The sequence below is a fragment of the Pseudomonas palleroniana genome (assembly GCF_022836895.1).
Lineage (GTDB): Bacteria > Pseudomonadota > Gammaproteobacteria > Pseudomonadales > Pseudomonadaceae > Aquipseudomonas > Aquipseudomonas palleroniana.
Genome location: NZ_CP092411.1, coordinates 5909329 through 5966286, shown reverse-complemented (window position 1 = coordinate 5966286; position 56958 = coordinate 5909329). Strand labels below are relative to the sequence as shown.

The following is a 56958-nucleotide window of genomic DNA, read 5'->3' as shown; positions in this document are numbered from 1 at the left end:
AGATCGCCAACCTGGCCGACTACCAGCATGGGTTCAAGGAAGCCATCCGTTACTACGGCGAGCTGCGCAACCTCGGCCTGCCGGTGGACCACATTGACGTCGGCGGCGGCCTGGGCGTGGACTACGACGGTACGCACTCGCGTAACGCCAGCTCGATCAACTACGACATGGACGATTACGCCGGCGTGGTAGTGGGGATGCTCAAGGAATTCTGCGATGCGCAGAGCCTGCCGCACCCGCACATCTTCTCCGAAAGCGGCCGCTCGCTGACCGCGCACCACGCCATGCTGGTGGTACAGGTCACCGACGTCGAGAAACACAACGACGACGTGCCGCAGATCGAGAACAAGGAAGCGCTGCCGGAGACCGTGCAGTGGCTGGTCGACCTGCTCGGCCCGACCGACATCGAAATGGTCACCGAAACCTACTGGCGCGCCACGCATTACATGAGCGACGTGGCCGCCCAGTACGCCGACGGCAAGCTGACCCTGGCCGAGAAAGCCCTGGCCGAACAATGCTACTTCGCCGTGTGCCGCCGCCTGCACAACTCGTTGAAGGCGCGTCAGCGCTCGCACCGCCAGGTGCTGGACGAACTCAACGACAAGCTGGCCGACAAGTACATCTGCAACTTCTCGGTGTTCCAGAGCCTGCCGGACACCTGGGCTATCGGCCAGGTGCTGCCGATCCTGCCGCTGCACCGCCTCGACGAAGAGCCGCTGCGCCGTGCGGTATTGCAGGACCTGACCTGCGACTCCGACGGCAAGATCAAGCAGTACGTCGATGAGCAGTCCATCGAGACCAGCCTGCCCGTGCACGCCCTGAATGAAGGTGAGGACTACCTGCTGGGTATCTTCCTGGTGGGCGCCTACCAGGAAATCCTGGGAGACATGCACAACCTGTTCGGCGATACCGATTCGGTGAACATCTACCAGCGCGAAGACGGTTCGGTGTACAGCGCCGGGATCGAGACCCATGACACCATCGAAGACATGCTGCGCTACGTGCACTTGTCGCCGGAGGAGTTGATGACGCACTACCGTGACAAGTGCGCCAGCGCGAAGATCAGTGCGAGTGAACGTACCCAGTTCCTGGATGCATTGCGTCTCGGGTTGACTCGCTCGTCTTACCTGTCGTCGTGAGTCGATAGCGGTTGAGCAAAAACCCACCTTCTCAGGTGGGTTTTTTATTTCATGACCCGACCAACCAGCGATTCTGCGTGTTCAGGCGCCAGCCGATGAATGCCAGGGTCAGGCTGCGCAGCGCCATGAAGAGCAGGAAGGTTATCCACAGGCCGTGGTTACCCATGCCCTGCAACGCCCAGGCGAATGGCAATGTCAGCAAGACCGTCAGCAGCATGCCATTGCGCATTTCCCGTGCCCGCGTTGCGCCGATGAACAGGCCGTCCAGCAGGTAACTCCAGACGGCGATCAACGGCAGCACGGCCAGGTAGGGCAGGTAGCGGTCGGCGGTTTCGCGCACACTGGTGATATCGGTTTGCATGGCGATAAACAGGTGGCCGCCGAAGGTGAACAGTACGGCGAATCCCGTACTGGCGATCAGTGACCAGCCGCCGGCTACCACCAGTGAGCGACGCAAGGCCTGGCGATCATGCGCACCAATGGCGTGACCGCACAGCGCTTCCACCGCGTGTGCCAGGCCGTCCAGCGCGTGAGCCGTCAGCAGCAGGCCGTTGAGCAGCAGTGCATTGGCCGCCACGGTGGCGTCACCCAGGCGCGCACCTTGCACCGTGATCATGAAAAACACCGATTGCAACGCGAGGCTGCGGATGAAAATGTCGCGGTTGACCGCCAGCAGCGGGCGCCAGCTTTTCCACCGCGTCAACGCCGCCCAGGCGATATGCCCGGGGTAGGCGCGCAGGGCTTTGTGCGTCATCGCCAGGCCGAGCAGGGCGCCGGCCCACTCGGCCACCACCGACGCTCGCGCCGAACCGACTACCCCCCAATCGAGGCCGAGTACGAACCACAGGTTCAAGGCGATGTTGACCAGGTTGGTGGTCAGCAGGATCGCCAGCGGTGCACGGGCGTTCTGGGTGCCGAGGAACCAGCCCACCAGCGCATAGCTGGCCAGTGCGGCGGGCAGGCCGAACAGGCGGGTGTGGAAGAATTCGCGGGTCAGCTCAGTCAGTTCGGGGGACGGTTGCATCCATTCCAGGGCCTGGTGGCTGAGAGGAATGCCGACTGTGCCCAGCACTATCGCCAGGCCCAGCGCGAGCGACAGACCTTGCAGCAGGATTTGCCGCAACGCCGCGCCATCGCCGCGCCCGGCGGCTTGCGCGGCAAACCCGGTGGAGCCCATGCGCAAGAACCCCATGGCCCAGGCGAGAAAGGTGTACAGGCTGGCACCCACGGCCACGGCGCCCAATTGATGGGCGTGGGGCAGGTGACCGATGACCATGCTGTCCACCAGGGCCACCAGCGGCACGGAGATATTGGACAGGATCATCGGTGCGGCCAGGGCCCAGACGCGACGATGGGTGGAGCGGTGGCGCCAGTCGGTGAGTAGGGTATTCAATTATTAATGCACGACCCAGCTGAGCAGCCAAAGGCCCAGCATCAGCCAGATGATCCCGACGATGATCGACGCCCGCATAAAGGCGCGCACCGCCGAGTACAACAGCATCAGGCCGATGATCAGGGTAATGATGCTGATGATCGAGGTGTCCATGCCCAAGGTGCGTGACAGTCCATCGACGAAGTTGCCACCGGCGTTGGTCAAGGCACCGAATAGCCCGCTGAGCCCGTCGACGATAAAGCGGATGATGGAACCGAGCGCCTGGCCCAACCATCCGAAAAAGCTTTCTACCTGCATGTGTGTGCCCTGATGAGAGAGTGGACGTTGCTGTGCCTTGGGTTGCGATTGCGCCCGGCGAGTTCCCTATAAGCATAGAGGTTTGCCGCGTGGTAATCATGGGCTGTGTTGGGCGTCGCTGGATTCACTTGCCTTGATGGCTTATCCGCCCGAAGCTATACGCCTTCAGGAGCCCGCGCATGAACCTCGAACACCTCACCGAACGCTTGCATCGCATCCGCGATACCAACGATTGGAAGCAATTTCACAGTCCGAAAAACCTGGCCATGGCCGCCAGTGTGGAAATGGCCGAGCTGGTGGAAATTTTCCAGTGGCTGACCGAAGACCAGTCGCGCCAGTTGCCCGCGGACAAACTCGCCCACGCCGGCCAGGAAGTCGGCGACATCGTACTGTACCTGTTGTTGCTGTGCAGTGAGTTGGGCCTGGACATGAACGAGGTGGTGCGCGCCAAGCTGGCCGATAGCGAACGGCGGTTTGCCCATGAGTGATCGTCATTTCGACCAACTGGCCACACGGTTCGCCGAGAAGATTTATGGCGGTGCCAAGGGCGCCATTCGCCTGGCTGTATTGCAGGCCGACCTTAGTGAAGCGCTGCCGGATCGCCCGTTGCGCGTATTGGACATCGGTGCGGGCCTGGGGCACATGTCGCTGTGGTTGGCCGAGCGCGGCCATGACGTGACGTTGGCCGAACCCGCCGAGCCGATGCTCGAGGGCGCCCGTCAACGTTTCGCCGAGGCCGGGCAGGCCGCGACTTTTATCCATGCGCCCTGGCAGGACTTGCTCGGGCAGCTCACCGAGCCCTATGACCTGGTGCTGTGCCACGCCGTGCTGGAGTGGCTGGCCGAACCCCACGCGATCCTGCCGGTGCTGCACCAACTCACCGTGCCTGGCGGCTGGCTGTCGCTGGCGTTCTACAACCGCGATGCGCTGATTTATCGCAACCTGCTCAAAGGCCACTTCCGCAAGATGCGCAAGAACGACATGGCCGGCGAAAAGCAGAGCCTCACCCCGCAACAGCCGCTTGATCCACGGGAGTTGGCGGCGCAACTTGAGGGGCTGTGGCAAGTCGAAAGTCAAAGTGGCGTGCGGGTGTTCCACGACTATATGCCCGTGGAGTTCCAGGCCCGTGCCGACCTGCAGGATTTGTTGGAGATGGAACTCGCTCATCGTCGTCACCCAAGCTTTGCCGGACTTGGGCGTTATTTACACTGGATCTGCCGTCCGGTTTGAGCGGCCCAGTTGCGGAGGTCGAAATGCGTCGTCTGTGTTTGATCCTGTTGTCTCTCGGTCTGGGCGCCTGTTCCAGCCCCAACCCCTATGTGGCGGCCTCGGCGCCGATGCCGCCGGCGCCGGCCCAGGCGGCCAATACCTTCGATGCCAGCGCCTACCCGGCGCCGGTGCGTGACTACGGTGCCTACCGCAGTTGGGCCTGGCTCAACGGCCAACTGCCGGCGGGCTCGGCCTGGGTCGACTCGGCGCAGATTGCCGAGGCGGTGAACGGTGCCCTCGACCAGCGCGGCCTGCGCCTGTTGCATGACAACCGTGCGCCAGACCTGCTGGTCAGTGCCGACGTGCGCCTGGAAAAGCGCCTGCGGCAGGTGCAGGACGATTATGGCTACGGCTATGGCGGCTATAACCGCTATGGCAATGGTTACGGCATGTACAACACGGTGCCGGTGGTGCGTACCTATGAAGTCACCGTCGCGGTGGCGCGGATCAGCCTGTTCGATGCGCGCACCCGCCAGCCGGTCTGGAGCACCAGCGCCGAAACCAGCAGCCAGGGCAGCCTGAGTGAGCGAGCTGATGCATTGCGCGAGGCGATGCAGAAGGCAATGTCCGCCTATCCGCCCAGTTAGCCGCTATTCTCATTTCAGGCTCGAACGTCTTTTGGAGAACCTCCATGTTTCGTCGCATTGCTGCACTTGCCGTTGTTGTATTGCTGGGCGGCTGCCAGACCAGTCAGGTCAACCATGACTTCGATGCCAGCCGCGACTTTGGCGCCTACCGCAGCTGGGCCTGGAAAGACCCGGCGCTGCAATACCGCCCGGATGATCCACGGATCAAGAGTGACCTTACCGAACAACGCATCCGCCAGGCCGTGGGCGAACAACTCGACCAACGCGGCTTGCGCCCTGCGGCGGCGGGTGGGCATGCCGACCTGAAGGTGCAGGCCTACCTGATCGTCGAGGACCGCCAGCAGCAAGTCACCACCAATTACGGCGGCGCCTGGGGCGGCCCATGGAATGGTTACTGGGGGGCGCCGATGTACAACGAAACGCGCAACATCACCTACAAAGTGGCGACTATCCAGATCGACCTGCTCGACGGCAAGGACGGCAAACTGGTATGGCGGGGCAGTGACGAACAGATCATGGCCAGCTCGCCGAACCCGCAGGACCGCAGTAATGCGATTCGCTCCACCGTGGGCAAGATCCTGTCCAACTACCCACCCCGATAAAGACAGCGCAAATCCCGTGGGAGGTGGGCTTGCCCTAATGCCTGTCAGTTAAGCGATAAAGCGGACGATGGATAAATTGTGGGAGGGGCGGTGCGACGATTCGACTTGCTCCCGATGGCCTGCGTAGCAGGCCCATTTTTGAGGCCGCTGCGCGGCCTATCGGGAGCAAGCCCCCCCACAAGACCTTCGGTACCCTGACGCCTGCGTTTGCATGAGCCCTCATCTACACTCCAGGAGAGTAAGCGCTCGGCGACTCGCCGGCACAGGAGTGCTCGATGTCTCCCCGATTTCATGACAAGCAGCGTGGCGCCGTGGGTCTGATGACGGTAGGTGTGTTGGCATTGGCGTTGATGTGCACATTACTGGTGATCGACAGCGGCCGTTTGTACTTGGCCAAGCGCCAGTTGCAAGGCGTGGCGGACACGGCCGCGCTGGAGGCCGTCAGCCGCGGGGGAACGTGCCAGGCCGGTTTGAGCGCTGCGGCTTTTGCTGCGCAGAGTGTGGCGCGCAATAATTTTGTACTGGGCAATGGCAATACCTTGGTGGCCCGCTGCGGTTCGGTGACCACCGGCGCTTCGGGCATGCGCACCTTCAGTGCCAACCCGGCGCTGTCGTCAGCGATTCAAGTGGTGGTCAGCAATACCGTGCCAACCAGCATCGCGGCAGGCGTCTGGGCACTGACCTCCGGCAATCCGCTCAGCCTCAGTACCGTCTTGACCGCCACGGCCGTGGCGGCGATACCCACGCCGGCATTGGCCCAGCTCACCATCAACAGCACGCTGGCCAGCGTCAATACGGCCAATGCCGGCCTGTTGAACCCGCTGTTTTCCGGGCTGCTCGGCGGCAACGTCAACCTGACGGTCGCCGGTTGGAATGGCCTGATCAATACCAATATCAACCTGCTCAGTTACCTCAACCAATTGGCGATCAACCTGAACCTGACCGCCGGCAATTACACGCAGTTGCTCAACACCAACGTCACCGCGACGCAGTTGATCCAGGCCGCGATCAATGTGCTGACCGCCAACGGCGCCTCGGTGGATGTGTTGACCGCCCTGGGCAACCTGCAATTGGCCGCAATCAACCAGGCACCGCTGACGCTTGGGCAGATCCTGCAGGTGCAGACCGGCACCACGGCGTCGGCGCTGAACGCCAACCTTCAAGTCTTCCAACTGGTCCAGGGCATTGTGCAACTGTCCAACAGCCAGAGCGCGGTGGCGGCGACCTTGCCGGTCAGCCTGCTGGGGCTGGCCAACATCACCACCCAGGTCAAAGTCACCCAGCCGCCGCAACTGTCGGCCGTCGGCAACCCGGCGCTGGCGGCGGCCAACCCACAGGGCCCGAATGCGATCTACGTGCGTACGGCCCAGGTACGCACCGAAGTGACGGTGAGTTTGCCGGTGTTGAACAGTTTGTCGGGGTTGACTACGGCGGTGGATAACTTGCTGGGGCCACTGACCCCCGTGGTCAATGGCCTGCTGAGCTTGAACCTGGTGACCTCGATCAATTCGGCCTTGTGCTTGCTGGGGGCTGGTTGCCAGCAATTGGATTTGCTGGTGATGCCGGGCAACCTGCCGCTCAATGTCGTGTTGGATGCCGGTGGCGCCAGCAGTTATGTCACCGCCTACAGTTGCCCAACGGGTGGCACGGGCACCAAGAGCCTGACGGCCAGCACCACTACCTCGCTGGCCTCGCTGAATATCGGCAGCATCACCAATGCTTTTTCGACCACCCAGCCGATGACGGTGGCGCCGCTGGCGCTGATCGATATCGGCACCAAGACCTGCCATATGATTGCCTTCATTGGCAGCTGTGACAGCCGTGTGCCGTTTGCCGGCGGTGGCATCGGGATCAAGGTGCAAAGCCCGATCGCCGGAAGCAACCAGACCCAGGTGTTCTCCAGTACCGCGCCATTTGCCACGCCGCCTAACGTCGGCCTTGCACCGACCTATCAAGCCGCCACGCCGGCCACCAATGTGGTCAGCAGCCTTTCCGCGACCCTCAGCGGCGTCGGTCTCACGGCCTACCAGCCGGTGGGCAGTAACCCGCTGGGCAGCCTGATCACCAATACCGTGTCGCTGCTCAGTGGCGTCAGCGCTATCGTCACACCGGCGGTGGATGGCCTGTTGGGCTCGCTGTTGAACCCGATCCTCAACAACCTGTTGAACAGCTTGGGGATCAGCCTGGCGAACGTGAATGTCGGCGCCAACCTGAGCTGTGGCCAGACCGGGGAAGCCTACCTGGTGATTTAAGCGTCGGTGGCCCTGGGCAGTTCCACGCAAAAGCGTGCGCCGTGCTCACCGTTGCTGACGCTCAGGCGCCCGCCCATGTTTTCCACAATGCCATAGCTCACCGACAAGCCCAGCCCGGTGCCTACGCCTATCGGCTTGGTGGTGAAAAAGGGTTCGAAGATGCGCTCCAGCAAGCGAGGGTCGATGCCACCCCCGTTGTCTTCGACCCAGAGGCGTACGTGCTGGCTGTCGTGCTCGGTGTGTAGGGCGATCCACGGGCGCAACTCGGGGTTTCTCTCGCGCTGGCCGAGCAGCGCATCGCGGGCGTTGACCATCAGGTTGATCAGCACCTGCTCAAGCTGATCGATGTGGCCTTTGACTTGCACCGGGATATCCGCCTGGCTCACGCGCACCTCGACGCCTTTGCCGCGCAGGCCTTCGCTGAGCAACGACAGGGTGCCTTCGACCGCCTGCGCCGGGTCGAACGGTTGCTGCTCGACTTCCGAGCGGCGGCCGAACACGCGCATATGGTCCACCACCCGTGCCGCGCGCTGCACCTGGGCGTCGATGCGCTGGAGTTTTTCAGTGAGGTAATCCACCTGTGCGTTGCCGGTGCTCAGGCGCTTGAGCACGTTGACGATCGCCATGCGCATCACGTTCAGCGGCTGGTTGATCTCATGGGCCAGGCCCGTGGCCATTTCGCCGAGGGTGGCCATTTTCGCGCTTTGGGTCAGTTGTTGCTGGGAGCGGCGGACTTCCGTGTTGTCGCGGCCCACGGCCTGCACTTCCAGCAACGCGCCCTGCTTATCAAACACCCCACGGTCCGACCATACCCACCAGGCATGCTCGCGCCCCGGCAGTTGCAGGCTGATTTCCGCGGTACTGACCGGAAATTCGGGGGTCAATTGGTGGATGCGTTGTAAAAACGCCTGGCGTTGTTCGTCCGACAACCAGCCGCCCAGGTTCAGGCCCGGCAGTTGGGCCGGCAGGCATTCCAGGTAGTTGGCCAATGGCGTGTTGCCGAAGGTCAGCGTCAGGTCCGGGCGGTAGCGGCAGATCATCGCCGGGGAGTCCTCCACCAGAATTCGGTAGCGCTCCTCGCTGTCCTTGACTTGCTGCGCGGTCAAGGTCGCCTCGGTGACGTCCAGCCACAGGCCGACCGCCTCCACCGGCAGGCCGAGGTCGTCGCGCAGCAGCTTGGCTTCATCGAGCAGCCAGTGGTAACCGCCCTGTTTGTCTTGTACCCGATAACGGCTGCGTACGCTGCCTTCGCGCAGCAACTGGCGGGTGCGTTGGAAGTACAGGTCACGATCATCCGGGTGCACCCATTGCACCAGGCTTTCGTGGTTGCATTCGGCCAGGGTACGGCCCAGCAGCGGCAGCAGGCTGTCGCTGAAAAAAACCGGTTGCAGCGCACCATCCACGTAGCGTTGCACGTAGATGATCGCGGGCGAGCTGGCGATCAGGTTTTCCAGGCGCGAATGGGCGACGTCGGCCTGCAACTGCTGGTTTTTGATGTCGCTGATGTCGAGCATGAAACCGATGCAACGGCGTTGCTCGCCGGTGCCCAGCACTTGGCCCTGGACGCGATACCAGGTGCTGTCGCTGCGGCTGAGGCGCACGCTGGCGAGCAGAGGTTTGCCAAGGTGATGCAGATCCCGCAGACGGCTCTGCAGTTCAAGACGGTCGGCGGGGTGGATCAGGTGCAGCCAGGTGTCCAGGGCTTGCCGGGTCGGTTCTTCTGCCTGGCCCAGGTTGCGCATCAATTGCGGGGCAAGTTGGATCTCGTCGCTGCTGGGCAACAGCTCCCACCAGCCGGTACCCAGCAAGCCTTGCAGGGCTTCCAGGCGCTCCAACTGCTGGTGGTGCTGCTGTTCGCGCACGCGGCTGAGCAACGGCGCGGCGAGGGCGGCGGCGAGGTTCAGCCAGTCGCGATCCGTGCAGTGGGGATGGCCGTTGTAGGGGCCGCACAGTAGCCACGCGGCGACGCCCTGGCCGTCGCGATAGGGCACCAGGAAGCCATCGGCGTTGCCGAACACACTGTGTAAACGCGGGTGCTCGCCACGCCCATAGGGGGCTTTGAGCGCCAGCGGGGTGGTGCCGTTGAGGTTGTCCAGGCAGGTGCCGAGGCGCTGCCCGGTGTGCCAGAGCTGCGGCGCATCATGGTTGGCGTACTGGCTATAGATCTGCCAGCCCTGGTCTTCCTGGTCTAGCAATGCGAGGGCCACACAGGGAATGCGCCAGCGCTGCGCCACACTGCACAGCTGTTCGTTGAACACCTCGGGCAAACGGCTGAGGCTGCACACCCGCAGTTGCGCGCTGACCAGGCTGGTGAGCTGGTGGTTCTGTTCGCGTTGCTCGGCCAATTGCCGGCCGCCGAGTAAATCGCCGATATCCACCGCATGCAGCAGCCAGCCGTTGGCGTGCGGCTCCAGCGTGCCGCGGGTGTGCAAGGGCTGCCCGGCGGCCCCCTGGAAATCCAGGTCGAGGCTGTGGCGTTGCCAGTCGGCGGGAACGCCTTCCACCGCCAGGGCGCTGTCGGCGCACAGCAAGTCTTGCAACGGTAACGCGACTGCGTGCGGCGCGAGGTATTGGCGCAAGGTGCCGCTGATATCGAGCACGCGCCCCTGGGCATCCAGGTGCAGGTGCAGCCCGGCGCAAGGTGGCGCCGGCGTGTCGAGGGCCAGCGCGCCGCTGCGGCCGAGCAGACGCCCGAAGAGTTTGTCCCCGGCGGTCAAAACTGCAGGCTCGACTGGGCCTGCAGCGTCGCCGGCAACTGCGGCACGCTGCCAATGCCGGGCAACACGATAAAGGGCATCACATTCTGCAGATTGGCCGTGGGGTAGTTGATTTTTACCGTTACCACGCCGCTGACCAAGGTGGTGTTGACCTGTGTCGCTGCGTTGAAATTGAAGGCTGCGGGAAGCCACCCCAGGCGTGTCGCAACGGTGGTATTGGCCATGTTGATCACCGCCGCGTCATAGCCTTGCATCGTGGGGTCCAGGCCCACGACCAGGCGCACGGCTTCAGCGGTCGCCTGGTTGAACGACTGTTTTAACAGCAGTGGCAGGCTATAGCTGACCATTGCGTAGAACACGCCGAAAAAAATCATGAACACGGCGACGAATTCGATCGCCGCCGTACCCTTTTGCTTTTTGGGGAGGCTTGTTCTCATCACCGCGTCTACCCTGACGGCTACTACTTGATATCAGCATAGAATCAATCAGCAAAAAGGGATGTTTTTTACGTGATCCAGGGTGCCGTGGTATTGGTGTGGTTGGGGCTGTGTGCGGCGCAGGACGCTCGGCAGCGGTTGCTGGCTAACCGCCTGACGTTGGGGGCGGCCCTGTTGGCATTGATCTACCTGCTGGGCACGGGCAGCACATGGCTGGGCGCGCCGGCCGGGCAGGGCGCGCTGGCGTTGGTGCTGGCGCTGCTGCTGACCCTGCCGGGTTACGCCCTGGGCCGCCTGGGCGCGGGCGATGTGAAGTTGCTCGCGGCGTTGGCGCTGGCCTCGAATGCGGAGTATCTGCTGGGGGCTTTTATCGGGGCGGCATTCGCCAGTGTGCTCTGGCTGATGCTTGCGCCAAAAGTGTGGGCGCTTCTGGGGCCGGTGTTTAAAGACCAAATGGCCGGTTTGGCGCCGCAATCGTCAAGAAAACTGCCGTTCGCGCCGTTTTTGCTGGTGGGATTCGTACTTACGTGGTTTTGGATCCATTAGTCGTCATGGGGGTATTAACGCTATGTACATAGTCGGAAAGTACGTCTACGTTTAAGTTGTGTAGGAATGTTGTTTAAGTTGTGTAGGGATATTCGTCGTAAAAGATGGGCCAATCTTTTGGCGTGCCTGGCATGGAGTAGCGTGTGAACAAGCTTACCTCTGCGGTTAAAGTGCTCGTGGTCGACGATCAGCCACTGATCGTGGAGGAGCTCTGTGAGTTTCTCGAAAGCAGCGGCTATCGTTGCGTCCCTTGTCAGTCCAGCCAGCAGGCCTTGACGTGTTTCAGCGAAGACGCCGAGATCGGCCTGGTGTTGTGCGACCTGCATATGCCGGACATGGACGGCATCGAATTGGTCCAGGCGTTGCAAAAGGTCGCCGGTAAGCAGCGGGCTTTCGAAGCCATCATGTTGACCGGGCGCGCCGACAAGCAGGATGTGATCAAGGCCCTGCGGGCCGGCTTCGCCGACTACTATCAGAAGCCGATCAACCTGGATGAATTGCTCGAAGGCTTGCAGCGCCAGGACGCCGCATTGCAAGAGCGCAGGAAGGATCTGCAACTGGGGCACTTGAATCAGAAGCTGCAATTTCTGTCCGAGTCCATCAACGAGCTGTATCAGGACATCGATAAAGTCCGCCGCAGCCCGCCAGGGGCGCAGGGCGAAGCGGTCCCGGCGGGGCCGTCGGAAATTCCGGCGATCTTCAAACCGCTGTCACCGCGCCAGTGGGATGTGGCGCGGCTGGTGGGCACAGGCCAGACCAACTATCAGATTGCCTGCGAATTGGGCATTACCGAAAACACCGTGAAGTTGTACGTCTCCCAGGTGTTGCGCCTGACCCACATGCATAACCGCACGCAACTGGCACTGGCGCTGTCGCCTGGCAAATTGGCGCCGCACCAGCAGGTGACGGCTCACTGATCACAACACCATCCCCCCTCCCACAAACTACTGATGATTGCCGCCGGTTTGCCCGCCGACTTTCTGTTCGAAAAACTCCGGGATCGGATGCTTGTAGCTGTCCAGCAACCGCTGGGCAGCCTGTTCGCGTTCGGCGGCGGTGGCTTTTTGCTGGGTGCTGGATGCGAGCTTGCCGCTGACCTGCAACGTCAGCCAATTTTCAGTGGCGGCCTGTTGCGGGGATGAGGGCCCGGGCTCTATGGCCAGCACACTCATGGGTAATGTCAGCACTGCCAGGCTGGTGAGATAGGGTCGTTTCATCATCAATTCCTCGAGTTGCCGTTGGTCTCACGGACCGTGGCGAGCTGATCGCTGGCCTTGGCGACGGGAGCGCCGGAGCCTTTGAGTTTCTCGGCCCTGGCCTGGGCCTCGGTGACTTGTTCCGGGCTCAGGCCCATCTGGCCGACCACTTGTGCGGCCTGCTTCCAGTTATCCTGATAGATCAGCAAGGTCACCAGGTTGATCGCCGCCAGCGGGTCGCTCTGCTTGAGTTCCATGGCGGTCATGAATTCGAAACGGGCGTCTTCCAGGCGCAGTTGGTTGAGGTACACCACGCCCAGGTCATTGCGGATTTTTTCGTCGGTGGGTGCCAAGCGTGCCGCACGTTGCAAGTGCGCCATGGCTTGCCCGTTGTCGCCCTTGGCCGAGGCCAGTTGGCCCAGGCCGTGCTCTCCTTCGGCGGCCATGCAGGTGCCGAGCAGGCTGCGGTACAACGGCTCGGCCTCGCCGCGGCCCAGCAAACGATAGGCCTTGGCCTGGCGCAGGCGCACCTGGGGCAAGTGCGAGGGCAGGTTCTGCAGGTTGGCCAGGCTGGCGTGCAGCTTGCCGTCGTTGGCCATTTCATCGGCCAGGTTCAATGCCAGCTCCTGGTCGGAAGCGGGCTTGGGGCAACTGCCGGTGGCCGTGAGTGCGCTCCACGGGGTTTGACCATTGGTGGCACAACCGCCGAGCAATAACAGGCTCAAACCGGCTATCAAGGCTTTCATCGGGCGCTCCTCATAGGTTACTCAAGGCTCGGGAGATGCCGATGAACGCAGGCCCTCCGAGCACGATCAGCAAGGCGGGAAACAGAAAAACCATCATCACCACCGACATCTTCGCCGACATCTTCGAAACGAATTCCTGGATGCGGGTCAGGCGGCGGTCGTCGAGCAATTGCTTGAGCGCCAGCAACGACTTCATCGCGCCGCCCCCTTGCTGGACCAGTTGCTGGAGGATGGTGCAGGTATCGGTGAACTCATCCACGGCCAGCAGCCGGGCGGTCTTACCCAGCTCCTCGCTGAGTTCCAGGCCGGAGTCGACCCGTGTCAGGATCAGGCGCAGCTCATGGGTCAAGGCCGGCAGCAGGCGCTGCGCTTCAAGGCTGAGCACGCGCAGTGTCTGTTCGACGGCCATGCCTGATTCGAACAGGATGCGCAGCAGCGGGATGAAGGTTGCCACCTCGCGGGCGATCTGCTGCTGCCGACTTTTGGCGAGGCTGGACAGCACGCGCTTGGGCAGCAGGTAGCCAATGCCCAAGGCGATCAGGGGCGCGAGCCAGGGCGAGTCGCTGTGGCCAAACAACACGCCCTGGGCCACCCCCACAAGGCCCATCAGCACCAGCGGCGTGCCGATCTGGAAGGCGGCGAACATCGAGCGCTGGCTGGCTTTACGCCAGCCGACCCGGTTGAGCAGGACCTGGGTTTCATGGTCCAGGCTGAGCGAACGTTGCGCCAGCGGGCTGCTGCCCAGTTGCTGCATCAGGCTGCCGAATTTATCTTTGCGGGCCAGCTGGCCCTGCAGGCGCTGGGCAACCAGGCGTTGGCCGCGTCGCTGCCTGACCAGGTTGGCGAGCACCAGCGCCAGGGCGGCAAGGAACAGGACGGCGCTGATCAGCAGGGCAATCGCCATGTCATACACTCCGCAACATACGCCATAAGGTGAAGCAACCCATGAGTTGCATGGCCAGGGCCACGAACAGCAGCAGGCGACCCGTGTCGTCGTTCCACATGGTCATCAGGTACGCGGGGTTCACTGCCAGGAAGTAGCCCACCATGGAAATGGGCAGGGCGGTGAGGACATAGGCGGTCACCCGGGTTTCGCCGGTCAGGGCGCGCAGCTGACGGGCGGCTTGCTCGCGTTCGCGGATCATCTTGATCAGGTTTTCCAACAGCTCGCTGGCGTTGCCGCCATAGCGGTGGTTGACCTTCAAGCCCAACGCGAACAGGCGAAATTCGTCGCGCTCGTAGAATTCGGCAAAGTCATGCGTCGACTCCGGCAGGCTGACGCCCAACTGCACGTTGCGCTGGATGCGGCCCATGGCTTTTTTCAGGGGGTCTTCGCTGACCTCGATGCCGCCCAGCACCGCGTCGGTCAAGGTGCGCCCGGCTTTGAGGCTGCGTACCGTGTGATCGAGCAACTGCGGCAGCTGTTCGATCATGCGCTTGATGAGCCGCTGATACCGCCAGGCGAGGTACAAACGCAGCAACAGCGGTGGCACCAGCAGCATCATCACCAGGCCAAACCAGCCGGCAACCATCAACCCCAACGCGATGCCCAGGGCCCACAACGCCAGCCACAGCCCCAGGCTGTCACTGGGTTTGCCCAAGCCTGCGCGCAGGAACATGCGCTCCAGGCCGTTCCAGTGGCTGGCTTCTTCGGCGAGCTTGGGCTGGCCTTCGGCAAGGCGGTCCAATACGCGTTCGGTCTGGGCGCGGCGCAGGCCATGGTAAAACGATCGAATCGACAGGCCGGTCAGGATCAGGCAAATCAGCAGCAGGATGGCCCCAGTCATGGTCGAATCCCTTTCACGGCAATGCCGGCTCGCGGCGCAGCTTTTCACCGGCCGGGTTGACCGCCTCGCGCAGGAAGCCGAAGCCGGTTCGCCGGTCATGGCGGAACAGCGTGTTGGTCACGTACACGTCTTCGCGAATGCCCACCACCTCGACCACTTCGCTCACACAGCGGCGGCCGTCGGGCAGGCGGGTCAGTTGAATCACCACATCCAGCGCCGCACAGATCATTTGGCGCAGGGTTTTTTCCGCCACCGTCCGGCCAGTCAGGCCCACCAGTGTTTCCAGGCGCAGCAGGGCATCGGCGGCGTTGTTGGCATGCACGGTACTCATGGAACCGTCGTGGCCGGTGTTCATGGCGGTGAGAACATCGAGCACTTCCACGCCACGGATCTCACCCAGGATGATGCGGTCGGGGCGCATCCGCAGGGCGTTGCGGATCAGGTCGCTGGCCTTGACCTCGCCATGCCCCTCGGCATTCGGCGGGCGGGTTTCCAGACGCACCACATGGGGGTGGCCCAGTTGCAGTTCGGCCACGTCTTCGATGGTCACCAGCCGTTCATGGGGGTTGATCAGTTGGCTGAGGATGTTCAGCAATGTGGTTTTGCCGGTGCCGGTGCCGCCGCTGATGAGGATGTTGCAGCGCTTGCCCACGGCCTCCTGGAAGAAGTCGAAGATGTTCTGGTCGATGGTCTGCATGGCCACCAGGTCGCTGCTCTTGAGCATGTCCTTGCGAAACTTGCGAATCGACAGGCATGGCCCGTCCAGGGCTATCGGCGGGATGATCGCGTTGACCCGGCTGCCATCGGGCAGGCGCGCATCGACCATGGGCGAGGACTCGTCCAGGCGTCGCCCGAGGGGCGCGAGGATGCGTTGCATCACGCGCTCCACATGGTGCGCGTCGATGAACCGCAGGTCGCTCTGGTGCAGCAGGCCGTCGCGTTCTATAAACACCCGGTGCGGGCCGTTGACCAGGATCTCGGTGACGGATGGGTCGCGCAGCAGCACTTCCAGCGGGCCGAAGCCGGTCAGCTCGTCGACGATTTCTTCGGCCAGGCGTTCCATCTCATAGCGGGAGATCGCCAAGTGCATGCGGTTGCTGTATTCGGCCACTTTGTCGATGACAAACTGCGCCAGCAACTGGCGAGAACCTTCCAGCAGGTTTTTCCCCGACTCCTCGATGGCATCGATGATGTAGCGATGGAACACCAGCTTGAGCCCGTCGTGCTCGGTGTTGCTACCGAAGCCTGCGGTAGGGGCACCGAAAAGTTTTTCACTGTTCATTTGCCGGCTCTCAGCAGACGATCAAGCCATTTGTTGGAGGGTTGTTCGTTGCCTGCCGAACGTTTTGCCAGGCGCTCCCCGAGGGTTTTCAGACCCTGGGTCAGGGGTTCGCGTGGCGCCAGGGCGAACAAGGTCTGGCCCTGGTTTTTTGCATTCAGGCGCACGTCCGGGCTCAGCGGCAGCACGGCAATCACCTCCAGGCCAAAGCTTTTGCCCAGGGTTTCGGCGTCCGGTGCACAGCTCTTGAGGTAGCTGTCGACCAACAGTTTGGCGTGCTCCAGCTTCATGCCCTTTTCGCGCCACAGGTTCAGCACCGCGAGGTTGCGTCGGCAGTCCAGCACGCTCTGGTCGGTGTACCACAACAGCTTGTCGCAATGGCTGACGAAGGTGCGCAGGGCTTCGCTGTCCGGTTGGCCAACCAGGTTCACCACAATGTGCTGGAAATGTTGGCGCAACGCGCTGAGCAGCATGTACAACTCGGCGGCGCTGGTGCGCTCCAGGGGCTCATCGTTGGGGGCGTAGGCCAGGATGCGCAGGCCGTCTTGCGCGCTGGTGAATGCGCTGTTGATCAGGGTCGTGTCCAACCGTCGCAGGTGGCGCAGGGCATCGCCGAAATGGAACGAGCTTTCCAGCCCCAGCAGCGCCAGGCTGTCACCTCGGGGCAGGCCCAGGTCCAGCAGCAAGGTGTGCTGACCACTCTTTTGTACGACCAGCGCCAGGTGGCTGGCCAACAGTGCGCCATCGGCATTGCCTTGGGTGCCATACAGCACGCTGAGGCCACCCAGCTGGGTGTTGGTGGTGACCGGCGGCAGGCGTTTGCTCAGGCGCCTTACCAGCCCGGCCACTTCGCTGGAGCGCGAGCCGTAGGCGACAAAATCCCGCGCGCCGGCGCGCATGGCATTGAGTACCAGCTGGTTGTCCATGCCGTCACCGAGGGCGACGATGGCGAGCATCGGTTTGGCTTCCAGGGCGCCTTCGATCAACGCGCTTTGGGCCACCACGTGTTCGCGGTCAAGGCCGATAAACACCAGGCCGGCGAAGGTCACATCGACCAAGGCAAGCAGTTCGTCCAGGGTGCCGCTGCCGGCGCTGACCACTTGGCCAAGTGGGGCCAGCGCGCCCTGCAGCCATTCCAGGTCGGTGGTGTTGCGCGTGATTGCCAGGAACGTCTGGCTCAGGCTATCGCTCATTGGGACAGTCCGTTGAGTCGGTCGAAGTTGCCGTTTTCCAGGAAGTACAGGCGATACCAGTTCGGGTCGTAGTTACGCAGTTTCTCGCCTGGCAAGGACGGCAACTGGGCATTGGCCGCCAACGGCTGCACCAGGTGCGGGGTGACGATCATCAGCAGTTCCTTGTCCTGGCGATTGATGTTGGAATCGCGAAAGAACGCGCCCAGGATCGGGATGTCACCCAGGCCGGGAAACTTGCTGATGCTGGTGGTGTTGCTGCTGCTGATCAGCCCGCTGATCACGAAGCTTTCGCCGTCTGCCAGGGACACGCTGGTGTCCGTGCGGCGAATGGTCAGGGCCGGAACCTTGATATTGTCGATGACCACCGCGTTGGTGTAGTCCAGCTCACTGACTTCCGGTGCGACTTTGAGGGAGATCCGGTTACGGTCGATCACGGTCGGGGTCAAGGTCAGGCGGATGCCGAACTCTTTGTATTCGATCGAGATATTGTTGCTGGCGCTGCTCGGCACCGGGATCGGCACCTCGCCGCCCGCCAGGAAGGTCGCACTCTGGCCGCTCATGGCCACCAGGCTTGGACGTGCCAGGGTATAGGCGAACCCGCTGCTTTCCAGGGCATTGATCATCGCGGATACGCGCCCCCCGCCAAACCCGATATTGAAGTTGTCGGGGCTCACCGGCAGTTTGAAGATCCCTTCGGAAGGCGATACCAGGCTAGGGCTGCCCAGGAAGAAGTTTTTACCATTGCCCAGAATCTTGGTGCTGGCCTCCTTGAGCTTGGTGCGGCTGACCTCGACAAAACGGATATCGGTCTGTACCTGGCTGGGCAGCAAGGGGTCTTCCGATGGCGACAACGACAGGCTGGTCAGCGCCGAGATGGCCTTGCCCTTGACGAACACCATGCTCTGGCGTGGCGTGTTCGAACAGGCGGTCCAGACCATCAGGCTGGTGGTGCCGGAGGCGACGCCGGTCAGCAGGAAACCCCGGTCGCCGTTGAGGTGGACGTCGGCAATTTTCGGGTCACCAATCGCCAGGCGGGTGATGGCTACCGGTGATTGCAGTTCCTGTTGCAAGCCTTCACCCACCGACAGGGCGGCGGGTAGTTGACCCAGGCTGGCGCAATTGCCAGGGGCAGCCACGGCCAGTTCCACGGACAGGTTCGACAGCAGCAGGGCACAGGCGATTTTCAGCGTGAACACGGGTGCGAAACGTCGGTTCATGCAGGGCATCCTTGTTCAGTCAGGCGTTTGTTGGGTGGCTTGATTGCCGCGGATCACCTCGATACCGGTGCGACGCGGGCTGCCCTGGACGAGTTTTTTCGGCGCTTGGGCGAAGGCCAGTTGCGTGAACTGATAGAGGTCGCGGTTGGCGCTTTGCACCTTGCCCGGCACATCGCTTTCGCCGGCCCAGTATTGGCCCAGTAAACGTTCGTCGGCACTGCGTACTGCCAGGCGTAAAGTGCCGGCTTGGGTGGCGAGCATCAGGCGGCTCAGCAGGGCCTCGGGCACCGCCAACACCACGGTGCGTGGCGGGCCGCGACGCTGGGCTCGTTCCTCGGCGGTGAGCGCAGGCGGGGAGGCTGGGGTGCCATCATTGCTCAAGCCCATTTGATCGCCGACGCTGAGCAAACGCATGGCGGGCACCACCACCTGGGCCGATTGTTCGAGGTTGGCGGCGTCCTGGCGCAGGTACAGCAATACGTCCACATAATCGCCGGGGCTCAGTTGGCCGGCGGCGCCAATCACTTCATCCACGGCTACGGCCAGTGCGCGTTCGTCGGGGCGAATCATTCGCGCCAGCGGGCCACCTGGGGTGAAGCTGTCTTCATTCAACCAGGTGCCTGCCCGCAGGGCTCGCCAAGGCGTGCGGCCGATGGCCTGGTCGACGCTGCTCATGCTGCCGGCCGGTACGGTGCGCAGTTTTTCCACCGCGAGATCGGCGGCGCTCAGGGGCGCAAAGGGCGGGACGTCGCGGGCCAGTACCACCACCGGTTGGCGGGTCTGGTCTTCCACCGCGGTAACGGCTTTTTCGACAGGTGCTGCCTGGGGGACCGGGGGAGGCGGTGCCGGTACAGGCGCCCGGCTCAGGACCAATCCCCAATAACCGGCAAACAGCGCACCGAGCAGAAGCACCCCGGCCAACACCATGCTCAGACGCGTGTTCATGACGGCGCTCCCTTTGCTGTTGCACGACACACCCGTCTCTCCGAGCGGGCTGATTTCGCAACGCGGCTGCTATGAACCTGTGACTAACTATTTCGCTATTTGAAGGTAGTTCAGCTAGGACAAAATGCCATTACTGACAGCAAGTTTTCTTGTGCGAAGGGCGGGATGACGTTGAAAACCACGGAATTAAGGCGTCAAGAAAGTAACCCCCTACTTTGTGATTAATCAGTTCTTACAGTTGTGAGGCTGGGGTTTGTTGACAATGCTCAGATGGCACATCGCAATTACTGTGCGGCGTGCTGATAAGGCGCCCTGCGCCTGAGGAGAAGTACGATGATCCTTGAGTTGTTGGTAAAACTTCATATTCAACTTCAGTTGCTTTTTCAGCGCAAAGACGGCGCTACGGCGATTGAGTACCTGATTCTGGTGGCCATTGTGGCCCTGGTGATCCTGGCTGCAGGGACAACCCTGGGAACTAAAATTACGACCTTCATCGGTAAAATCAACACTGCCCTGACCTGAGTTCCAGACCGTATCCTGCGACTGAGGAGAAGTGCTATGGTCCTTGATCTGTTGATGAGAGTGCGTGACCAGCTACTATTGCTGTTGTATCGAAAAGACGGCGCAACGGCGATTGAGTACCTCATTCTCGTGGCTATCGTGGCGCTGGTCGTACTGGCGGCGGGGGCGACCCTGGGGTCGCAGATCACGACGTTCATTGCTAAAATCACGACCGCTATAACCTGAGCTTCAGACAGCATCGGTGAGTACACACGTCATTGTTTGGCAACGCTAGGTAGTACCCATGAATGCTGCAACTGCACCTTTTCGCCAACAAATCCTGTTGGTGGACGACGAAGAAGATGCCCTCGTAGAACTGGCCGAGTCGCTGGAGAACGAGGGCTTCGTTTGCTTTACCGCCACCTCCGTCACCCTCGCCTTGCAGGAGTTGACCCTGAACCCGGACATCGCCCTGGTCATCACCGACCTGAGCATGCCCGAGGAAAGTGGTATCTCACTGATCAAGCGCCTGCGCGAACACACTGAGCGCCAGCACTTGCCGGTGATCGTGATGTCGGGGCATGCTCAGATGGATGATGTCAGCGATATGCTGCGTTTGCAGGTGCTGGATCTGTTTCGCAAGCCCATCTACCTGGTGCGCTTGATCGATACCCTCAACAACCTCTTCCCCCTGATCAAACACCCCTTGTAGTGAGCGGGCTCGCCCCGCGCTGGGCTGCGAAGCAGCCCCAACAAGAACACCACGGTCTTTCAGAAAAACCGGAGTTGGCCGGCTTTGGGGCGGCTTCGCCACCCAGCGCGGGACAAGCCCGCTCACTACAAGTTATCACCAGAGCTTTGTCCGGGTGCGCTTGGTCGGTCCCCTCGCCCTGTAGTGAGCGGGCTCGCCCCGCGCTGGGCTGCGCAGCAGCCCCAACAAGAACACCACGGTGTTTCAGAAAAACGGAGTTGGCCGGTTTGGGGCTGCGTAGCAGCCCCAACAAGAACACCACGGTATTACAGAAAAACCGGAGTTGGCCGGCTTTGGGGCGGCTTCGCCACCCAGCGCGGGACAAGCCCGCTCACTACAAGTTATCACCAGAGCTCTGTCCGGGTGCGCTTGGTCGGTCCCCTCGCCCAGTAGTGAGCGGGCTCGCCCCGCGCTGGGCTGCGCAGCAGCCCCAACAAGAACACCACGGTCTTTCAGAAAAACCGAGTTGGCCGGTTTTGGGGCGGCTTCGCCACCCAGCGCGGGGCAAGCCCGCTCACTACGATCGTCAGAGCTGGTAGCTGAAGCTCAGCGTATACCGCGGCCGCCGGTTGAGGCTGTCGAGGGCGATATCCGACATGGGTTTGGAGGCTTCCAGCGCGATGTTGTAGTACTTGTTATCGCCAAAACGCAGGCCCACGGCCGCCGATGACATGTCGTTGCCCTTGACCGGCAGCGTGTTGAACCAGGTCTTGGCACGATCGAGCACAACGTAGGGTTGCAGCACCTTCACCCAGTCACCGGCGCGGTTGAAGCTGTAGTTGACCTCGTACGCCACGCCCCAACCCTTGTCACCGGAAGCCTGGTCGTCAGGGTAGCCACGGCCGAAGTTCTGCCCGCCGAAGGTGGCGCGTTCGCTGTCGGGCAGGGTGGCATCGCTCCAGTAGAACGCGCCCGACAGTACCCCTTGCCAGTTATCGAAGAACTTGTCGCTCTGCACGCCGGAGAGGCGCAGGCGGAAGAAGTCGAGGTCAGGCGTGGTACTGGTCAGATCACTGTGGGTCCTGGCGCCCAGGCCGTTGATACCCTGATACAGACCGGCGCTGAGGATGCGCAATTGCCGGGCGTCGGCCTTGCGCCAGTCACCTTCGAACGCCAGCGCGCGCAGGTTGGTTTCGATATCGAAGCGGTTGGGGTAGCCCACCAGTTGATAGCGTGTGGTTTGGTCCACCGCATACAGGCGCGCGCCCAGGGTCAAGGATTCGGTGGGCGAGGCGATCAGTGGGTGGCTGAGGCCGATGGTGTAGCGATCGATCGACTGGTGCGGCTTGAGTTCGAAGCCGCCGTCCAGCTGGATATTGCTTTTGGGGTCGGCGCGATAACGTTCGGCCCCCAGCACAAGCTGGCTGCCTTCGGCATTGATGAACTGGCTGTAGCCCACGCGGTAATAGTGCTTTTTGTCGTCGCCGGGCGGGAACAGGCCGCTGACGTTGAGCTGTTCGCCCATGGATGTCTGGGCATTGCTGGTGGCGGTGAGCAACGCTTGGGTGCCGCTGCGGTTGTCTTCCACCAGGCTCATGCTGGTGGTGAAGGGTTTGCGGCTGGCCTGGATCACCATGTGCGCGGCGCCATCGGTGGTCCCAGGCGGCGGTACTTGCGCTTGCAGCGTCACGCCGGGGATACGCCCCATGAGCGTGGTATAGCGCTCGAACGTCTTGCGTGTAAGTGGGCGTTCGGCGAGGAGTTTGTTCGCCAGTTTATCGACATAGGCCGACACCGAACCGATGTCGCCGCTTTGTTGGTAGTCCTTGATGTAACCCTCCACCAGCACCACGCGTACCAGGCCGTTTTCAAAGTTCTGTTGCGGCAGGAAGGCGTAGGACAGCAGGTAACCGTCCTCTTGATAACGACGGGTGATGCTGCGGGTGGCTTCGATCAATTGCGCCAGGTTGGTCTCATGACCGATCAACGCCGAGTAGGCTTTGGCGGTCTCGCCGAGCGGGTAGATCGTGCCGCCCTCGATCTGCAGCTTGCGGATGGTGATTTTGGTGTCCATCAACAGAGGCTGGCCCTGGGAAGCGGGGGCCTCCGGCACCTGGGTCTTGGGCGTGACCGGTCTGTAGGCGTCGGCGGGCAGGTTAGGCACCGGCAGGTTGCGGATGGTGTCGTTGCTGTTGAGAAAGTTGGGCAGGCTCTCGGCTTGGGCGTAAGCACTGAGGGAAAGGACTAACAACGGTGTGAACACGCGCATAGGACACTCCATGGTCAACTGCAGCAGCGTCTCGGGCCCGCCGGGTTCTGGGACTCGGTTCGGGAGGACCAGGCGTTGTTCGACAAGGCCGGCCCATAAAAAAGACGAGAGACTTACTCAGGGTCTCTCGTCTCAACCAAGCGTAGGCGCTGGAGGGGAGGCCGTCTAATCGGCCAGGTGCAATTCTAATTAGGGCCTGTCAGGCCGTTCAGCAAGCCTCCCAGGCCACCTGTTGTCCCGGTGCTGGCACTGCCGTTGACCGAGGTGTTGGTCGTGGTGCTGGCGCCGACGTTCAAGCCACCGAGCAGGCCGCCACCCGTGCTGCCGGTTCCGCCGGTGACCAAGCCACCCACTGAGCCTACGGTGTTGCCGAGCGACGTTACCGTCGTGCCCACGGCGTTGGTGACCGGGTTGGCGTTGGCGGTGGTCAGGTTGGTGCCCAGGCTGCTGACAGCGCCGCCGACCTGGGTGACCAGACCGTTGACCGGAGCGCCGATGCCGGTGGTGGTGCCGACGTTTTGCGTCAGGCTGGTGACGCCGTTGGTGACCGGGGCCAGCGCTGTGCCGACGTTGGTCGCCAAGCCTGCGACTGGCGTCGTGGGGGCGGTATTGGCGACGCCGGTGCCGCCGATGACAGTGCCCAGCGAGGCCACGGTATTGCCCAGTGCCCCACCGGTGACACCCGCAGTACCGACTGTGCCGTTAGTACTGCCGGCCGTCAGGCCGTTACCTACGTTGGCGACTACACCGCCGACCAGTTCCGGCAAGCCGGGAGCAGCGGCACCGCCGGCGGGCGCAACATAGCCACCCGACTGGTTGAGCACGCCACCGACGCTGGCCAGCGCGCCGCCGGCCGCCGTGGTGACAGGGTTGCCTGCGCCGCCGGCACCGGCGACTTGGCCGCCTACGCCAGTAACGGTCGAGCCGACTTGATTCAGCAGGCCGTTGAGCGGAGTGCCCAGGCCGGTAGCTCTACCGAGGTTGCCAGTAGTGTTTTCCACCAGGGAAACCACCGGTACCAGTGCACTCCTGCTCAGGGTGTTGGTTGCGCTGCCCAGTGGTCCGGTGGTGCTGGCGGTACTCAGGGTATCGCCGAGCATGGTCACGGCTTGGCCAACGTTACTCACCAGCCCCCCCGCTGCGGTGCCGACGCCGCCGGTCAACCCGCCGACGACTGGCACGCCACCCAACGTGGTGCCCAGGGTGCTGCCGGTGTTCGACACGCCGGTGCCGAGGTTGGCCACGCCAGTACCGATGCCGGCGACGGTGGTGCCCAGCGCATTGCTGTTGGTGCCCAGGGTACCCAGGCCATTGGTCACGCCGCTGCCGATGCTGGTGACGGCATTGCCGGTCGCGGTGACGAGGCCACCGGCCGTAACACCGACGACGGGGACGCCGTTGAGTGTCGAGCCAAGATCGCCGACGGCAGCACCGACGTTACCGACGGTAGTGCCCAGCGTGCCTGCGATCTGGCCTGTGACCAGCGGGGTGGTTGTCGAACCGGTGCCGCCAGTGCCACCGCCGGTGCCGCCAGTACCACCGCCGGTGCCGCCAGTGCCACCGCCGGTGCCGCCAGTGCCACCGCCGGTGCCTCCAGTACCGCCGCCGGTGCCGCCAGTGCCGCCAGTGCCACCGCCGGTGCCGTCAGTGCCGCCGCCAGTGCCAGCAGTGCCACCGCCGGTGCCGTCAGTGCCGCCGCCAGTGCCAGCAGTGCCACCGCCGGTACCGCCAGTGCCGCTTCCAGTCCCACTACCGCCACCTGTGCCTCCACTACCACTTCCCGCACCCGCATCCGGGGAAGACGCCGCCACACTGCTGTGATGGCCGCCGCCACCGCTGCTGCAGCCGCCAAGGCTCATCGCCATGACCAGGGCCAGCGCGGTACTTGCTTTCCATAGCACTACTTGAGTTTGAGTTTTCATGATTGAGTTCCCTTGCACCTGTACAACCTTGGTTGTTTCAAACGTCGACTATTTCTAGGGATAGGCATACGTTTGTCCGTGCGTTAATCACAGACCTGAGTGCTCTTTCTCGCAATGCTCAACTTGGTATTAACGATTTATATAGGCGCGGCATTAGTTGGCTTAATGACTAATACCAAGTGTGTAAAAGAGAGGGCTTTTGGATAGGGTTATTTCATGAAGAACAATGAGTTAAGTAAAAAAAAGCGGACGCCGAAGCGTCCGCTATAACTTAGGGTTTATATACAATTAATTCCTGTGGTTCACGCAATAGGTCGCCACTTGCCGAGCATATGTTGAATGTCGCCGGCCCCCTTGAGTTGCAACTCGCCACTGGAACCCGCAGCCGTGGTGAGTAATACAACTTCACTGGGCAGGCGCACCGGCTTTTTGAATTCGACGTCTATCTCGACATTCGCGGCGGGCAAATGCTCGTGCAATGCGGCCAGTGTCCGGGCGGTATTCCACAGTCCATGGGCGATAGCCTGGGGGAACCCGAAGAGCCTGGCCGTCAATGCGCTCAGGTGGATCGGGTTGTAATCGCCGGATACCCGAGCGTATCGGCGGCCAATATCGGCGGGCGCCTTCCAGCGGGCCAGTTCGCTGACGTTATCGGTTACCGACAAATGCTCTTCCTGGGCGTCGCCTTCGAGTTTCACTGCGCGGCAGAGCATACGGCTATCCGCCTCCCACAACAGTCCCAGTGAATCCTCGACCGTGGTCACAATATCAAAGGTCGCCCCCTTGGCATGGGGCCGCAGGTTGTGCGCGTACACGCTGATCAGCACATTGCTCACGCCTCCCAGCGGACGATGGATACGGATCCGATTGCTCAGGTGAATCAGCCCCAGCAAAGGAAAGGGAAACTGTTTGTCGGTGAGTAATTGCATCTGCAAGCCAAACGCCAGGATATGCGGATAAGTCCCTGGCAGGACCGAACTGTCAGCGAACCCGCAGACCTGGCGATAGGCGGCCACCTCCGTGGGGTTCAGGTGAATGTGACAGCGCAGTCCAGCATCGGGCAGGGTGTCGCCGGTGATCTTGCGCTTGAGCGCGGCCCGCCAGTACAGCGGCGGCAGAGGCGGGGTGCGGTCGAGTGTCTGCCATTCCATGCTCAGGCTCCCAGCAGGCTTTGCCCACACACGCGCAAGGCTTGGCCGCTGACCGCACCAGAGCCCGGTTGGCCGAGCCAGGCCACGGCCTCAGCCACGTCTTGGGGCAGGCCGCCCTGGCCCAACGAACTCATGCGCCGCCCGGCTTCACGCAGGGCGAAGGGAATATGCGCGGTCATCTGGGTTTCGATAAACCCGGGCGCCACTGCGTTGATGCTGATCCCGCGTTCCTTCAGCAACGGCGCCCACGCCTGCGCCAACCCGATCAAGCCGGCCTTGCTCGCGGCGTAGTTGGTTTGCCCACGGTTGCCGGCAATGCCACTGATGGAGGCCAGCAGCACCACGCGGGCGTTGTCATGCAGGGTGCCGCTGTCGAGCAACGCCTTCGTCAGCACCTGGGGTGCATTGAGATTGACCGCCAGTACCGCGTCCCAATATTCCGGGGTCATGTTCGCCAGGGTTTTGTCGCGAGTGATACCGGCATTGTGCACCAGGATATCGAGGCCATCCGGCAGTTGTTCGATCAGCCGCGTGGCGGCGTCTTCTGCGCAGATATCCAGCACGAAGGTACGTGCCCCTAGGCGGGCGGCGAGGGCTTCGAGATCCGACTTGGCCTGGGGCACGTCGAGCAGAATCACCTCTGCACCGTCGCGGGCGAGGGTTTCAGCAATGGACGCGCCAATACCTCGGGCGGCACCGGTCACCAGGGCCTTGCGCCCGGCGAGAGGGCGAGTCCAATCTTCGACCGCAGTGGCGCAGGCTTGCAGGCGAATGACCTGGCCGGAGATATAGGCGCTTTTAGGCGAGAGGAAAAACCGCAATGCGCCTTCCAACTGCTCCTCGGCACCGTCGCCGACATACAGCAACTGCGCCACACCGCCGTTGCGCAGTTCCTTGGCCAACGAGCGGCTGAAACCCTCCAGGGCCCGTTGTGCGCTGGCGGCGAACGGGTCGCTGAGGCTCTCCGGCGCACGGCCGAGAATCACCAGGTGCGCGCTGTTATCCAGGTTTTTCAACAAGGGCTGGAAGAACTCACGCAACTGCTTGAGCTGGTCGGTGTGTTGCAGGTCACTGGCATCGAACACCACCGCCTTGAGCTTGGGGCCGTGGCCCGGAATCCACGTCGACGTCGTGGTGCCGTAGCTGTAGATGGCGTCGGTGAGTTTATGGGCGAAGGCGTGCACCTGATTCGCCAGCGCACCGCCGCCGAGCAGCAGGGCGCCTTCGACCGGGCGCAGGCGTCCGGCCTGCCAGCGTTCCAGGCGTACCGGTGACGGCAGGCCAATGGCGGCGACCAGGCGATGGCCGAGGCTTGAGTTGGCGAAGTCGATATAACGGTCAGACATGGAACGCTCTCCGAGTGCTGGGGTTCAAACGGTGGACCATCAATGGGTAACGGTCGTTCGATTGAGCCTAGGCTAGGCTTGATGATTCCACCCACCACCATCAGGGAGCTTTCCATGACTCAATTGCGCCGTGTAGCGATCATTGGCGGTAACCGCATTCCCTTCGCCCGCTCCAACGGCCCCTATGCCACGGCGAGCAACCAGGCCATGCTGACCGCTGCCCTGGAGGGCCTGATCGAACGCTACAACCTGCACGGCCTGCGGATCGGTGAGGTGGCGGCCGGAGCGGTGCTCAAACATTCCCGCGACTTCAACCTCACCCGCGAATGTGTGCTGGGCTCACGCCTGTCGCCGCAAACCCCGGCGTACGATATTCAACAGGCTTGCGGCACGGGGCTTGAGGCGGCATTGCTGGTGGCCAACAAGATCGCCCTGGGCCAGATCGAATGCGGGATTGCCGGTGGGGTGGATACCACTTCCGACGCGCCGATCGGCGTGAATGAAGGGCTGCGCAAGATTCTGCTGCAGGCCAACCGCAGCAAATCCATGGCAGATAAATTAAAACTGCTATTACAACTTCGCCCTCATCACCTCAAGCCCGAGCTGCCGCGCAACGGTGAACCACGCACGGGTTTGTCCATGGGCCAGCACTGTGAGCTGATGGCGCAAACCTGGCAGATTCCGCGTGCCGAGCAAGATCAGCTGGCACTTGAAAGCCACCAGAAAATGGCCGCGTCCTACGCTGAAGGCTGGCACAACGATCTGCTGACACCGTTTTTGGGCCTGACCCGCGACAACAACCTGCGCGCCGACCTGACCCTGGAAAAACTCGCCAGCCTCAAGCCGGTATTCGAGCGCAGCGACAAGGGCACGCTGACCGCCGGTAACTCCACGCCGCTCACCGACGGTGCGTCATTGGTATTGCTGGGCAGTGAAGCCTGGGCCAAGGAGCGTGGCTTGCCGATTTTGGCGTACTTGCGCGATGGCGAGGCGGCGGCGGTGGATTTCGTCAACGGCGCCGAAGGCTTGTTGATGGCGCCCGTGTATGCGGTGCCGCGTTTGCTGGCAAGGAATGGCCTGACGCTGCAGGACTTCGATTACTACGAAATCCACGAAGCCTTTGCTGCCCAGGTGTTGTGCACGCTCAAAGCCTGGGAAGATGCGGATTACTGCAAAACACGCCTGGGGCTGGATGCGCCGTTGGGTGCCATCGACCGCAGCCGGCTCAACGTCAAGGGCAGTTCGCTGGCTGCCGGGCACCCGTTCGCCGCCACAGGCGGGCGTATCGTCGCCAACCTGGCCAAACTGTTGGATGCGGCGGGCAAGGGGCGCGGCCTGATTTCCATCTGTGCAGCCGGTGGGCAGGGGGTTACCGCGATCATTGAGCGTTGAAACTGGCATATTGGATGCATTCTTAAGTGATCAACGGTCGGTAGCCCCTCCCACCGGCGAGCCGATTGCCGTATAACGAGTGCCACACGCGTGTTTGGTAATACAGGACCCACAATAAAAGCTGATGAAGACTCCTAAACGCATTGAACCCCTGATCGAAGACGGTCTGGTCGACGAAGTGCTGCGCCCACTCATGAGTGGTAAAGAAGCAGCTGTTTATGTGGTGCGCTGCGGTAACGAATTACGTTGCGCCAAGGTTTACAAGGAGGCGAATAAACGAAGTTTTCGTCAGGCGTCCGAATACCAGGAGGGCCGCAAGGTCCGCAACAGCCGGCAAGCCCGCGCCATGGCCAAGGGTTCCAAATTCGGCCGTAAAGAAACCGAAGATGCCTGGCAAAACGCCGAAGTGGCGGCGTTGTTCCGCCTGGCCGGTGCCGGTGTGCGCGTGCCTAAACCCTACGATTTCCTCGAAGGCGTGCTGTTGATGGAGCTGGTGGCCGACGAGTACGGCGATGCGGCGCCGCGTTTGAATGACGTGGTGCTGGAGCCGGACCAGGCGCGCGAGTACCACGCCTTCCTGATCTCCCAGATCGTGCTGATGCTGTGTACCGGCCTGGTGCACGGTGACTTGTCCGAGTTCAACGTGCTGCTCACCCCGACCGGCCCGGTGATCATCGACCTGCCCCAGGCGGTGGATGCGGCGGGCAACAACCACGCGTTCAGCATGCTGGAACGGGACGTGGGCAACATGGCGTCTTACTTCGGGCGCTTTGCCCCAGAGTTGAAAAAGACCAAGTACGCCAAGGAAATGTGGGCGTTGTACGAAGCCGGTACGCTGCACCCGGCCAGCGTCTTGACCGGCGAGTTCGACGAACCGGAAGAGCAGGCGGATGTGGGTGGCGTGATGCGCGAAATCGAAGCGGCACGGCGGGATGAAGAACGTCGCCAGGCAATTCGTGCGGCGGATGATGCGCCACCCGGCAAAGCGTCTGACGAACCCCCGCCACCGCCCTGGATGCAGTGATCTTGCAACAAATGAAGATCTGAAAAATGTGGGAGGGGGCTTGCTCCCGATTGCAGTGGGTCAGCTACAGATAAGTTGACTGATCCACCGCTATCGGGAGCAAGCCCCCTCCCACATTTTGATGTGTGGAGTCAGTCAAGCATCAGGTACAGCAACTGCCTGAGGCCAATTCCTTGAGGATCGGGCAATCCGGCCGATGATCGCCCTGGCAGTGCTCCACCAGGTCCTGCAGCGTATCGCGCAGTTGCCCCAGCTCCAGAATCTTCTGGTTCAGCTCATCGATATGCTGGCGCGCCAAGGCTTTCACATCAGCGCTGGCCCGTTGCCGGTCCTGCCACAGGGTCAGCAGCTTGCCGACCTCTTCCAATGAAAACCCCAGATCCCGCGAGCGCTTGATAAACGCCAGCGTGTGCAGGTCGTCGGGGCCATACACACGGTAGCCGCTGTCGGTGCGGTGCGCGGCTTTGAGCAGGCCGATGGATTCGTAGTAGCGAATCATCTTTGCGCTCAGCCCGCTTTGGCGAGCGGCTTGGCCGATGTTCATGGGCGTTGATCCTCCAGGTCCTTGGGTTTCCACGTCTTCAACAGTAACGCATTGCTCACCACGCTGACGCTGGACAAGGCCATCGCCGCGCCCGCCAGTACCGGGTTAAGCAGACCGAAAGCCGCGAGGGGAATGCCAATCAGGTTATACACAAAGGCCCAGAACAGGTTCTGGCGGATTTTTGCGTAGGTCTTGCGGCTGATGTCCAGTGCCGCGGGCACCAGGCGCGGATCGCCACGCATCAGGGTGATACCGGCGGCGTGCATGGCCACGTCGGTGCCGCCGCCCATGGCGATGCCGATATCGGCCGCGGCCAGGGCTGGAGCATCGTTGATACCGTCGCCAACCATGGCCACCACCCCAGTTCTTTTCAGCTCGGCGACCGTGGCGGCTTTGTCCGCCGGCAGCACTTCGGCGTGCACATCTTCGATGCCCAGCGCTTGCGCAACCACCCGGGCGCTGCCGCGATTATCGCCGGTCAGCAAGTGGCTGCTGATGTGTTGCGTCTTGAGCCGCTCCACCGCTTCCAGCGCGCCGGGCTTGAGTGTGTCGCCGAACGCGAACAGCCCGAGCACACGGGGTTGGGTGCCTTGCTCGATCAGCCAGGATAAGGTGCGGCCTTCGGCTTCCCAGGCCTTGGCGGATGCGGCCAAGTCACCCGCGTTCAAACCGGCCTCTTCCAGCAGACGGCGATTGCCCAGGGCCAGTTGCCGGCCGTCGAGCGTGCCGGCGATACCGCGACCGGTCAGGGCTTGGCTGGCACTCACATCCGCCACGTTCAGCCCCTGCTCGTGGCAGGCGTCCAGCACGGCCTTGGCCAGGGGGTGTTCGCTGCCGCGTTGCAAGGCGCCGGCCTGTTGCAGCAACAAGGCTTGATTGCCATCCACCGCCGCCATATGGGCAATTTTCGGCGTACCGGAAGTGAGGGTGCCGGTCTTGTCGAACACCACGGCGCTGACTTCATGCGCACGTTCGAGGGCTTCGGCGTCCTTGATCAAGATGCCATGACGTGCGGCCACGCCGGTACCGGCCATGATTGCCGTCGGTGTCGCCAGGCCCAGGGCGCAGGGGCAGGCGATCACCAGGACGGCGACGGCATTGATGATTGCCGTCTCCAGGGATGCGCCGTACCACCACCAGCCCACCAGCGTGATCAACGCCAGCACCAGCACGGCGGGCACGAATACTTGGCTGACTTTATCCACCAGTTTCTGGATCGGCGCCTTGGCCGCCTGCGCCTCTTCCACCAGGCGGATGATTCGCGCCAGCACACTTTCCGCGCCCAGGGCCTGGGTCCGCACCAGCAAGCGGCCTTCACCGTTGATGGCGCCGCCGGTGACTTTGTCGCCCGGCTGCTTCGGCACCGGCAGGCTTTCGCCGCTGATCAGCGCTTCGTCGGCATGGCTCTGGCCGTCCACCACTTCGCCGTCCACCGGGAAACGTTCGCCGGGCTTGACCAGCACCAGGTCGTCGAGCTTCAACGCGTTGATCGCCACCTCTTCTTCACGGCCATCGAGCACCCGCACCGCACGTTCCGGGCGCAAGGCTTCGAGGGCGCGGATGGCGCTGGCGGTCTGGCGTTTGGCGCGGCTTTCGAGGTATTTGCCGAGCAGTACCAGGGCGATAACTACCGCCGAGGCTTCGAAGTACAGGTGCGGCATGCCGCCTGCTGGGGTGGTGAGCCATTCATAGATACTCAAGCCGTAACCGGCGCTGGTGCCGATGGCCACCAGCAGGTCCATATTCCCGGCGCCGGCGCGTACGGCTTTCCAGGCGGCGATATAAAAGCGTGCACCAAAGATGAACTGCACTGGCGTGGCCAGGGCGAACTGCATCCAGGCGGGCAACATCCAGTGCAGGCCGAAGGGCTCCACCAGCATGGGCAACACCAACGGCAGCGCCAATAGAATTGCCAGCAACAACGACCAGCGCTCGCGATGCAGGCGCTGGGCCTGGTTGGCATCGGTGGCGGTTTCACTCTGGGGCAGGCTGGCGCTGTAGCCGGCTTTGTCGACGGCGGCGATCAACACGCCGGGGTCCAGCTGCCCCAGGACTTCGACATGCGCACGTTCATTGGCCAGGTTGACGCTGACGCTTTTCACCCCCGGCACCTTGCTCAGGGCGCGTTCGACGCGGCCTGCACAGCTGGCACAGGTCATGCCGCTGATGGGCAGGTCAAAGGCGGTGGATCCATTCATGGGGCAGTCCTCCAGAAGAAGTTGCCCCTAGGATCAACCTTGACCTGTGGGGAAGGTCAAGGGCCGATCAGTATTCCAGTGCGGCGGGTTTCAGGTACATGCCGTCCGGGCCCTGAGCGATACGCAACTTGCGTACATCCCCGGCCTTCAGCGTGATGTTCTGCGCCGGTGGCGCCAGCAGGCCCGGCAGGCAACCCGGAGCCTGGCCCGGCAGCAGTTTCAGGCGTAATGACAGGTTGCCCGCCGGCAGGTTGAAGGAATTGGCCTGCTCCTGGAACAGTCGGCCTGCCAGTTGGTCATTCAGGTACAGGCCGATTTCACAATTGGTCGGCACTTCCAGGCGCTCCCGGGAAATGATCAACACCGCATAGTCTTCAGCGGCTATGGCTTGTGGCGCAGCGACAGATAAGCCCATCAGGCCGGCAAGGGCAAAAAACAACCAGCGCATGGCGAATGCTCCGTGGTTTGAATCAACGATGGGTGAAGCTTGGCCTTTGAAGCCGCCGAATACCAGCCCGGCAGAATTTTTCAGAACTTGACCTTACCATCGTGGCAAGCCCAAGACTGCCTCAAACCTTGTAGTGAGCGGGCTTGCCCCGCGCTGGGTGGCGAAGCCGCCCCAACAAGGCCGCCGCCGTGTTCCAGGAAAACTGCGGCGCCTGGTTATAGGGCGGCTTCGCCCCCCAGCGCGGGGCAAGCCCGCTCACTACTCCCTACCTCGTTCAAGGAGAAATATCATGCAAGTATTCAGTGTTGAAGGAATGACCTGCGGCCATTGCGTCCGTGCCGTGACCCAGGCGGTGCAAAGCCAGGACCCGGCGGCGAGTGTGAAGGTCGACCTGGCGGCCAAGGAAGTCGGGGTTGAAAGCCGTCTGTCTGCCGAGGAGGTGATCAGCCTGATCAGTGAGGAAGGCTACAGCGCCAGGCGCGCTTGAATTTTCTGATAGTTAGCGAGCTAACTTAATGTTCATGACACCCAAGCACGGCTAGACTGTCGAGCTGCCGACTCACTTGGGTGTCTGATGAACCTCCGCATAATCCTGATTCTGGGCGCCTTGAGCGCCTTTGCGCCGTTGGCGATCGATTTCTACTTGCCCGGCTTTCCGGCCATGGCCACGGCCTTCGCGACCGACGAGAAGCATATCCAGCTGACCCTGGCGGTGTATTTCGGCGGCTTGGCCATCGGCCAGTTGATCTACGGCCCGCTGGCGGACCGGTTTGGCCGACGCGGCCCACTGCTCAGCGGTGTGACCTTGTTCACCCTGGCCTCGTTTGCATGCGCCTATGCGCCGTCGCTGGAGTGGCTGATCGGTGCGCGTTTCGTCCAAGCCCTCGGCGGATGTGCGGGCATGGTGATTTCCCGTGCGGTGGTCAGCGACAAATGTGATGCCGTGGGCTCGGCCAAGGTGTATTCGCAACTGATGCTGGTGACCGGCCTGGCACCCATCCTCGCGCCGTTGGCGGGTGGGGTGATGGTCGGCCTGTGGGGCTGGCAGTCGATCTTTTTGGCGCTATCGATGTTCAGCGTGATGGCGGCCCTGGCTGTCGCGGTCGGATTGCCGGAAACCTTTCCGGCCGACAAGCCGCGCCAGCCGTTGTCCGGCTCGCTGCGCCGCTACGGTGCGCTGCTGTCGGATCGGGTCTACCTCGGCTACGCCCTCACCGGGGGGATCTCGATTGCCGGGATGTTTGCCTACATCGCCGGTTCACCGTTCGTGTTCATCAAGCTCTATGGCGTGGCCCCGGAGCATTACGGCTGGCTGTTCGGTTCCAATGCCGCAGGTTTCATTCTGGTGGCGCAACTCAATGCACGGCTGCTGTCCAAGCGCGGCCCGGCGTTTCTGTTGTCGCGTACGGTGTGGGTGTACGTGCTGGCGGCGTTGACCTTGCTCGGTATCGCCGCGTTGCGCACCGAAGCGTTGTGGCCGTTGCTGGTGCCGCTGTTCATTTGCATCGCAAGCCTGGGCTGCATTTTGCCCAACACCTCGGCCTGTGCCATGGCCGGGCAGGGGGCACGGGCCGGCAGTGCGTCGGCGTTGCTCGGCTGCATTCAGTTTGGTGTGGCGGCGGGGGCTGCTTCGTTGGTCGGCGTGTTGCACGACGGCACGGCCATGCCGATGGCGATGGTCATCAGCTTGTGCGGTGTATTGGCGGTGACGGTGGCGGTGTCGACCCAGCGCCTGCAACGGGCCAGGGCCATGCAGGCGCAGGTCTGACGTGCGGATCAGCCGGCGGCGTAGTGCTGCTGGCTGAGGGGAATGTGGTGGGGCGCCTGGATTCGGGCTTTCAGGGTGTCGGCAAAAGCTCGGGCTTCGGCCTCACTGCGAAAGGTAATGGCTTTTTGGTCCAGGCGGACTTCCCATTGGGATTTTGCTAACGCTTTTATCAGGATCTTCATTGCTGACTTCCTCACGTAAAAGAATCGTGGCAAAGGCGGCCAATATAAACCCGAATGCGCGCGTAAATATGACAAAGATCAACTCTCGGACTAATGGTGTCGTCCATTACCCACATGAATAATGGACGCCTCCGACCGCTGTTATTCAGAACCCTTCGAGCACGATCTTGCCCTTGGCCTTGCCGCTTTCCAGCAGGGCGTGGGCGCGTCGCAGGTTCGCTGCGTTGATCACGCCGAAGTGTTCGCCGACCGTGGTTTTCAAAGTGCCGGCGTCGATCAGTTGAGCGACGCGATTGAGCAGGTTGTGCTGTTCGATCATGTCAGGGGTCTCGAACATCGAGCGGGTGTACATGAACTCCCAATGCAGCGACAGGCTCTTGCGCTTGAGCTTGCTCACGTCCAGCGCCTTGGGGTCGTCGATCAGCGCCAGCTTGCCTTGAGGTAGCAAGGCCTCGACCAGTTGGTCCAGGTGATGGTCGGTCTGGGTCAGGCTGGCAACGTGGGTCACCTGCGGGTAGCCGGCGGCTTTCAAGGCTTCGCTCAGTGGTTGGCTGTGGTCGACCACCAGATCGGCGCCCAGTGCCTTGGCCCATTCCTGAGTCTCGGGGCGCGAGGCCGTGCCGATGACTTTCAGCGCGGTGAGCCGGCTGGCCAGTTGGGTCAGGATCGAACCTACGCCACCGGCCGCGCCAACGATCAGCAAGCTCTGGCCCTGGTCTTCCTGACCTTCACGGATTTGCAGGCGCTCGAACAGCAGCTCCCAGGCGGTGATGGCGGTCAGCGGCAGCGCGGCCGCTTCGGCGAAACCCAGGCTCTTGGGCATATGCCCGACGATACGCTCATCCACCGTGTGCAGCTCACTGTTGCCACCCGGGCGCACCAGCGAACCGGCGTAGAACACTTTGTCGCCGGCCTTGAACAGCGTCACGTCGCTGCCGACCGCCTTGACCACACCGGCCACGTCCCAGCCCAGCACCTTGGCGGCGCCATTTTCCGGGGCGACGTTGTGGCGCACCTTGGTGTCCACCGGGTTGACCGAGATGGCTTTGACTTCTACCAGCAAGTCGCGTGGGCCGGCGACGGGCTCCGGCAGTTCGATGTCTTGCAGGGATTGGGGATCGTTGATCGGCAGTGAGGCGTAGTAGGCAATGGCTTTCATGGGGGCTCCGGAAAAGGGCGGTAATCAGGCGAGAAATTTCAGGCGCTTGAGTTCGAAGTGTTCGAGGACATCCGCGGCTTTGGCGCGGAAACTCTGGATATGTGCACTCTGGTCGTGGTCGGCCAGCGCCGCATCGTCGCTCCAACGTTCGAGCATGTAGAAAGTTTCGGGGTGTTGCAGGTCCTGGTGCAGGTCGTACTGCTCGCAACCGGCTTCGAGGCGGGTCGGTTCCAGCAGGCCGCGCAGCAGGGTTTCCAGCGTGGCCTGTTGGCCGGGTTTGGCAACCAGCGTGGCAATGACATTAAAGGCAGCAGACATACTCAACTCCTGGCACGTGATAAGCGGTGGATAGATGATTGGCTATTTCCCGTGAAGGAAAAAGCGGCTAAAACAGCAGGCTGTTTCAATAAATTTTTGATAATGAGCGAGAACACATGCTGCGCTTCGATGATTTGCAGCTGTTTGTGCGCGCGGCGGACCTGGGCAGCCTGTCTGCCGCGGCGAGGGTCATGGACCTGTCGCCCGCGGTGGCCAGCGCTGCGCTCAAGCGCATCGAACAGCAACTGGGCACGCGCTTATTGGCGCGCTCGACGCGCAGCCTGCGGTTGACTGCCGAAGGTGAAGGTTTCCTGGAATACGCCCGTGCCGCATTGAGTTCGCTGGACGAAGGACGGCGCTTATTGGCCAGTGGCCAGGACCATGTCAGCGGCGTGTTGCAATTGTCGGCGCCCTCGGACTTCGGGCGTAACCAGCTGTTGCCATGGCTGGATGAGTTCCAGCGTGAATACCCGCAACTGGCGGTGCGCCTGTTGCTGGGCGATCGCATTGCCGACCTGTTCCGCCAGCCTGTCGATATTGCCTTGCGCTACGGCGAGCCCGAGGACTCGAGCCTGATTGCACTGCCCATCGCCCCGGACAATGTTCGCGTGCTGTGTGCCGCCCCCAGCTACCTCGCCCGGTATGGCGAGCCCCGGCACCTGGAGCAACTGGCCCAGCATAATTGCCTGCTCTATATGCTCGGCAGCCGAGTCCACGATCGCTGGAGTTTTCACGACGGCCGGCGTGAGGTGAGCCTGACGGTGGCCGGCGACCGTTTCAGTGACGATGCCGACGTCGTTCGTCGCTGGGCTGTCGCGGGTGTCGGCATTGCCTACAAGTCCTGGTTGGATGTGAGCACGGATGTGCTGGCCGGGCGTTTGCGGGTGATCCTGCCTGAGCTGCGCGGGGAGCGCACACCGCTCAATCTGCTATGCGCCCACCGTGCGCAATTGAGCAAGCCGATCAACTTGCTGCGGGAGATGCTGGTATCCCGTTGTGCGACATTGACTGCGCAATGGTCGGAGCGCTTGAACACTGGGCAATAGCTTCCACCACAGCAGGAAATTTCACTCAGACCCTGTCCCTATCTGCAGCGTCAGACCCGGCGGTGCGTGCGGGGTGCGCACCTATACTTTGGCGCCAACCGCAGCAGATAAATGATTCAACAGGGAGTGAATACGTGGAAGAAGCACCTTGCATCAGTCAGATCGCCAGCTTGCTTGCCGAGCCTAAACGTACGGCCATGCTCTGGGCCTTGATGGACGGTTCCGTGAAATCTTCAGAGGAGTTGGCGGCGCTCGCCGGGTTGTCCGCCGCGTCGGCCAACGCCCATTTGGCTCGGCTGACCGCAAGCGGCCTGCTGCTCACCGAGGCCCGACGCGGCAAGCGCCTGTTTCGTGTGGCGGCCGCCGATGTGAGTGCCGCCATCGACGCGCTGGCCAGTACCACCATGGCCAGCGCCGCCCGTAGCCGCCCCGCTGTTTCGCCACCGGCGTTGGTGGCGCCGCCGCTGTTGCGCCGTGCCCGGTTGTGCCATGGGCATCTCGGTGGGGAGTTGGCGGCGGGGTTGTATCAGCGCATGTTGGCGGCGGGTTGGATTGAGCGTCACGAACAACGTATCGAGGTCACGGTCAAGGGCGCGCAATGCCTGGCAGACCTGGGTATTTTTACTCAGGCGCTGGCGTCGCCGCTGGTCTGCGACTGTTTCGACTGGAGCCAGCCACAACCCCACTTGGGTGGCGCCTTGGGCGTGGGGCTGCTGCAACTGTTCCTGCAGTCGAACTGGATCAGTGTGATCAACGAGTTCCGGGCCTTGTTGGTGAACGACGTCGGGCTTGCACACATCCAGTTGATCGCGGCGCCTGAGCAACCCTGATGCCCGTCGGCCGGCGTCGTTCAGGGTTTCGACCAGGTCGCATCCAGCAATAACCCGCGCCAATGATGCCGCACACTGGCCGAGGGGATTTTCACACTGGGGGTGCGGCATGGGTTTACAGGGCTATAGCGCGGCGGAGCGTCTGGAACGGTTGCCCATCAGCGGCTACCACCGAATCATCTTTATCATTATCGCCCTGGCGTTTTTCTTCGACTCCATGGACTTGGCGATGATGACCTTCCTGTTAGGTTCCATCAAAACCGAGTTTGGCCTGAGCACGGCCCAGGCCGGGTTACTGGCCAGTTCGAGCTTTTTCGGCATGGTGGTCGGCGCCTCGTTGTCGGGCATGTTGGCTGATCGCTTTGGCCGTAAGCCGGTGTTCCAGTGGAGCATCGTGTTATGGGGCATTGCCAGCTACCTGTGTTCCACGGCGCAGACGCTGGAGATGCTGACGTTATTTCGCATCTTGCTGGGGATCGGCATGGGCATGGAATTCCCGATTGCCCAATCGATGCTGTCGGAGCTGATTCCGGCCAAGGGGCGTGGTCGGTACATTGCGTTGATGGATGGCTTCTGGCCGCTGGGGTTTGTGGCGGCGGGTGTGCTGTCTTACTTCCTGCTGCCGGTGATTGGCTGGCGTGACATCTTCCTGGTGCTGGCGGTGCCGGCGGTGTTTGTACTGGCGATTCGGTTTTTTATCCCGGAGTCGCCGCGCTGGCTGGAGCAGGCCGGGCGGCATGCGGCTGCCGACCAGGTCTTGCAGAGTATCGAACAGAAGGTGCGTGCTTCATTGGGCCGCGTCGATTTGCCGGAGCCGATCCGCCTGCCACGGGTGGAAAGCACGCCGGGGACGTTTTTTTCGGCATTCCAGCAGTTGTGGTCGGCGCAGTATCGCCAGCGCACGATGATGATCTGGTGCGTCTGGTTCTTTGCCTTGCTCGGCTTTTACGGCCTGACTTCGTGGCTGAGTGCATTGCTGCAGCAGTCAGGTTTTGCGGTGACCCAGTCGGTGTATTACACCGTGATCATTTCCCTGGGCGGCATCCCCGGTTTCCTGATGGCCGCCTGGTTGGTGGAGCGCTGGGGGCGTAAGCCGGTGTGCGTGGTGACCTTGCTCGGCGGCGGGGTGATGGCGTTTGTGTATGGGCAGAGCGCGGTATTCGGCGGCAATGTCGGTTTGCTGATCACCTCGGGTTTATTGATGCAGTTCTTTCTGTTTGGCATGTGGGCGGTGCTGTACACCTACACGCCGGAGTTGTATCCCACATCGGCACGGGCGACCGGCTCGGGGTTCGCCTCGGCGATTGGTCGGGTCGGCTCATTGCTGGGGCCGTTGGTGACGGGGTTGGTGTTCCCGGTTACCGGGCAGGGCGGGGTGTTTGCCTTGGGCGCGCTGTGCTTTGCAGTGGCGGCGCTGGTGGTGTGGGTATTCGGGATGGAGACGAAGGGCAAGACTCTGGAAGAGCTGACGCAAGCCTGAAGTTGATGAGCACAGTGTGAGAGGGGGTCAGCCCCCCTCTCACCTGTCGAGCTGCATTTATTCCGTTATGGCTTTACCAGGCGCGCATCCAGGCTGTTCTGCGCCAGGCGCTTGGCCTGGTCCTGGGTCATGCCCAGCGAGGTGTACAGCGCGTGGAAGTTCTCGGTGACATAACCGCCGAAGTACGCCGGGTCATCCGAGTTCACCGTCACCTTCACGCCACGCTCAAGCATGTCGAGGATGTTGTGCTGGGCCATGTCGTCGAACACGCACAGTTTGGTGTTGGACAGCGGGCACACGGTCAATGGGATCTGCTCGTCGATGATGCGCTGCATCAGGCGCTCGTCTTCGATGGCCCGCACGCCATGGTCGATACGCTGGATTTTCAGCAGGTCGATGGCTTCCCAGATGTACTCGGGCGGGCCTTCTTCACCCGCGTGGGCCACGGTGAGGAAGCCTTCGTGGCGGGCACGGTCGAACACGCGCTGGAACTTGCTCGGCGGGTGACCCATCTCCGAACTGTCCAGGCCCACGGCCACGAATGCATCACGGAACGGCAGGGCCTGGTCGAGGGTTTTCTCGGCCTCGGCTTCGCTCAGGTGGCGCAGGAAACTCAAGATCAAACCGCTGGTGATCCCCAGTTGCTGCTCACCATCTTTCAGTGCGGCGGCGATGCCGTTGAGCACCACTTCGAACGGCACGCCACGGTCGGTATGGGTTTGCGGGTCGAAGAAGGGTTCGGTGTGGATCACGTTCTGTGCTTTGCAGCGCAGCAGGTAAGCCCAGGTCAGGTCGTAGAAGTCCTGGGAGGTGCGCAGCACGTCGGCGCCCTTGTAATACAGGTCGAGAAATTCCTGCAGGTTGTTGAAGGCGTAAGCCTTGCGCAGGGTTTCGACGTCGTTCCACGGCAGCGCAATCTTGTTGCGCTCGGCCAGGGCGAACAGCAACTCAGGCTCCAGCGAGCCTTCCAGGTGCAGGTGCAGTTCAGCCTTGGGCAGGGCGTTGAGCCAATCGTACATGTCTAGTTTCTCATCAGGTGCAATGGCGGCATTCTACAGGCCATGGACGAAATATTTGGCAAAACCTGACCAGCAGGAGAGTTTTGCTTAGTTCACGCCAGAGCAGCGTGAACTAAGGTGTAACGAAACGTTAGCGATGTGCCGTAGTCTGTACCCCATCAATGACTGATTAGCTGTTTGATAAGGCCCGGAATGCTCACATCCCTCAAGCAAGAAAAATTCATGCTCCTGGCGCTGGTTGCCGCCATCGCCGCCTACCCGCTGGAGCACTGGATGCTCCACAGCGGACAAATGGTCGCGTTGCTCGCCGGCCTGGCGCTGATCGTTTTTATCGTGATGGCTTCGATGCGCGTGGCCCATCACGCCGAACAATTGGCGGAAAAGGTCGGCGACCCCTACGGCACCATGATCCTGACCCTGGCCGCCGTGCTGGTGGAAGTGGTGATCCTGGCGATCATGATGAGCAATGAGCCGTCGCCCACCCTGGTGCGCGACACCATCTATTCGGCGGTGATGCTCGACATCAACGGCATCCTCGGCCTGGCTGCGCTGATGGGCGGCATCAAGCACGGAGAGCAGTCCTACAATGACGATTCGGCGCGCACCTACAGCGTGATGATCCTCACCGCCATGGGGGTGTCGATGGTGGTGCCGGAATTTATCCCTGAAGCTGACTGGAAAATCTACTCGGCGTTTACCATCGGTGCGATGGTGTTGCTCTACACCTTGTTCCTGCGCATGCAGGTGGGGCCGCACAGTTATTTCTTCAGCTACAGCTACCCGGAAAAGCGTCGTAAGAAACAGCCGGAAGAACACCAGGAGCCGCCGATCAACCTGGCGTTTTCCATCGCTACGTTGGTGTTTGGGGTGATTGTGATTGGCGCATTGGCCGAGGTGATGTCCAAGACCCTCGACCTGGGCCTGGAAGGCACGGGCGCGCCGCCGGTGATTACGGCGATCGTGGTCGCGGCCATTTCGGCCGCACCGGAAATCCTCACCGCGTTGCGCGCCGCCTTGGCCAACCGCATGCAGTCGGTGGTGAACATCGCGTTGGGCGCTTCGTTATCGACGGTGATCCTGACCGTGCCGGTGATGGAGGCCATGGCGCTCTACACCGGCCAGCCGTTTCAGATGGCGATGACGCCGGTGCAAACGGTGATGGTGTTTATCACGCTGATCGTCAGCGCGATTAACCTCAACGATGGCGAAACCAACGCCATCGAAGGGATGACCCATTTCGTGTTGTTCGCGACCTTTATCATGTTGTCGCTGTTGGGCTTGTAATCAGCCTGCGATCAACTGCCGTGCCGCCTGGGTGTGATCGGCAATCAAGCCTTTCAGATCCAGGCCCTCGACCTGGCCGTCGATGACCCGCCATTGGCCGCCGACCATGACCCGATCCGCACGATCCGCACCGCACAACAGCAGCGCCGAGATCGGGTCGTGGCTGCCGGAAAAACGCAGTTCATCGAGCTTGAACAGCGCCAGGTCGGCCTGCTTCCCGACGGCCAACTCACCGATATCCGTACGCCCAAGCAATTGCGCCGAGCCTTTGGTGGCCCAGCCCAGCACGCCTTCGGGGGTGATTTTTTCCGCACCGTACCGCAGGCGTTGGATATACAGGGCCTGACGGGCCTCAAGGATCATGTTCGACGCATCGTTGGACGCAGAACCGTCTACGCCCAGGCCAATGGGCGCGCCTGCGGCCAGCAGGTCCAGGGTGGGGCAGATACCCGAGGCCAGGCGCATATTCGAACTGGGGCAATGGCAGATACCGGTGCCGGCGGCACCCAGGCGTGCGATCTCGTCGGGGTTGAAATGGATGCCGTGGGCCAGCCACGTGCGCGGGCCGAGCCAACCGACACTGTCGAGATAGTCCACGGTGCGCAGGCCGAAACGTTGCAGGCAGAAGTCTTCTTCATCGAGGGTTTCCGCCAGGTGTGTATGCAGGCGCACGTCGAGCGTGTTGGCCAGTTCGGCGCTGGCTTGCATGATTTGCGGGGTGACGGAAAACGGCGAGCAGGGCGCCAGGGCTATCTGGATCTGCGCGCCCTCGCCACGCTCGTGGTAGGTGTGGATCAGGCGTTGGCTGTCTTCGAGGATCACTTGGCCTTGTTGGACGGTCTGCTGCGGTGGCAGCCCACCGTCGGCTTCGCCCAGGCTCATGGAACCGCGGGTCAGCATGGCGCGCATACCCAGTTCACGCACGCTCTGCACTTGCACGTCGATGGCGTTTTCCAGGCCGTCGGGGAACAGGTAGTGGTGATCCGCTGCCGTGGTGCAGCCCGAGAGCAGCAATTCGGCCAGCGCGACCTTGGACGCCAGCGCGAGTTTTTCCGGAGTCAGTCGTGCCCAGACCGGGTAGAGGGTTTTCAGCCACGGGAACAACGGCTGGTTGACCACGGGCGCCCAGGCGCGGGTCAAGGTCTGGTAGAAGTGGTGGTGGGTGTTGATCAGCCCGGGAAGAACGACATGTTCGCGAGCATCGAACACCTGTGCACAGGGCTGCGCGGGTTCTTGCCCCGGAGCCAGCAGTTCGGCAATCACGCCGTCTTGCAGCACCAGGCCGCCACGGGCGTCGAGGCCGTTGGCAGTGAAAATTGCGAGGGGGTTTTTTAACCAGATACGGGTCGCAGGCATTGGCCGGCTCCTCTGAATGATGGGTTCAGGTTTGCCAGCTCAGTGTTGCCCTGTCTGCTGATCCAGGGTCGCCGGTGAAGGCGAGGGGGCAGTCTACGCGTGGGGCGTTATCGACCGCAATCGATCGATAACGCCCCACCGGTTTACCAGGCGATGGTATCGCCCTTGTAGTCGATGAAGTGATGGCCGCCTTTGCCGGTGTAGGCGTTCACCTGGTCCACCAGGCCGCGTACGCTGGTGTCGACATCGATGTGCGCGTTTTCCCCGCCCATGTCGGTCTTCACCCAGCCCGGGTGCAGCGACAGCACGGTGAGCTTGTGATCGCCAAGTTGAGTGATGAAGCTGTTGGTCATGGAGTTGAGCGCGGCTTTGCTGGCTTTGTACAGCGCCAGGTCCGAGCCGTCGGGAATGGTCACGCTGCCCAGCACCGAACTCATGAACGCCAGTACGCCGCTGTCCTGGCGGATCCGCCCGACAAAGCGTTGGGCCAGGTTGATCGGCGCCACCGCGTTGGTGAAGAACAATTGGCCGACTTCCGCCAGTGTGGCGTGGCCCGGCTCCTGATTGGCCGGGCCCTTGACGCCGGCATTGACGAACAGCAGGTCGAAAGTGCGGTCCTTGAGGCGCTGGCTCAAGGCGATCACGGCTTGTTGATCATCCATATCCAGCTTCTCGATATGCACCGGGCCCAATGCTTTCAGGGCATCGGCCTTGTTCGGATCACGCACGGTGGCGGTCACGTCCCAGCCGTCCTGAAGCAATTGCTTGACCAGGCCAAGGCCCAGCCCGCGCGAGGCGCCGATGATCAATGCGGTTTTTGGCGTAGACATGAAGGCTTCCTTTGGAGTCGCGGTTCAGTGAATTCGGCTGACCACATTACCCCAGGCTTGGGCAAATGGGGTCAAGTGTTGTTGAGCAAAAAACGAACAGTGCTCGCAACCCCTTGTGACAGAAGGGTTACAGACCGATGTGCTCAGGTTATCCACAGGCAGGTGCACAGTACATGTGGGCAGTTTCACCGTTGTAGCAGGATGCGCCCACGGCTGAGGTCGGCGAGTTGGGTTTGCAGGGTATCGATGTGAGCCTCGCCCAGTGCGAGCTGTAGTTCGACGCCATTGGCGGTGAAGTGTTCGTCGACCACCAGGCCGCCCAGTTCGGCGACGCGCAGTTTCACCAGGTTCAACTCGGAGAACCCGCAGGCACAGCTCAGCGGTACACGGCTGATCAGTTCGATGCGCTCGGCATTCTGCAGGCATTTGTTCGCGCCACCCCCGTAGGCACGGGCCAGGCCGCCCGTACCCAGCTGGATACCGCCGTACCAGCGAATCACCAGCACGGCGACCTGATCAAACCCCTGGGCTTCGATAGCCGCCAGGATCGGCCGCCCGGCCGTGCCGCCTGGTTCGCCATCGTCATTGCTACGGTACTGATCGGCGAGCTTCCAGGCCCAACAGTTGTGCGTGGCGTTGAGGTCGCTGTGTTGCTCGAAGAACGCCTGGGCGTCCTGCGGGCTGGTGATCGGCGCGGCGAGAGTGATGAAGCGGCTTTTGCGGATTTCTTCACGAAATTCGCAAAGGCCGGTGAGCGTGAAAGGCATAAGTCGCTTCGTTCAGAGGGCCGGCTTGATGCCACAGCCTTTGAGAATGATATGGATCAGGTTGGTACCGGCGTCTTCCATATCCTGTTTGGTCAGCTTGGTACGGCCGGTGACGCGGCAGATTTGCGTTGCGAAGTCGGCATAGTGCTGGGTGCTGCCCCATAGCAGGAAGATCAGGTGCACGGGGTCGATGGGGTCCATCTTGCCAGCCTCGATCCAGGCCTGGAACACCGCCGCCCGGCCGCTGAACCAGGCGCGGTAGTCTTGGCTGAAGTATTCGGTCAGGCATTCACCGCCGCTGATGATCTCCATGGCGAAGATCCGCGAGGCTTGTGGGTGTCGCCGGGAAAACTCCATCTTGGTGCGGATGTAGCGGGTTAGGGCCACCGCTGGGTCGTCCTCGGCAGTCAGCGCGTTGAAGGTGCTGTCCCACAGTTCGAGGATGTTGCTGAGCACGGCGATATACAGGCCCAGTTTGTTGGTGAAGTAGTAATGCAAGTTGGCCTTGGGCAGTCCGGCACTCGAGGCGATGGTGTTCATGCTGGTGCCTTTGTAGCCGTGGCGCGCGAACTCATCTTCAGCTGCTTGAAGAATCGCTTGTTCGTTCTTTTGTCGAATGCGGCTGGCGGGCTTGCCGGCGTGGTGGCTGTGGGCAGGAACTTCGAGGCTCATGGAGGTTTCCGTGCTGATCGATAGAGGCGACGTGTGCACAGATAACCCACCCTCAAGCCTCAGACAAGTCCCGATGCAATAAAACCCTTAAAGCGGTTACAGCGTGTCGCTTTGCGCCGTGTGATTTGCGGCAATGTGCGTGGCTTTGGCTTCGGGCAATAACAGGCACAACAGGATGGCGGTCAGGCCGCCGCTGGTGATGGCCGAGTCGAACAGGTTCTGCACCAGGGGCGGCATCAAATGCAGCAGGTTGGGTTGGGCGGCGATACCCAGGCCCACGCCAAACGAGGTGGCGATGATCAGCATGCTGCGCCGGTCCAGCGGCGCCTGGGCGAGGATGCGCACACCGGCGGCGGCCACGCTGCCGAACATCACCAGGGTTGCACCGCCCAGCACCGGCTTGGGGATTTGCTGCAGGATGGCACCCACCAGCGGAAACAAACCGAGACAGAACAGCAAGACGCCTATGTATAAACCGACGTAGCGGCTGGCCACGCCGGTGAGCTGGATGACGCCGTTGTTCTGCGCAAAGGTGGTGTTGGGAAAGGCGCTGAACGTGGCGGCGATCATGCAACTGACACCATCGCCCAGGACGCCGCCCTTGAGTCGGCTTATGTAAGAAGGGCCGCTGATAGGTTGACGGGCAATCATGCAATTGGCGGTGAGGTCGCCAACGGTTTCGATGCTGCTGATCAGGTAAATCAGCGCGATCGGCAGGAAAGCGCTCCAGTCGAAATTGAAACCAAAGCGAAACGGGATCGGCAAGCTGATCACGGGCAAGTCGGGCAGGGCTTGAGGGACCAGTTTGCCGCTCAGCCACGCCGCAAGGCTGCCGAGGGCCAGGCCGATGATGATCGCCGAGAGACGCACCCACGGCGTGTTCGAGCGATTGAGCAGGATGATCGTCAGTACCACGAACAGGCCCTGGGCCAGATTGCCGGGAGCGCCGAAGTCCGGCGCGTTGAAACCTCCGCCCAGGTCGGTGATGCCCACTTTGATCAGGCTGATGCCGATCAGCGTGATGACAATCCCGGTCACCAACGGCGTGATTACCCGGCGCAACTGGCCGATGAAACGGCTCAACAGAATCTGCACCGCGGCGCCGAAAAAGCACACGCCGAAGATCATCGCCATGATGTCCTCCGGGCTGCCGCCGCGTTGTTTGACCAGGAAACCCGCCGACAGCACCGCGCCGAGAAACGCAAAGCTGGTGCCTTGCAGGCAGATCATGCCGGCGCCTATCCCAAACGGCCTACGCGCCTGGATGAAGGTCCCTACACCGGAGACCATGAGCGCCATGCTGATCAGGTAGGGCAAATGGGCGGTCAGGCCCAAGGTGGAGCCGATGATCAGCGGCGGGGTGATGATGCCGACGAAGGCGGCCAGCACGTGTTGCAGGGCGGCCAGGCAGGCGGCGGCGGGTTTTGGCCGGTCGTTGAGGCCGTAGATCAGGTCATTGGTGCTGGCGGAATCTGGTGGCATGGCGGGCAAACTCAAGGCGGACGGTTCAAGGTCCTGGCTCTCTTGCAAAAAGCTGTCCAGTTGCTCAGCTTTTTGTGCGAGGCCCGAGTTAGCGCGTTGCGGCCAGGCTTTCGAGGAAGCTTTCCAGCACCAAATGAGGGCGCCGGCCCTTGCGCGTGACCGATGCCAGGCTTAAATCGTAAAAGCGTGTAGCCGGTTTCAGCGCACGTAGTCGGCCTTGTTGTACCCAGAGGCTGGCGTAGTGGTCGGGCAGATAACCGATGTAACGCCCGGTGAGGATCAGGAACGCCATGCCTTCGCGGTCCGATGCGCTGGCGGTGCAGTTGAGGGCCTGATAATGGGCCTGGATCTCGGCGGGCAGGCGGAAGGTGGGGGCGATGGCGTCCTGGCTGTCGATGCGGGCGTCGTCCAGCAGCGTGTCGTCGGCATAAAACAGCGGGTGGCCGACCGCGCAGTAAAGCAGCGACCGTTCGCTGTACAGCGGTTGGTATTCAAGCCCCGAGAGGGCGCTGGCCTGGGGGACTACGCCGACATGCAGGCGGCCGTCGAGCACGCCTTGTTCGACCTCATTGGGCGCGATCATGCGGATCTGGATCTGCACGTCCGGGCCGCGTTCTTTCAACTGCGCCAGGGCATGGGTGATGCGCATGTGCGGCAGGGTGACCAGGTTGTCGGTGAGACCGATGATCAGCTCGCCGCGCAAATGCTGGTGCAGGCCGTTGACCTCGGTGCGGAAACTTTCCAGGGCACTCAAAAGTTGCAGGGCCGACTGATAAACCTCGCGGCCTTCTTCCGTCAGGGAAAAACCGGCACGTCCGCGCTGGCACAACCTCAAGCCGAGGCGTTGCTCCAGGTCGCTCATTTGTTGGCTGATGGCTGAGCGCCCAATGCCCAGCACGGTTTCAGCTGCCGAGAAGCCACCGCATTCCACCACGCTGCGAAAAATGCGCAGCAGGCGAATATCGAAGTCGCTGACTTGGGCCAGGGGATCGGGGCGACGGCTGCTCATAGTTTAGTAAAAGCCTGACTGAAGGTTAGAAGAGTTGGATTTCACCGACTTTATCGCCGTGGCAACTTAGCTGCAACCTGTGCTTTCCAATCCCGACGCTGCCTTTTGCCCTGCGAGGTTTTGCTGATGAACATGCCCGAAAACGCCCCTTCGTCCCTGGCCAGCCAACTGAAGTTGGATGCCCACTGGATGCCTTACACCGCCAACCGTAACTTCCAGCGTGACCCGCGCCTGATCGTGGCTGCCGAAGGCAGTTGGTTGACCGATGACAAGGGCCGCAAGGTGTACGACTCGTTGTCGGGCTTGTGGACCTGCGGCGCAGGGCACACCCGCAAGGAGATTCAGGAGGCGGTCGCCAAGCAATTGAGTACCCTGGATTACTCCCCAGGCTTCCAATATGGTCATCCACTGTCCTTTCAGTTGGCGGAAAAGATCACCGATCTGACCCCGGGCAACCTGAACCACGTGTTCTTCACCGACTCCGGCTCCGAGTGTGCCGATACGGCGGTGAAGATGGTGCGCGCCTACTGGCGCCTGAAGGGCCAGGCGACCAAGACCAAGATGATCGGCCGCGCCCGTGGCTATCACGGTGTGAACATCGCCGGCACCAGCCTGGGTGGCGTCAACGGCAACCGTAAGATGTTTGGCCAGGCAATGATGGACGTTGACCATCTGCCGCACACCTTGCTGGCGAGCAATGCTTTTTCCCGTGGCATGCCGGAGCAGGGTGGGATTGCGCTGGCCGATGAGCTGCTCAAATTGATCGAGTTGCACGACGCCTCGAACATCGCTGCTGTATTTGTCGAGCCGATGGCTGGCTCCGCTGGCGTACTGGTGCCGCCTCAGGGGTATCTGAAGCGTCTGCGTGAAATCTGTGATCAGCACAACATCCTGTTGGTGTTCGATGAAGTGATCACCGGTTTCGGTCGTACCGGCTCGATGTTCGGTGCGCAGAGCTTTGGAGTGACCCCGGACCTGATGTGCATCGCCAAACAGGTCACCAACGGCGCGATCCCGATGGGCGCGGTGATTGCCAGCAGCGAGATCTATCAGACCTTCATGAATCAGGCGACGCCTGAGTACGCCGTGGAGTTCCCGCACGGCTACACCTACTCGGCGCACCCGGTGGCTTGTGCAGCCGGCCTGGCGGCACTGGACTTGTTGCAGAAGGAAAACCTGGTGCAGAGCGTGGCTGAAGTCGCCCCGCACTTTGAGAATGCGCTGCATGGTTTGAAGGGCAGCAAGAATGTGATCGATATTCGCAACTATGGCCTGGCCGGCGCTATCCAGATTGCCGCGCGTGACGGTGATGCGATCGTGCGTCCATTCGAAGCCGGTATGGCCTTGTGGAAGGCTGGTTTCTATGTGCGCTTTGGCGGGGACACCCTGCAGTTCGGACCAACCTTCAACAGCAAGCCGCAGGATCTGGATCGCTTGTTCGACGCGGTCGGCGAAGTGCTGAACAAGATCGACTGATTTCTCCTTCTATATAGAACAACGTTTCAGGAGCCTTGCATGAGCCTTATCCAACACTTGATCAACGGTGAACTGGTCAATGACAGCGGTCGTAGCGCCGATGTGTACAACCCGTCTACCGGCCAGGTGATCCACCAGGTGCCATTGGCCAGTCGCGAAACCATTCAACAGGCGATCGACTCGGCCAAGGCTGCGTTTCCGGCCTGGCGTAATACCCCACCAGCCAGGCGTGCCCAGGTGATGTTTCGTTTCAAGCAATTGCTGGAGCAGAACGAGGCGCGTATCTCGCAGTTGATCAGTGAAGAGCACGGCAAGACTCTGGAGGACGCCGCAGGTGAGCTGAAGCGCGGGATCGAGAACGTCGAGTACGCCTGTTCGGCGCCGGAGATTCTCAAGGGTGAATACAGCCGCAACGTGGGGCCGAACATTGATGCATGGTCGGACTTCCAGCCGCTGGGTGTGGTCGCGGGTATCACCCCGTTCAACTTCCCTGCGATGGTGCCATTGTGGATGTATCCGCTGGCGATCGTCTGCGGTAACTGTTTTATCCTGAAACCGTCGGAGCGTGATCCGAGTTCAACGTTGCTGATCGCGCAACTGCTGCAAGAAGCGGGTCTGCCAAAAGGCGTGCTGAACGTGGTGCACGGGGACAAGGGGGCAGTGGATGCGCTGATCGAAGCACCCGAAGTAAAAGCCCTGAGCTTTGTTGGCTCGACTCCGATTGCCGAGTACATCTATGCCGAAGCCACCAAGCGTGGCAAGCGCGTGCAAGCGCTGGGTGGGGCGAAGAACCATGCGGTTCTGATGCCGGATGCCGATCTGGACAACGCCGTCAGTGCTTTGATGGGAGCGGCGTATGGTTCCTGTGGCGAGCGTTGCATGGCTATCTCGGTGGCCGTATGCGTGGGCGACCAGGTGGCGGACGCGTTGATTGCCAAGCTGGTGCCGCAGGTCAAGGCGCTGAAGATTGGTGCGGGCACTTCTTGTGGCCTGGATATGGGGCCGTTGGTGACAGGCCAGGCACGGGATAAGGTCAGTGGTTATATAGAAGACGGTGTGGCGTCGGGTGCCGAGCTGGTGGTGGATGGTCGTGGCCTGAGTGTTTCCGGGCATGAAGAAGGCTTCTTCCTGGGCGGCAGCCTGTTTGACCGTGTGACCCCCGAGATGCGGATCTATAAAGAAGAGATCTTTGGGCCTGTGTTGTGTGTGGTCCGGGTGAATAGCCTGGAAGCTGCGATGCAACTGATCAACGATCACGAATACGGTAATGGCACCTGCATCTTCACCCGTGATGGGGAAGCGGCACGCTTGTTCTGTGATGAGATTGAAGTGGGGATGGTTGGCGTAAACGTTCCACTGCCGGTGCCGGTGGCCTATCACAGCTTCGGAGGCTGGAAGCGTTCGCTGTTTGGCGACTTGCATGCCTATGGGCCGGACGGGGTGCGTTTCTATACCCGTCGCAAGGCGATCACCCAGCGTTGGCCGCAACGTGCCAGCCATGAAGCTTCGCAGTTTGCCTTCCCTAGTTTGTAAGGTGAACTGAAAGCCGGCCCCTTGGGGCCGGCTTTGTGTTTTTGGGGCTTTTTTGACGGATATGACAGAAATGTGAAAAAAGCGGTTGACGGCGAATTGTATCTGTCTATAATTCGCCCCACTTCCGGCGCAGTCGAAACTGAAAACTCCTTGATAAACAAGAAGTTACGAAGATTCAGGCAGCGAATAGCTTCAGTTCATCGAAGCCCAGAAGGAGTTGATAGGGCGGTGTTGTTTGGCTCTATCAACGGTTCGATCTTCTCGGTCGAAAGCGGAGAAAAAGAGGTGTTGACAGCAGCGTGTAACGCTGTAGAATTCGCCTCCCGCTAACGAGAGATCGGAAGCGCAAGTGGTTGAAGTTGTTGAAGAAATCTTCGAAAGCTTCTGAAAATAATCACTTGACAGCAAATGAGGCTGCTGTAGAATGCGCGCCTCGGTTGAGACGAAAGGCTTAACCAACCGCTCTTTAACAACTGAATCAAGCAATTCGTGTGGGTGCTTGTGGAGTCAGACTGATAGTCAACAAGATTATCAGCATCGCAAGTTACTCCGCGAGAAATCAAAGATGTAACCAACGATTGCTGAGCCAAGTTTAGGGTTTCTTAAAAACCCAAAGATGTTTGAACTGAAGAGTTTGATCATGGCTCAGATTGAACGCTGGCGGCAGGCCTAACACATGCAAGTCGAGCGGTAGAGAGAAGCTTGCTTCTCTTGAGAGCGGCGGACGGGTGAGTAATGCCTAGGAATCTGCCTGGTAGTGGGGGATAACGTTCGGAAACGGACGCTAATACCGCATACGTCCTACGGGAGAAAGCAGGGGACCTTCGGGCCTTGCGCTATCAGATGAGCCTAGGTCGGATTAGCTAGTTGGTGAGGTAATGGCTCACCAAGGCGACGATCCGTAACTGGTCTGAGAGGATGATCAGTCACACTGGAACTGAGACACGGTCCAGACTCCTACGGGAGGCAGCAGTGGGGAATATTGGACAATGGGCGAAAGCCTGATCCAGCCATGCCGCGTGTGTGAAGAAGGTCTTCGGATTGTAAAGCACTTTAAGTTGGGAGGAAGGGCAGTTGCCTAATACGTAACTGTTTTGACGTTACCGACAGAATAAGCACCGGCTAACTCTGTGCCAGCAGCCGCGGTAATACAGAGGGTGCAAGCGTTAATCGGAATTACTGGGCGTAAAGCGCGCGTAGGTGGTTTGTTAAGTTGGATGTGAAATCCCCGGGCTCAACCTGGGAACTGCATTCAAAACTGACTGACTAGAGTATGGTAGAGGGTGGTGGAATTTCCTGTGTAGCGGTGAAATGCGTAGATATAGGAAGGAACACCAGTGGCGAAGGCGACCACCTGGACTGATACTGACACTGAGGTGCGAAAGCGTGGGGAGCAAACAGGATTAGATACCCTGGTAGTCCACGCCGTAAACGATGTCAACTAGCCGTTGGAAGCCTTGAGCTTTTAGTGGCGCAGCTAACGCATTAAGTTGACCGCCTGGGGAGTACGGCCGCAAGGTTAAAACTCAAATGAATTGACGGGGGCCCGCACAAGCGGTGGAGCATGTGGTTTAATTCGAAGCAACGCGAAGAACCTTACCAGGCCTTGACATCCAATGAACTTTCCAGAGATGGATTGGTGCCTTCGGGAACATTGAGACAGGTGCTGCATGGCTGTCGTCAGCTCGTGTCGTGAGATGTTGGGTTAAGTCCCGTAACGAGCGCAACCCTTGTCCTTAGTTACCAGCACGTTATGGTGGGCACTCTAAGGAGACTGCCGGTGACAAACCGGAGGAAGGTGGGGATGACGTCAAGTCATCATGGCCCTTACGGCCTGGGCTACACACGTGCTACAATGGTCGGTACAAAGGGTTGCCAAGCCGCGAGGTGGAGCTAATCCCATAAAACCGATCGTAGTCCGGATCGCAGTCTGCAACTCGACTGCGTGAAGTCGGAATCGCTAGTAATCGCGAATCAGAATGTCGCGGTGAATACGTTCCCGGGCCTTGTACACACCGCCCGTCACACCATGGGAGTGGGTTGCACCAGAAGTAGCTAGTCTAACCTTCGGGAGGACGGTTACCACGGTGTGATTCATGACTGGGGTGAAGTCGTAACAAGGTAGCCGTAGGGGAACCTGCGGCTGGATCACCTCCTTAATCGACGACATCAGCTGCTTCATAAGCTCCCACACGAATTGCTTGATTCATTGAAGAAGACGATAAGAAGCAGCCCGAAATTGGGTCTGTAGCTCAGTTGGTTAGAGCGCACCCCTGATAAGGGTGAGGTCGGCAGTTCGAATCTGCCCAGACCCACCAATTTTGTGTGGGAAACGCCTGTAGAAATACGGGGCCATAGCTCAGCTGGGAGAGCGCCTGCCTTGCACGCAGGAGGTCAACGGTTCGATCCCGTTTGGCTCCACCACTACTGCTTCTGACGTTTAAAGCTTAGAAATGAGCATTCCATCGAGGTGATGGTGAATGTTGATTTCTAGTCTTTGATTAGATCGTTCTTTAAAAATTTGGGTATGTGATAGAAAGATAGACTGAACGTTACTTTCACTGGTAACGGATCAGGCTAAGGTAAAATTTGTGAGTTCTCTTAGTTGAGAAATTCGAATTTTCGGCGAATGTCGTCTTCACAGTATAACCAGATTGCTTGGGGTTATATGGTCAAGTGAAGAAGCGCATACGGTGGATGCCTTGGCAGTCAGAGGCGATGAAAGACGTGGTAGCCTGCGAAAAGCTTCGGGGAGTCGGCAAACAGACTTTGATCCGGAGATGTCTGAATGGGGGAACCCAGCCATCATAAGATGGTTATCTTGTACTGAATACATAGGTGCAAGAGGCGAACCAGGGGAACTGAAACATCTAAGTACCCTGAGGAAAAGAAATCAACCGAGATTCCCTTAGTAGTGGCGAGCGAACGGGGACTAGCCCTTAAGTGGCTTTGAGATTAGCGGAACGCTCTGGAAAGTGCGGCCATAGTGGGTGATAGCCCTGTACGCGAAAATCTCTTAGTCATGAAATCGAGTAGGACGGAGCACGAGAAACTTTGTCTGAATATGGGGGGACCATCCTCCAAGGCTAAATACTACTGACTGACCGATAGTGAACTAGTACCGTGAGGGAAAGGCGAAAAGAACCCCGGAGAGGGGAGTGAAATAGATCCTGAAACCGTATGCGTACAAGCAGTGGGAGCAGACTTTGTTCTGTGACTGCGTACCTTTTGTATAATGGGTCAGCGACTTATTTTCAGTGGCGAGCTTAACCGAATAGGGGAGGCGTAGCGAAAGCGAGTCTTAATAGGGCGTCTAGTCGCTGGGAATAGACCCGAAACCGGGCGATCTATCCATGGGCAGGTTGAAGGTTGGGTAACACTAACTGGAGGACCGAACCGACTACCGTTGAAAAGTTAGCGGATGACCTGTGGATCGGAGTGAAAGGCTAATCAAGCTCGGAGATAGCTGGTTCTCCTCGAAAGCTATTTAGGTAGCGCCTCATGTATCACTGTAGGGGGTAGAGCACTGTTTCGGCTAGGGGGTCATCCCGACTTACCAAACCGATGCAAACTCCGAATACCTACAAGTGCCGAGCATGGGAGACACACGGCGGGTGCTAACGTCCGTCGTGAAAAGGGAAACAACCCAGACCGTCAGCTAAGGTCCCAAAGTTATGGTTAAGTGGGAAACGATGTGGGAAGGCTTAGACAGCTAGGAGGTTGGCTTAGAAGCAGCCACCCTTTAAAGAAAGCGTAATAGCTCACTAGTCGAGTCGGCCTGCGCGGAAGATGTAACGGGGCTCAAACCATACACCGAAGCTACGGGTATCACGTAAGTGATGCGGTAGAGGAGCGTTCTGTAAGCCTGTGAAGGTGAGTTGAGAAGCTTGCTGGAGGTATCAGAAGTGCGAATGCTGACATGAGTAACGACAATGGGTGTGAAAAACACCCACGCCGAAAGACCAAGGTTTCCTGCGCAACGTTAATCGACGCAGGGTTAGTCGGTCCCTAAGGCGAGGCTGAAAAGCGTAGTCGATGGAAAACAGGTTAATATTCCTGTACTTCTGGTTATTGCGATGGAGGGACGGAGAAGGCTAGGCCAGCTTGGCGTTGGTTGTCCAAGTTTAAGGTGGTAGGCTGGAATCTTAGGTAAATCCGGGATTCTAAGGCCGAGAGCTGATGACGAGTCATCTTTTAGATGACGAAGTGGTTGATGCCATGCTTCCAAGAAAAGCTTCTAAGCTTCAGGTAACCAGGAACCGTACCCCAAACCGACACAGGTGGTTGGGTAGAGAATACCAAGGCGCTTGAGAGAACTCGGGTGAAGGAACTAGGCAAAATGGCACCGTAACTTCGGGAGAAGGTGCGCCGGTGAGGGTGAAGGACTTGCTCCGTAAGCCCATGCCGGTCGAAGATACCAGGCCGCTGCGACTGTTTATTAAAAACACAGCACTCTGCAAACACGAAAGTGGACGTATAGGGTGTGACGCCTGCCCGGTGCCGGAAGGTTAATTGATGGGGTTAGCTAACGCGAAGCTCTTGATCGAAGCCCCGGTAAACGGCGGCCGTAACTATAACGGTCCTAAGGTAGCGAAATTCCTTGTCGGGTAAGTTCCGACCTGCACGAATGGCGTAACGATGGCGGCGCTGTCTCCACCCGAGACTCAGTGAAATTGAAATCGCTGTGAAGATGCAGTGTATCCGCGGCTAGACGGAAAGACCCCGTGAACCTTTACTATAGCTTTGCACTGGACTTTGAATTTGCTTGTGTAGGATAGGTGGGAGGCTTTGAAGCGTGGACGCCAGTCTGCGTGGAGCCATCCTTGAAATACCACCCTGGCAACTTTGAGGTTCTAACTCAGGTCCGTTATCCGGATCGAGGACAGTGTATGGTGGGTAGTTTGACTGGGGCGGTCTCCTCCTAAAGAGTAACGGAGGAGTACGAAGGTGCGCTCAGACCGGTCGGAAATCGGTCGTAGAGTATAAAGGCAAAAGCGCGCTTGACTGCGAGACAGACACGTCGAGCAGGTACGAAAGTAGGTCTTAGTGATCCGGTGGTTCTGTATGGAAGGGCCATCGCTCAACGGATAAAAGGTACTCCGGGGATAACAGGCTGATACCGCCCAAGAGTTCATATCGACGGCGGTGTTTGGCACCTCGATGTCGGCTCATCACATCCTGGGGCTGAAGCCGGTCCCAAGGGTATGGCTGTTCGCCATTTAAAGTGGTACGCGAGCTGGGTTTAGAACGTCGTGAGACAGTTCGGTCCCTATCTGCCGTGGACGTTTGAGATTTGAGAGGGGCTGCTCCTAGTACGAGAGGACCGGAGTGGACGAACCTCTGGTGTTCCGGTTGTCACGCCAGTGGCATTGCCGGGTAGCTATGTTCGGAATAGATAACCGCTGAAAGCATCTAAGCGGGAAACTAGCCTCAAGATGAGATCTCACTGGAACCTTGAGTTCCCTGAAGGGCCGTCGAAGACTACGACGTTGATAGGTTGGGTGTGTAAGCGCTGTGAGGCGTTGAGCTAACCAATACTAATTGCCCGTGAGGCTTGACCATATAACACCCAAGCAATTTGAGTCGAAAGGCCAGATTGCGGTGTGTGAAGACGCTATGAACCGAAAGTTCGACGCTCACAAGACACCGACTTCTATTA

Annotated in this window: 50 protein-coding genes, 2 tRNA genes and 2 rRNA genes (1 of these 54 only partly in view); 25 read left to right on the top strand and 29 right to left on the bottom strand. The window is 60.8% G+C overall.

The genetic code is table 11. The features are described from left to right. On the top strand, positions 1-1139 hold the 3' portion of the coding sequence (gene speA / locus MJP36_RS26920) for an arginine decarboxylase (protein ID WP_060755014.1). Its footprint begins 775 nt before the window's first position; the window shows 1139 of its 1914 coding nt (coding positions 776-1914); the start codon falls outside the window, past its left edge; the stop codon is at positions 1137-1139. Between the two features lie 49 nt (positions 1140-1188). Here the strand turns inward: speA and MJP36_RS26915 are convergent, their stop codons facing one another. After that, positions 1189-2532 carry an MATE family efflux transporter gene (locus MJP36_RS26915; RefSeq protein WP_244384471.1) on the bottom strand — a complete coding sequence of 448 codons (1344 nt, stop codon included), beginning with the start codon at positions 2530-2532 and terminating at the stop codon, positions 1189-1191. Positions 2533-2535: 3 nt separating this feature from the next. After that, the gene (locus MJP36_RS26910; RefSeq protein WP_060755012.1) at positions 2536-2829 is read right to left on the bottom strand and encodes a hypothetical protein; all 294 of its coding nucleotides are present in this window, start codon (positions 2827-2829) and stop codon (positions 2536-2538) included. A 179-nt stretch (positions 2830-3008) separates the two neighbouring features. Here MJP36_RS26910 and MJP36_RS26905 point away from each other — a divergent pair, with 179 nt between their 5' ends. The 5 genes from MJP36_RS26905 to MJP36_RS26885 all read left to right on the top strand — a co-directional run bounded on the left by MJP36_RS26905 (position 3009) and on the right by MJP36_RS26885 (position 7539). Continuing rightward, on the top strand, positions 3009-3317 hold the full coding sequence (locus MJP36_RS26905; RefSeq protein WP_003188211.1) for a MazG-like family protein: 309 nt from the start codon (positions 3009-3011) through the stop codon (positions 3315-3317). Next, the gene (locus tag MJP36_RS26900) at positions 3310-4059 is read left to right on the top strand and encodes a methyltransferase (RefSeq protein WP_060755011.1); all 750 of its coding nucleotides are present in this window, start codon (positions 3310-3312) and stop codon (positions 4057-4059) included. Before MJP36_RS26905 ends, MJP36_RS26900 begins: the two co-directional genes overlap by 8 nt. Positions 4060-4082: 23 nt before the next feature. Further along, positions 4083-4685 carry a DUF4136 domain-containing protein gene (locus MJP36_RS26895; protein WP_244384469.1) on the top strand — a complete coding sequence of 201 codons (603 nt, stop codon included), beginning with the start codon at positions 4083-4085 and terminating at the stop codon, positions 4683-4685. A 44-nt stretch (positions 4686-4729) separates the two neighbouring features. Further along, complete coding sequence (locus MJP36_RS26890; protein ID WP_060755009.1) at positions 4730-5287, top strand: DUF4136 domain-containing protein; 558 nt, start codon at positions 4730-4732, stop codon at positions 5285-5287. A gap of 275 nt (positions 5288-5562) precedes the next feature. Continuing rightward, positions 5563-7539, top strand: coding sequence for a pilus assembly protein TadG-related protein (locus MJP36_RS26885; RefSeq protein ID WP_244384467.1), 1977 nt, complete (start codon positions 5563-5565; stop codon positions 7537-7539). Here MJP36_RS26885 and MJP36_RS26880 read toward each other — a convergent pair. Together MJP36_RS26880 and MJP36_RS26875 are read right to left on the bottom strand one after the other, a co-directional pair. Next, on the bottom strand, positions 7536-10256 hold the full coding sequence (locus tag MJP36_RS26880; RefSeq protein WP_244384465.1) for an ATP-binding protein: 2721 nt from the start codon (positions 10254-10256) through the stop codon (positions 7536-7538). The two genes, MJP36_RS26885 and MJP36_RS26880, sit on opposite strands and share 4 nt — an antisense overlap. Further along, positions 10253-10693 carry a TadE/TadG family type IV pilus assembly protein gene (locus tag MJP36_RS26875; RefSeq protein ID WP_244384463.1) on the bottom strand — a complete coding sequence of 147 codons (441 nt, stop codon included), beginning with the start codon at positions 10691-10693 and terminating at the stop codon, positions 10253-10255. Before MJP36_RS26875 ends, MJP36_RS26880 begins: the two co-directional genes overlap by 4 nt. A gap of 72 nt (positions 10694-10765) precedes the next feature. Between MJP36_RS26875 and MJP36_RS26870 the strand changes: the two genes are divergently transcribed. Further along, complete coding sequence (locus tag MJP36_RS26870) at positions 10766-11239, top strand: prepilin peptidase (RefSeq protein WP_244384461.1); 474 nt, start codon at positions 10766-10768, stop codon at positions 11237-11239. Between the two features lie 143 nt (positions 11240-11382). Beyond that, positions 11383-12156, top strand: coding sequence for a response regulator transcription factor (locus MJP36_RS26865; RefSeq protein WP_060755713.1), 774 nt, complete (start codon positions 11383-11385; stop codon positions 12154-12156). Positions 12157-12183: 27 nt separating this feature from the next. Here the strand turns inward: MJP36_RS26865 and MJP36_RS26860 are convergent, their stop codons facing one another. The 8 genes from MJP36_RS26860 to cpaB are packed head-to-tail and all read right to left on the bottom strand — an operon-like array spanning position 12184 to position 19602. Continuing rightward, entirely contained in the window at positions 12184-12456 is a 273-nt protein-coding gene (locus MJP36_RS26860; RefSeq protein WP_060755714.1) for a DUF3613 domain-containing protein, read from the bottom strand. Positions 12457-12458: 2 nt separating this feature from the next. After that, positions 12459-13181: a tetratricopeptide repeat protein gene (locus MJP36_RS26855; protein WP_244384460.1), complete on the bottom strand. Its 723-nt coding sequence runs from the start codon at positions 13179-13181 to the stop codon at positions 12459-12461. Positions 13182-13191: 10 nt separating this feature from the next. Next, positions 13192-14085 carry a type II secretion system F family protein gene (locus tag MJP36_RS26850; protein WP_081087050.1) on the bottom strand — a complete coding sequence of 298 codons (894 nt, stop codon included), beginning with the start codon at positions 14083-14085 and terminating at the stop codon, positions 13192-13194. A 1-nt stretch (position 14086) separates the two neighbouring features. After that, on the bottom strand, positions 14087-14968 hold the full coding sequence (locus tag MJP36_RS26845) for a type II secretion system F family protein (protein ID WP_244384458.1): 882 nt from the start codon (positions 14966-14968) through the stop codon (positions 14087-14089). A gap of 13 nt (positions 14969-14981) precedes the next feature. After that, positions 14982-16250 (bottom strand): TadA family conjugal transfer-associated ATPase, encoded by a 1269-nt coding sequence (locus tag MJP36_RS26840; protein ID WP_104995412.1) that lies wholly within the window; start codon positions 16248-16250, stop codon positions 14982-14984. After that, positions 16247-17440 (bottom strand): CpaE/TadZ family protein, encoded by a 1194-nt coding sequence (locus MJP36_RS26835; protein ID WP_060755718.1) that lies wholly within the window; start codon positions 17438-17440, stop codon positions 16247-16249. Before MJP36_RS26835 ends, MJP36_RS26840 begins: the two co-directional genes overlap by 4 nt. Then, the gene (locus MJP36_RS26830) at positions 17437-18657 is read right to left on the bottom strand and encodes a type II and III secretion system protein family protein (protein ID WP_244384456.1); all 1221 of its coding nucleotides are present in this window, start codon (positions 18655-18657) and stop codon (positions 17437-17439) included. Before MJP36_RS26830 ends, MJP36_RS26835 begins: the two co-directional genes overlap by 4 nt. A 15-nt stretch (positions 18658-18672) precedes the next feature. Next, a complete protein-coding gene (gene cpaB, locus MJP36_RS26825; RefSeq protein ID WP_244384454.1) occupies positions 18673-19602 on the bottom strand; it encodes a Flp pilus assembly protein CpaB in 930 nt (309 codons plus the stop codon). 333 nt (positions 19603-19935) lie between these two features. Here cpaB and MJP36_RS26820 point away from each other — a divergent pair, with 333 nt between their 5' ends. Genes MJP36_RS26820 through MJP36_RS26810 form a run of 3 tightly spaced genes read left to right on the top strand, consistent with a single transcriptional unit; the run spans position 19936 to position 20815 of the window. Further along, positions 19936-20124 (top strand): Flp family type IVb pilin, encoded by a 189-nt coding sequence (locus MJP36_RS26820; RefSeq protein ID WP_244384452.1) that lies wholly within the window; start codon positions 19936-19938, stop codon positions 20122-20124. Positions 20125-20160: 36 nt separating this feature from the next. After that, a complete protein-coding gene (locus MJP36_RS26815) occupies positions 20161-20349 on the top strand; it encodes a Flp family type IVb pilin (protein WP_244384451.1) in 189 nt (62 codons plus the stop codon). Between the two features lie 58 nt (positions 20350-20407). Next, complete coding sequence (locus tag MJP36_RS26810; RefSeq protein ID WP_060755723.1) at positions 20408-20815, top strand: response regulator; 408 nt, start codon at positions 20408-20410, stop codon at positions 20813-20815. 565 nt (positions 20816-21380) lie between these two features. Here MJP36_RS26810 and MJP36_RS26805 read toward each other — a convergent pair. From MJP36_RS26805 to MJP36_RS26790, 4 genes are all read right to left on the bottom strand, one after another. Continuing rightward, positions 21381-23063, bottom strand: a complete 1683-nt coding sequence (locus MJP36_RS26805; protein WP_244384449.1) for a ShlB/FhaC/HecB family hemolysin secretion/activation protein — start codon at positions 23061-23063, stop codon at positions 21381-21383. Positions 23064-23248: 185 nt separating this feature from the next. Further along, a complete protein-coding gene (locus tag MJP36_RS26800) occupies positions 23249-24985 on the bottom strand; it encodes a collagen-like triple helix repeat-containing protein (protein WP_244384447.1) in 1737 nt (578 codons plus the stop codon). A 302-nt stretch (positions 24986-25287) separates the two neighbouring features. Beyond that, positions 25288-26136 carry a MaoC family dehydratase gene (locus MJP36_RS26795; RefSeq protein WP_244384443.1) on the bottom strand — a complete coding sequence of 283 codons (849 nt, stop codon included), beginning with the start codon at positions 26134-26136 and terminating at the stop codon, positions 25288-25290. A gap of 2 nt (positions 26137-26138) precedes the next feature. After that, positions 26139-27482: a 3-oxoacyl-ACP reductase gene (locus MJP36_RS26790; RefSeq protein WP_244384442.1), complete on the bottom strand. Its 1344-nt coding sequence runs from the start codon at positions 27480-27482 to the stop codon at positions 26139-26141. A 114-nt stretch (positions 27483-27596) separates the two neighbouring features. Here MJP36_RS26790 and MJP36_RS26785 point away from each other — a divergent pair, with 114 nt between their 5' ends. Both MJP36_RS26785 and MJP36_RS26780 read left to right on the top strand, forming a co-directional pair. Then, entirely contained in the window at positions 27597-28874 is a 1278-nt protein-coding gene (locus tag MJP36_RS26785; RefSeq protein WP_060755727.1) for an acetyl-CoA C-acetyltransferase, read from the top strand. A 124-nt stretch (positions 28875-28998) separates the two neighbouring features. Then, positions 28999-29898: a PA4780 family RIO1-like protein kinase gene (locus tag MJP36_RS26780; protein WP_060755728.1), complete on the top strand. Its 900-nt coding sequence runs from the start codon at positions 28999-29001 to the stop codon at positions 29896-29898. A gap of 142 nt (positions 29899-30040) precedes the next feature. Here the strand turns inward: MJP36_RS26780 and cueR are convergent, their stop codons facing one another. From cueR to MJP36_RS26765, 3 genes are all read right to left on the bottom strand, one after another. After that, a complete protein-coding gene (gene cueR / locus MJP36_RS26775; protein WP_060755729.1) occupies positions 30041-30442 on the bottom strand; it encodes a Cu(I)-responsive transcriptional regulator in 402 nt (133 codons plus the stop codon). Further along, a complete protein-coding gene (locus MJP36_RS26770) occupies positions 30439-32640 on the bottom strand; it encodes a heavy metal translocating P-type ATPase (RefSeq protein ID WP_244384441.1) in 2202 nt (733 codons plus the stop codon). The genes cueR and MJP36_RS26770 overlap by 4 nt, the downstream gene beginning before the upstream one ends. Positions 32641-32707: 67 nt before the next feature. Continuing rightward, positions 32708-33088 (bottom strand): hypothetical protein, encoded by a 381-nt coding sequence (locus MJP36_RS26765; RefSeq protein WP_244384440.1) that lies wholly within the window; start codon positions 33086-33088, stop codon positions 32708-32710. Positions 33089-33377: 289 nt separating this feature from the next. Here MJP36_RS26765 and MJP36_RS26760 point away from each other — a divergent pair, with 289 nt between their 5' ends. Together MJP36_RS26760 and MJP36_RS26755 are read left to right on the top strand one after the other, a co-directional pair. Further along, entirely contained in the window at positions 33378-33575 is a 198-nt protein-coding gene (locus MJP36_RS26760; protein ID WP_244384439.1) for a heavy-metal-associated domain-containing protein, read from the top strand. A gap of 87 nt (positions 33576-33662) precedes the next feature. Then, on the top strand, positions 33663-34856 hold the full coding sequence (locus MJP36_RS26755) for a multidrug effflux MFS transporter (protein WP_090366998.1): 1194 nt from the start codon (positions 33663-33665) through the stop codon (positions 34854-34856). An 8-nt stretch (positions 34857-34864) separates the two neighbouring features. On the opposite strand, the gene MJP36_RS26750 is transcribed toward MJP36_RS26755, so the two are convergent. The 3 genes from MJP36_RS26750 to MJP36_RS26740 all read right to left on the bottom strand — a co-directional run bounded on the left by MJP36_RS26750 (position 34865) and on the right by MJP36_RS26740 (position 36515). Then, positions 34865-35038 (bottom strand): hypothetical protein, encoded by a 174-nt coding sequence (locus MJP36_RS26750; protein ID WP_162843517.1) that lies wholly within the window; start codon positions 35036-35038, stop codon positions 34865-34867. A 145-nt stretch (positions 35039-35183) separates the two neighbouring features. Then, entirely contained in the window at positions 35184-36197 is a 1014-nt protein-coding gene (locus MJP36_RS26745) for a zinc-binding alcohol dehydrogenase family protein (RefSeq protein WP_244384438.1), read from the bottom strand. Positions 36198-36221: 24 nt separating this feature from the next. Next, complete coding sequence (locus MJP36_RS26740) at positions 36222-36515, bottom strand: putative quinol monooxygenase (protein WP_060755735.1); 294 nt, start codon at positions 36513-36515, stop codon at positions 36222-36224. A 116-nt stretch (positions 36516-36631) separates the two neighbouring features. On the opposite strand from MJP36_RS26740, the gene MJP36_RS26735 reads away from it, so the two are divergent. The 3 genes from MJP36_RS26735 (at position 36632) to MJP36_RS26725 (ending at position 39871) form a co-directional block, all read left to right on the top strand. Continuing rightward, positions 36632-37561, top strand: a complete 930-nt coding sequence (locus MJP36_RS26735; protein WP_244384437.1) for a LysR family transcriptional regulator — start codon at positions 36632-36634, stop codon at positions 37559-37561. 134 nt (positions 37562-37695) lie between these two features. After that, positions 37696-38391, top strand: coding sequence for a helix-turn-helix transcriptional regulator (locus tag MJP36_RS26730; protein WP_244384436.1), 696 nt, complete (start codon positions 37696-37698; stop codon positions 38389-38391). Positions 38392-38500: 109 nt separating this feature from the next. After that, on the top strand, positions 38501-39871 hold the full coding sequence (locus tag MJP36_RS26725; protein ID WP_244384434.1) for an MFS transporter: 1371 nt from the start codon (positions 38501-38503) through the stop codon (positions 39869-39871). A gap of 65 nt (positions 39872-39936) precedes the next feature. On the opposite strand, the gene MJP36_RS26720 is transcribed toward MJP36_RS26725, so the two are convergent. Beyond that, positions 39937-40890, bottom strand: coding sequence for an adenosine deaminase (locus MJP36_RS26720; RefSeq protein ID WP_043051475.1), 954 nt, complete (start codon positions 40888-40890; stop codon positions 39937-39939). Positions 40891-41082: 192 nt separating this feature from the next. Between MJP36_RS26720 and MJP36_RS26715 the strand changes: the two genes are divergently transcribed. Continuing rightward, on the top strand, positions 41083-42174 hold the full coding sequence (locus MJP36_RS26715; RefSeq protein WP_060755740.1) for a calcium:cation antiporter: 1092 nt from the start codon (positions 41083-41085) through the stop codon (positions 42172-42174). Here MJP36_RS26715 and MJP36_RS26710 read toward each other — a convergent pair whose 3' ends face one another. From MJP36_RS26710 to MJP36_RS26685, 6 genes are all read right to left on the bottom strand, one after another. Then, positions 42175-43530, bottom strand: a complete 1356-nt coding sequence (locus MJP36_RS26710; protein ID WP_244384433.1) for an 8-oxoguanine deaminase — start codon at positions 43528-43530, stop codon at positions 42175-42177. A 143-nt stretch (positions 43531-43673) separates the two neighbouring features. Then, positions 43674-44360, bottom strand: coding sequence for an SDR family oxidoreductase (locus MJP36_RS26705; protein WP_161547830.1), 687 nt, complete (start codon positions 44358-44360; stop codon positions 43674-43676). A 185-nt stretch (positions 44361-44545) separates the two neighbouring features. Then, positions 44546-45127, bottom strand: coding sequence for an IMPACT family protein (locus tag MJP36_RS26700; protein WP_060755743.1), 582 nt, complete (start codon positions 45125-45127; stop codon positions 44546-44548). 12 nt (positions 45128-45139) lie between these two features. Continuing rightward, positions 45140-45799 carry a TetR/AcrR family transcriptional regulator gene (locus tag MJP36_RS26695; protein WP_060755744.1) on the bottom strand — a complete coding sequence of 220 codons (660 nt, stop codon included), beginning with the start codon at positions 45797-45799 and terminating at the stop codon, positions 45140-45142. Between the two features lie 96 nt (positions 45800-45895). Further along, entirely contained in the window at positions 45896-47281 is a 1386-nt protein-coding gene (locus MJP36_RS26690; RefSeq protein ID WP_244384432.1) for a uracil-xanthine permease family protein, read from the bottom strand. An 88-nt stretch (positions 47282-47369) separates the two neighbouring features. Then, entirely contained in the window at positions 47370-48290 is a 921-nt protein-coding gene (locus MJP36_RS26685; protein WP_060755745.1) for a LysR family transcriptional regulator, read from the bottom strand. 126 nt (positions 48291-48416) lie between these two features. On the opposite strand from MJP36_RS26685, the gene aptA reads away from it, so the two are divergent. The 6 genes from aptA (at position 48417) to MJP36_RS26655 (ending at position 56861) form a co-directional block, all read left to right on the top strand. Beyond that, the gene (gene aptA / locus MJP36_RS26680) at positions 48417-49766 is read left to right on the top strand and encodes an omega-aminotransferase AptA (protein ID WP_060755746.1); all 1350 of its coding nucleotides are present in this window, start codon (positions 48417-48419) and stop codon (positions 49764-49766) included. A 39-nt stretch (positions 49767-49805) separates the two neighbouring features. Then, entirely contained in the window at positions 49806-51299 is a 1494-nt protein-coding gene (locus MJP36_RS26675; RefSeq protein WP_060755747.1) for a CoA-acylating methylmalonate-semialdehyde dehydrogenase, read from the top strand. A gap of 622 nt (positions 51300-51921) precedes the next feature. Then, positions 51922-53458 (top strand): 16S ribosomal RNA (locus MJP36_RS26670). Between the two features lie 82 nt (positions 53459-53540). Further along, positions 53541-53617: transfer RNA gene (locus MJP36_RS26665), tRNA-Ile, on the top strand. Positions 53618-53647: 30 nt separating this feature from the next. Continuing rightward, positions 53648-53723, top strand: a tRNA-Ala gene (locus MJP36_RS26660). A gap of 246 nt (positions 53724-53969) precedes the next feature. Further along, a 23S ribosomal RNA gene (locus MJP36_RS26655) occupies positions 53970-56861 on the top strand. The 16S and 23S rRNA genes sit together here with 2 tRNA genes alongside, the layout of an rRNA operon. Positions 56862-56958 lie beyond the last annotated feature (97 nt).

Coding starts and splice junctions, on each gene's coding strand:
- MJP36_RS26910 (WP_060755012.1), bottom strand. CDS start 2,829: ATGCAGGTAGAAAGCTTTTTCGGATGGTTGGGCCAGGCGCTCGGTTCC.
- MJP36_RS26905 (WP_003188211.1), top strand. CDS start 3,009: ATGAACCTCGAACACCTCACCGAACGCTTGCATCGCATCCGCGATACC.
- MJP36_RS26900 (WP_060755011.1), top strand. CDS start 3,310: ATGAGTGATCGTCATTTCGACCAACTGGCCACACGGTTCGCCGAGAAG.
- MJP36_RS26895 (WP_244384469.1), top strand. CDS start 4,083: ATGCGTCGTCTGTGTTTGATCCTGTTGTCTCTCGGTCTGGGCGCCTGT.
- MJP36_RS26890 (WP_060755009.1), top strand. CDS start 4,730: ATGTTTCGTCGCATTGCTGCACTTGCCGTTGTTGTATTGCTGGGCGGC.
- MJP36_RS26885 (WP_244384467.1), top strand. CDS start 5,563: ATGTCTCCCCGATTTCATGACAAGCAGCGTGGCGCCGTGGGTCTGATG.
- MJP36_RS26875 (WP_244384463.1), bottom strand. CDS start 10,693: ATGAGAACAAGCCTCCCCAAAAAGCAAAAGGGTACGGCGGCGATCGAA.
- MJP36_RS26860 (WP_060755714.1), bottom strand. CDS start 12,456: ATGAAACGACCCTATCTCACCAGCCTGGCAGTGCTGACATTACCCATG.
- MJP36_RS26855 (WP_244384460.1), bottom strand. CDS start 13,181: ATGAAAGCCTTGATAGCCGGTTTGAGCCTGTTATTGCTCGGCGGTTGT.
- MJP36_RS26850 (WP_081087050.1), bottom strand. CDS start 14,085: ATGGCGATTGCCCTGCTGATCAGCGCCGTCCTGTTCCTTGCCGCCCTG.
- MJP36_RS26845 (WP_244384458.1), bottom strand. CDS start 14,968: ATGACTGGGGCCATCCTGCTGCTGATTTGCCTGATCCTGACCGGCCTG.
- MJP36_RS26840 (WP_104995412.1), bottom strand. CDS start 16,250: ATGAACAGTGAAAAACTTTTCGGTGCCCCTACCGCAGGCTTCGGTAGC.
- MJP36_RS26835 (WP_060755718.1), bottom strand. CDS start 17,440: ATGAGCGATAGCCTGAGCCAGACGTTCCTGGCAATCACGCGCAACACC.
- MJP36_RS26830 (WP_244384456.1), bottom strand. CDS start 18,657: ATGAACCGACGTTTCGCACCCGTGTTCACGCTGAAAATCGCCTGTGCC.
- cpaB (WP_244384454.1), bottom strand. CDS start 19,602: ATGAACACGCGTCTGAGCATGGTGTTGGCCGGGGTGCTTCTGCTCGGT.
- MJP36_RS26820 (WP_244384452.1), top strand. CDS start 19,936: ATGATCCTTGAGTTGTTGGTAAAACTTCATATTCAACTTCAGTTGCTT.
- MJP36_RS26815 (WP_244384451.1), top strand. CDS start 20,161: ATGGTCCTTGATCTGTTGATGAGAGTGCGTGACCAGCTACTATTGCTG.
- MJP36_RS26810 (WP_060755723.1), top strand. CDS start 20,408: ATGAATGCTGCAACTGCACCTTTTCGCCAACAAATCCTGTTGGTGGAC.
- MJP36_RS26805 (WP_244384449.1), bottom strand. CDS start 23,063: ATGCGCGTGTTCACACCGTTGTTAGTCCTTTCCCTCAGTGCTTACGCC.
- MJP36_RS26800 (WP_244384447.1), bottom strand. CDS start 24,985: ATGAAAACTCAAACTCAAGTAGTGCTATGGAAAGCAAGTACCGCGCTG.
- MJP36_RS26795 (WP_244384443.1), bottom strand. CDS start 26,136: ATGGAATGGCAGACACTCGACCGCACCCCGCCTCTGCCGCCGCTGTAC.
- MJP36_RS26790 (WP_244384442.1), bottom strand. CDS start 27,482: ATGTCTGACCGTTATATCGACTTCGCCAACTCAAGCCTCGGCCATCGC.
- MJP36_RS26785 (WP_060755727.1), top strand. CDS start 27,597: ATGACTCAATTGCGCCGTGTAGCGATCATTGGCGGTAACCGCATTCCC.
- MJP36_RS26780 (WP_060755728.1), top strand. CDS start 28,999: ATGAAGACTCCTAAACGCATTGAACCCCTGATCGAAGACGGTCTGGTC.
- cueR (WP_060755729.1), bottom strand. CDS start 30,442: ATGAACATCGGCCAAGCCGCTCGCCAAAGCGGGCTGAGCGCAAAGATG.
- MJP36_RS26770 (WP_244384441.1), bottom strand. CDS start 32,640: ATGAATGGATCCACCGCCTTTGACCTGCCCATCAGCGGCATGACCTGT.
- MJP36_RS26765 (WP_244384440.1), bottom strand. CDS start 33,088: ATGCGCTGGTTGTTTTTTGCCCTTGCCGGCCTGATGGGCTTATCTGTC.
- MJP36_RS26760 (WP_244384439.1), top strand. CDS start 33,378: ATGCAAGTATTCAGTGTTGAAGGAATGACCTGCGGCCATTGCGTCCGT.
- MJP36_RS26755 (WP_090366998.1), top strand. CDS start 33,663: ATGAACCTCCGCATAATCCTGATTCTGGGCGCCTTGAGCGCCTTTGCG.
- MJP36_RS26750 (WP_162843517.1), bottom strand. CDS start 35,038: ATGAAGATCCTGATAAAAGCGTTAGCAAAATCCCAATGGGAAGTCCGC.
- MJP36_RS26745 (WP_244384438.1), bottom strand. CDS start 36,197: ATGAAAGCCATTGCCTACTACGCCTCACTGCCGATCAACGATCCCCAA.
- MJP36_RS26740 (WP_060755735.1), bottom strand. CDS start 36,515: ATGTCTGCTGCCTTTAATGTCATTGCCACGCTGGTTGCCAAACCCGGC.
- MJP36_RS26735 (WP_244384437.1), top strand. CDS start 36,632: ATGCTGCGCTTCGATGATTTGCAGCTGTTTGTGCGCGCGGCGGACCTG.
- MJP36_RS26725 (WP_244384434.1), top strand. CDS start 38,501: ATGGGTTTACAGGGCTATAGCGCGGCGGAGCGTCTGGAACGGTTGCCC.
- MJP36_RS26720 (WP_043051475.1), bottom strand. CDS start 40,890: ATGTACGATTGGCTCAACGCCCTGCCCAAGGCTGAACTGCACCTGCAC.
- MJP36_RS26715 (WP_060755740.1), top strand. CDS start 41,083: ATGCTCACATCCCTCAAGCAAGAAAAATTCATGCTCCTGGCGCTGGTT.
- MJP36_RS26710 (WP_244384433.1), bottom strand. CDS start 43,530: ATGCCTGCGACCCGTATCTGGTTAAAAAACCCCCTCGCAATTTTCACT.
- MJP36_RS26705 (WP_161547830.1), bottom strand. CDS start 44,360: ATGTCTACGCCAAAAACCGCATTGATCATCGGCGCCTCGCGCGGGCTG.
- MJP36_RS26700 (WP_060755743.1), bottom strand. CDS start 45,127: ATGCCTTTCACGCTCACCGGCCTTTGCGAATTTCGTGAAGAAATCCGC.
- MJP36_RS26695 (WP_060755744.1), bottom strand. CDS start 45,799: ATGAGCCTCGAAGTTCCTGCCCACAGCCACCACGCCGGCAAGCCCGCC.
- MJP36_RS26690 (WP_244384432.1), bottom strand. CDS start 47,281: ATGCCACCAGATTCCGCCAGCACCAATGACCTGATCTACGGCCTCAAC.
- MJP36_RS26685 (WP_060755745.1), bottom strand. CDS start 48,290: ATGAGCAGCCGTCGCCCCGATCCCCTGGCCCAAGTCAGCGACTTCGAT.
- aptA (WP_060755746.1), top strand. CDS start 48,417: ATGAACATGCCCGAAAACGCCCCTTCGTCCCTGGCCAGCCAACTGAAG.
- MJP36_RS26675 (WP_060755747.1), top strand. CDS start 49,806: ATGAGCCTTATCCAACACTTGATCAACGGTGAACTGGTCAATGACAGC.